The sequence below is a fragment of the Nevskia soli DSM 19509 genome (assembly GCF_000711955.1).
In the GTDB taxonomy this organism is placed as follows: domain Bacteria; phylum Pseudomonadota; class Gammaproteobacteria; order Nevskiales; family Nevskiaceae; genus Nevskia; species Nevskia soli.
Window position 1 is genome coordinate 1 of record NZ_JONR01000037.1, and the last position, 49,588, is coordinate 49,588.

The following is a 49,588-nucleotide window of genomic DNA, read 5'->3' on the forward strand; positions in this document are numbered from 1 at the left end:
ACCATGCCGCACTCTGTCCGACTTGCACTGCGCAAAAATGACCGCCGTCGCAGGCGCGATTCATTCTGTTACAGGCTCTTAAGAGCTTATCCACGGATAAGCTCTTATACCGGCCTTATGCCACAGGCAATGCCGCCACCACAGCCGGGCCTGGACCCCTGAAACCGACCCCTTGCGCGACCCCCTCCATATCCTGATCGTCAAGACCTCCTCGCTGGGTGATGTGGTTCACACCCTGCCGGCGGTCACCGATGCCGCCCGCGCCCGTCCCGGCCTGCGCTGCGACTGGCTGGTCGAACGCGCCTTCGCCGAGATTCCACCCTGGCATCCCGCCGTTGCGCGCGTCATCCGCTGCGACCTGCGCGGCTGGCGCAAGCACCTCGGCCGCACCGTGTTCGGCGGCGACTGGTCGCGCTTCCGCGCCGAACTGCGCCAGGTGCAATACGACCACGTGATCGACGCCCAGGGCTTGGTCAAGAGCGCCTGGCTGGCCCGCCAGGCCCGCGGCCCCCTGGCCGGTCCCGATCGCGCCAGCGCCCGCGAGCCCCTGGCCGCGCGCTTCTACACCCATGGCTACACCGTGCCGAAGCACGATGTCGCCCACGCCGTTGAACGCGCCCGGCGCCTGTTCGCCCAGGTGCTCGACTACCCCATGCCGGACACCCCGCCCGACGCCGGCCTGGATCGCTCACGCTTCCCCGCTCCCGCCCTGTCCGGTCCCTACGTGGTGTTCCTGCACGGCACCACCTGGACCAGCAAGCACTGGTCGCTGGAGCAGTGGCGTTCCCTGGGCGCCTGGATCGCCGCCCGCGGCCCGCGCGTGGTCCTGCCCTGGGGCAGCGAAGCCGAGCGTGCCGATGCCGAAGCCATCGCCGCCGCCTGCGGCGGCCTGGTCCTGCCCAAGCTGGGCCTGACCGAACTCGCCGGCTGGCTCGCCCACGCGAGCTACTGCGTCGGCGTCGACACCGGCCTGGCCCACCTCGCCGCCGCCCTGGCCACGCCGCAGCTGACCCTCTATGGGCCTACCCTGCCGCAACTCACCGGCGCCGTCGGCGCCAACCAGGTCTGGCTCACCTCAGGCGAGTACGACACCATCGACCGCGAGCGGCCGAACACGGTCAGCGTGGAGCGTGCGAAGGAAGCCTTGTCGCAAGCGCCGTTTCCTCAGTCCTGAATTCGCGCAGCTCGCGGCATGCGTGCCAACAAAAACCCTTGGCACGCATGGCACGCATGGCAAAAATCGCCGGATTTCAGGTCGAGGATTGCACTGGGCGCTCCCGCCCAATCCCCACCACCGCCCGCGTCCGCTCCGCCGCCAGCACATCGGCCAGCCGCTGCTCGTTGTTGCTCAGCCCCTGCCGCGGCGCCGCCGCATGCCACAGGTGCAGCACCGAGGCCGCGAAGCGGCCTTCCTTGCGCTGGATGCCGCTGCGGATCAGCCGCACCGCGAGGTCCGCGTCCTCGTGTCCCCAGCCGACATAGCTCTCGTCGAAGCCGTCCACGGCCAGGAAATCCTCGCGCCACACCGCGAGGTTGCAGGTCTTGGCGCCGCGCCATTCGCGCGGCTTGTTCTTGCGCTGCCAGCGCGCCGGCAGCCGCAGCATCGGCGCCAGGCGGTTGACGTCTCCCCGTAGCCGCGCGCCCAGCCAGCCGCCCAGGGAGCGCGCCGACCAGTCCGCCACCGCTTCGGCGGACGGCAGCAGCTCCCTGGTGAAGCGCTCCGACAGCAACGCCCGGTTGCCCGCCACGAACCAGCCCGGCTCCGCCAGTTCGCGATGCGCGGCGAGGAAGCCGGCACGGGCGAGGCAATCGCCGTCGAGAAAGATCAGGTAGTCGCCGCGGCTGGCCAGCACCGCCCGGTTGCGCGACTCGGCCGCGCGGAACCCCTCATGCGGCTGCCAGGAATGGCGGATGGCCATGCGTGAGCCCTGCTGGAATTGGCGGATCGCCTCCGCCGTGGCCGGCCCCGAGCCGTCGTCGGCGACGATCACCTCGAAGTTGTCGTCGCGCTGCCGCTCCAGGCATTCCAGCACGCGCAACAACGCCTGCGGCCATTCGTAGGTGGTGACGATCAGCGAGATCAGGCCAGGCCGCTTCATGCGCCCAGCTTGCCGCTGCGCACCGCCAGCTTCAGATACTTGTAATAGGCGCCTTCGGCGTTCGACACCGCCAGCACGAAGCCGAGCCGTCCATCGAGAAAGCCGGCGCGCAGCACATAGGTGCGGAAGAAGGCGAAGAAACCATGCAGCACCGCGCTGCCCAGCCCGGCGCTGCGTCCGCGCTCGGCCATCGACACGGCGGCGGCGGTGGAATAGCCGTCCATCTTGGCCACCACCTGCTCAACCGTGCGGAAGGAATAATGCACCAGGTGGTTGCGCAGCCGCCCGGTGCGGCCCTGCACGATCACCGTCTCGTGCACCTTGGCCTCGCTGAAGCGCGCCGCGCCGCGCCGGAACAGCCGCGTCACATGGTCCGGCCACCAGCCGCCATGGCGCATCGGCTGGCCCAGGTAGCTGGACAGGCGCGGCATTTCATAAGCGTCGCTGTCCGGCGCCGCGAGGACTTGTTCGATCTCCGCGCGCAGCTCCGGCGTGACGCGCTCGTCGGCATCGATCGACAGCAGCCAGTCGCCCGTCGCCAGATCCACCGCGCGGTTCTTCTGCGGCCCGAAGCCGGGCCAGTCGCCCGTGACCTGCACCCTGGCGCCATAGCGTTTGCAGATCGCAACCGTCTCGTCGCTGCTGCCCGAATCCACCACCACGATCTCGTCCGCCCAGGCCACGGACTCCAGGCAGGCGGCGATGTTCGCCGCCTCGTTGCGGGCGATCAGGATGACGGACAGCTTAGGCATGGGGCGGCGTAGCGGCCTCGTGGCGGAACAGCCGCCTGATGGGGGCGAACAGCTCGTAACGCAAGACGGTCTCCAGGCCGCGCCCGCCGAGGCGGCCGCTGCGCAGCAGCGCTGCGGCAAGCGCCCGTGCTTCCTGTGTATTGCCGTCGCGGTACAGGCCGGACATGGCGAACAGGCGGTAGTGTGCCAGCAGCGCCGGCTGCGTCGCCAGGAACGCCGCGTTCTTCCGCAGCAGCAGCAGGCGCAGGGCCGAGCGGTTGTCGCGGCTGCGGCTGATGCTGGTGCCTTCACCGATGTGGACGCGCAGCAGCACCTCGGGCAACGCGGCGTACGGTGTGCCGGCGGCGACCAGGCGCATGCCCAGGTCGATATCCTCGCTGCCGCTGAAACGCTCGTCGAACAGGCCGGCGTCGAGCAGCGCACCGCGCCGTGCCGCGACGCCGAAGGACAGGGCGAAGAACAGCAGGAATGCATGCTCGCGCCGCTCCACGCCGTCCCAGCGCTCGTGCCACAGCAGGGTCTCGCTGCGCGGCGGCGTGCTGTCGTGATAGAGGCGTTCGACGCCGGTCCACACCAGTCCGGCCGCCGCTGCGGTACGCAGATGGCTTCGCAGGTGCGCCACGTAGTCCGGCAGCAGTTCGTCGTCGTCGTCGAGAAATGCCACCCATTCGCCGCTGGCGCTGCGGATGGCGCGATTGCGCGCCGCCGATGCGCCGCCGGGCGTTTCATTGCGGAGCAGGCGGATGCGTGCATCGCCCGCGAACGAGGCGAGCACGTCCTGCGTGCCGTCGCCGGAGCCGTCGTCGATCACCACCAGCTCGAAGTCGGCATCGGTTTGCGCCAGCACGCTGCGCACCGCGCGCGGCAACAGCTGCGCGCGGTTGTGCGTGGGCAGCACGATGCTGATCGAGGGTGCGTTCATGCGGCGAGCATAACAAAGCCTTTCGTCGTTCCGGCAATGGCGGATGTGTTCGGGCTTCCCGCGCGAATGGATCGTAGCCGCCGCGTTTTACCCTTCCGCGGCGCCCGTGCCGCACGGCCGCGACCATGCGCCGAGCAACACATAGCGCAGATCGCGGATCAACTCGGATTTACCGCCGATACCGCCCAGGGCGAAGGGAGCGTAAGCCTTCCTGCCCATCAATTCCTTCACCACCGCGACTCTCTGGGGGAACGTCGATGCGGGGCCGCAGAGCCTGGAGCGGCAATCGTAGAGCACGCTCAAACGGCGGTAATACGCCGTTGCCGCCGCCAGCCGTGCGGACAGCCCCTGGTCCCGGTTCTCCGCCAGCCCGGCCAGGAAATCGGCGTGCGCCAGCGCCATGGTGCTCATATGGCGCAGTTCTTCCTGCCGCACCACCAGTTTTTCCGCCATGTGGCGTCGTGGGAAACGCCAGGGATTGATGCGTTTCCGGCGGTTTTGCACCGCGGTTACGCTGGCCTTGTGCCGGCGGTAATTCACCAGGGTCAGGGGCAGCATCGCCGTCGTGCCGAGCGCGTGCGCCAGAAAATAGATCCATTGATCGTGTGCGAGCATTTCCCGGGGGACGTTCGGGTCCGCGGGCCGTGACGACCATGGCAGGGTCTCGAACAGTTTCCGGGCGAAGGTCATGGAAAAACCCGGAACGTTCAGCCAGGGGTCCCCAGTGAGCGGTGCGGCGATCAGAAAGCGGTCGCAACGCGGATAGTGGCCGCCGGTGGGTTTGCACTCACTGTCGCAGACCGCGCCCTGATGGATCACCAGGCTGACTTCGGCGTGCTCGGCAAAGGTCAGGGCCACCTGTTCCAGCTTCCGCTGGTGCCAGACGTCGTCCTGGTCGCAAAGCGCAACATACTCTCCGCTGCACTGCGCCACGCAGTTCAGGAAGTTGTTGCGGTAGCCGAGCCGCTGCGGATTGCGGTGGATCCTGACCGGGAAGCGGGCCCGGCTGCTGAACTCGGCCGCGATCTCCAGGGTGCGGTCGGCGGAGCCGTCGTCGCACAACACCAGTTCTTCAGGCAACTGCGTCTGGCGTTGCAGGCTTTCGAGCTGCTCGACGAGAAAGCGCTCGCCGTTGAAAGTCGCCATGGCCACGGAAATCGAGCACTTCAGCGCCGGCGGCACGATGCATCCTCCGCGCACGCGCCGATGATTGCAGACGGCGGGGCAATCCCGGTCGGTGCCTTGCTCAAGGCTTGCGCGCGATCCACTAGGCCTGGCCGATCAGGTCTTGTGCGGCGGCCAACAGATCGCCGGTGGCCACGCCGCGGCAAGCGTCCTCGCTGGTGTCCTCGGTGAAGATCACACGGTGCGCGGTCTCGGTCGGACCGGGCGCCCAGTTCAGATAGTCCCAGCGGCGGCGATACCAGCTGACGCTGGGTGTGCCGACCATGCGGGCGACGTGCAGGCCGCCGGAGTCGCCGCTCAGGTGCAGGCGCGCGCCATCGATCAGACCGAGGTACTGGTTCACCGTGAGCGTGCCCGGAAAGACGCGCCAGGGCTCGAACGGCAGCAGCGGCACCAGCGCCTGCAACAGCGTGCGCTCGCGCTCCGCCGGTCCGCAGGACAGGATCAGCCGGCCGTACTTCTGCTGCAGGGCCGTCAGCAACTCGATGTACTGCTCCCGCGCCAGCTCCTTGCCGGCGAACGAGTAGTAGGGCGAGACGTGCACGTAGGTCTTGCGGTCCTGCGCTTCGAGTCCGCACTGCAGCAGCCAGTCCGGATTCACCTGCGCGCCGAACTCGGGCTTGTCGCCCCGCAGCCCGCAGCGCTTCAGCACCTGCCAGTGCTGCAGGAACATCGGTTCCTGGTGCCAGGGGTAATCCACCGTGCGGGTGTAGAGCAGCGGCTGCCACCACCAGGGCTTGTTGTGGTCGGTGCGGCGGCCGACGCGATAGCGGGCGCCGATCAGGTTGGCCAGTATGCCCGCGCGGTTGTGCCCGCTGAACACGAACACCGCGTCCATGCGGTCGCGCCGCAGCTCGCGGATCAGGTCGAGATTGTCCAGCGGGCGCCGGGCCAGCGCCCGTCGCGGCACGTCGATCCACGGCGCGACCGATTCGAAGAAGCTCGGCGCGCCGGCGATGACGTTGAGCTGCGCCTGGGGGTAGTTGTCGCGCAGCAGTTTCAGCGCCGGCAGCAGGTGGATGGAATCGCCCAGGGCGGGGTTCTCGATCGCCAGGATTTTCCGGGCGTCCCGGGTCAGTTCGTAGAAGTCTGCGGCGTCGGGCATGGATCGGTCCGGATTGTTCAGCGCTGCTGGATGCTTTGGTACAGCGCGGCGAAGCGCTTCGCCTGTCCGGCGCGGGTATAGTCGTTGTCGATCAGGTATTGCCGCGCGGCGGCGCCGGCGCGTTCGCGCAGCGCGCGATCGTTGGCGAACAGGCGCATCGCCTCGTACAGTTGGTCCACATTGCGCGGCTCGACCAGCCGGCCATGGTCGGGGTCGATGAAGGTTTCGGGAATCCCGCCGAGGCGCGAAGCGATCACCGGCTTGGCCGCCGCCATCGCTTCCCAGATCACCAGGCCCAGGGCTTCGGTGCCGACGGCCGGGTGCACCAGCACGTCGATCATCGCGGCGACGCGTTCGACGTCCTCGATGAAGCCGACGCAGAGGATGGACTGCTGCATGCCCAGCTCGGCGATGCGCTGCTCCAGCACCGGGATCAGGCCGCCCTCGCCCACGATCATCAGGCGCACGTCCGGCCGCTCGGCGATCAGCCGCGCCCCGGCCTCGACGAACTCGCGCTGGCCCTTGCCGTCCGGCAGGCCGGCGCCGCCGACCACGGCGAACACCACTTGCGAGTCGTTCCAGTCGTGCAGTCCGCGGCCCTTGCTGCGCAATGCGTCGTCCGGCCGGAAATGGCGCAGGTCGATGCCGGAATAGATCAGGTGCAGGCGGCGCTGGTCGCCCTTCAGCTCGCGCGCCAGGTTCTGCTGCACCGCTTTCGATACGGCGGTGACATGGCCCAGCCACAGCAGGAAGCGCGCGCTGGTCGAACTCAGGTGCGTCATCAGGTGGCGGGTCAGCACCACCCGCGGCCGGTTGGCGGCGAGCTTGCCAGCCAGCCCGGCGGTCCAGTAGTCGCGGCCGTGGTGGGCGTGGATCACCTGGGCCTGGAACTGCTCGGCCAGGCGCCGCAGGCGCAAGCCCCAGTGCACCTTGCCGCCTTCGATGAATTCCAGGCGCAGGCCGGGCACTGCCTTGGCGCGCGGCACCCAGCGCCCGTCCGGGTTGAGCGCCAGCATCACCTCGTGCCCCTGCTCGATCAGGCCGGCGCACAGCTCCAGCGTCTGCGTATCGACGCCGCCGCCGTGGAAATGCGAGTTGACCTGGATGATGCGCATCGGCAAATTTTTCTTGTGCGGCGGAGCGTTTGAATTCTACAGGGACAAAGTGCAGCTCACCTCACCGCGCGTACGGATCGCGTCGCCCGGGCGGACCGTCCTTGAAGCGCCGGTGCACCCAGAAGTACTGCTCCGGCACCTCGCGGATGGCGTCTTCCAGTTGCTTGTTGACCCGTGCCGCGTCGGCGCTGTCGTCGCCGCCGGGGAAATGGTCCAGCGCCGGATGGAACACCAGCTTGTAACGGCCGCCGCGCCGCTGCGGGAAATACGGCACCACCTTCGCCCGTCCCATCTCGGCCAGGCGCGAGGTGGCGGTGAGGGTCAGCACCGGCTCGCCGAAGAACGGCACGTAGACCGCACCGGGGGCTTCGATGGTCTGGTCCGGCCCGTACCAGATGCGGCCGCCGCTCCGCAGCAGGCGCACGATCTTCTTGAGGTCTTCCTTCGGCACCATCGGCAGGCCCAGGCGCGCTTCGCGCAGGCGGCAGATCCAGTAGTCGAAGAACTTGTTGTCGGCGCGGCGGTACATGCCGTGGAAGGGGAAGCCCGCCAGGTGCACCAGGCGGCAGCCCAGCTCCATGGTGGTGAAGTGGCCGGTGAGCAGCAGCACGCCGCTGCCGTCGGCCTGGGCCTGGCGCAGGTGTTCGGCGCCCTCGACCTCCAGCAGGCGCAGCAGGCGGCGGTCGGACGCGAACCAGGCCAGCGGCACCTCGAACAGGCCGATGCCGAGCGCGCGGAAATGCGCGCGCGCCATGCGCCGCCGCGCCTTCTCGTCCAGCTCCGGGAAGCACAGGCGCAGGTTGATGCGCACGATGCGGCGCCGGCTCGGCACCGCCAGATGGAACAGCTCGCCCAGCCCGGCGCCGAACAGGCGCAGCAACGGCATCGGCAGGAAGGCCAGCAGCCACAGCAGGCCCAGCACCAGCCAGCCGGCCCAGTAGCGCGGAGCGTACAGCTGGCGCGGTATCGGGGTGGGGGAGGCGGCGGAGGTCATCGCCCATTTTACCGGCTGCTTGCTCCGGGCAGGAAAAGCGTTCTCGCGCAGAGAGCCAAAGCCGGCCTCGGTGTATTGCCATGCGGGTCCGAAACAGTTGTTCGCGCTTTTGCGTCTTTGCACGAGGCAGTTTCTGATTTTGTTATAGGCTTTCCCGATGCGTCTGCTCTACACCTTCCTTCTCTATCTCATCACCCCCCTGGTGCTGCTGCGCCTGCTGTGGAAGAGCCGGCTGCAGCCCGAGTACCGTCGCCGCGTGGGCGAGCGCTTCGGCCTGGTCGATCCGGCCGAAGGCGGCGTGGCGGTGTGGGTGCATGCGGTGTCGGTGGGCGAAAGCCTGGCGGCGCTGCCGTTGATCGAGCAATTGATCCGCCGCCATGGCGAAGGCCGCGTCTGGGTCACCACCACCACGCCGACAGGGTCGGAGCGGGTCCAGGCCGCGCTCGGCCAACGCGTGCGGCACAGCTATGCACCCTATGACCTCCCCGGATCGGTGGCCCGTTTCCTGGAGCGGGTGCGGCCGTGCCAGGTGGTGATCATGGAGACCGAGCTGTGGCCCAATCTGTTCCGCGCCATCCGCAAGCGCGGGCTGCCGCTGCTGGTGGCCAACGCGCGGCTGTCGCCGCGCTCGTTCCGCGGCTACGGCCGGCTGCGCCGTTCCATCGCCGGCGTGCTGGCCGACTGCACTGAAGTGGCGGCGCAGAGCGAGGCCGACGCCGAACGCTTCCGTAGCCTCGGCGCGCCGCGGGTCAGCGTGATGGGCAACATCAAGTTCGACATGGCGGTGCCGGAGGAACAGCTGCGGCGCGGGCGGGAATTGCGCGCGGCGCTGGGCACTTCACGGCCGGTGTGGATCGCCGCCAGCACCCATGAAGGCGAGGAGCAGGCCGCGCTCGACACCCAGCGCGAACTATTGAAGCGGTATCCGGACAGCGCCCTGATTCTGGTGCCGCGCCACCCGCAGCGCTTCGACGAGGTGGCGAAGCTGATCGAGCGCAGCGGCCTGCGTGGGGTGCGTCGCAGCGCCGGCGCACCGGATGCGCAGACCCAGGTGCTGCTCGGCGACAGCATGGGCGAGATGTTCGCTTACTTCGCCGCGGCCGACGCGGCCTTCGTCGGCGGCAGCCTGGTGCCGGTGGGTGGGCACAACGTGCTGGAGCCGGCGGCGCTGGGTTTGCCGGTGCTGTTCGGGCCGCAGATGCACAACTTCGTTGCGGCGCGCGACCTGCTGCTGGGCTGCGGGGCTGCGCAGGTAATCGGCGATACGGCGCAGCTGGCGGCCGCCCTTGCCAAGCTGTTCGGCGACGCCGCGCAACGCGCGCGGATGGGGCAGGCCGGCAAGGCCGCGGTCGAAGCCAACCGCGGCGCCCTGGCCAGACTGCTGGCTTTGCTCGGAGTCGCCGGACCGGCCTAGTCGGGCTTGGCTGGGGCCATCGTGGTCATGGCCGGCAACGGCCCGCGCTTGCGCGAGCGCCACAAGCCGTCGGCCGCGTAGATTGCCAGCGCCGCCCAGATCAGGCCGAAGCCCTGCGCCTGCACCGCGGTGAACGGCTCGCCGAACAGGAACACGCCGGTGAGCAGCTGCAGGGTCGGGCCGACGTACTGGACGATGCCGACCAGGGAATAGGAAATCCGCCGCGCGCCGTAGGCGAACCAGACCAGGGGCACCGCCGTCATGGCGCCGCCGGCGACCAGCATGAAGTCCAGGTGCAGCGGCAGGTGGCCGAAGGCGCTCTGGCCCTGATACTGGGTCCACAGCAGATAGGCCAGCGCCGGCAGGAACAGGAACACGCTCTCCACGCCCAGTCCGGGAATCGCTTCCACCGCGGCGATCTTGCGGATCAGGCCGTAGCTGCCGAAGGACAGCGCCAGGCCCAGGGCGATCCAGGGCGGCGCGCCGAGCTGCCAGGTCAGCCAGGCCACGCCGGCGGCGGCGAAGCCCACCGACACGCGCTGCGCGGTGTTGAGCCGCTCGTGCAGCACCAGCACGCCGAGCAGGACATTGAACAGCGGGTTGATGAAGTAGCCCAGGCTGGATTCGACCACGTGGCCGCTGTTCACCGCCCAGATGTACAGGCCCCAGTTGATGCTGATCAGGACGCTGCTGGCGGCCAGCATCAGCGGCGCGCGCGGGCGCCCGAGGGCGGCGCGCAGCCAGCCGGAGCCGTGGCGCAGCAGCAGGTAGCCGACCACGAATACCGTGCACCACACCACCCGGTGCGCGACGATCTGCATCGCCGGCACCTGTTTCAGCTGGTGCCAGTAGATGGGGAACAGCCCCCAGATGACGAAGGCGCCGAAAACCGCCCAGAAACCCTTGAAGAAACTCCGATCCATTGCCGCATTCCGGGCCGGCGTGACCGGCGCGCAAGAGGGTGCGCATGATATCGCAGCCGCCCCCGGCCGCCGCGGTACAGCTGGGCCGCCGGGGGAGCATGACAGTTGGCGGCAAAGCGGTCCGGAGCGGACTGAAGTGGGGCTCGCGCCCCTTTGCGGGGCGGGTTTCATTGTCCGCGCAGCGGTTCGCGGGTATCCTTGCGCGGCAAAAACATGCGCCCGTAGCTCAGCTGGATAGAGTACTGCCCTCCGAAGGCAGGGGTCACTGGTTCGAATCCAGTCGGGCGCACCAATTCCGAACTCGGCAATACCGATTACCCGCAAATTCCGGAGACGACTGTGAGCGGCAATAACGACAAGACTTTCGCAATCACCTTTCTGGGCGTGATCGGCGCTCTCGTCGCGTTTACTTTCGCCATCATCATCATTGCCAAGATCATCACCAGCAGCGACAAGAGCGTCGACCAGGTGGCCGAGACCCAGGCGATCCAGGCGCGCATCGCGCCGATCGGCACCGTGGTCACCGACCCGGCCGCCCTGCTCAAGGTCAGCGCCGCCGCCCCGCACGCCGCGCTGAGCGGCGATCAGGTGGTGGCCCAGGTGTGCAGCGCCTGCCACGGCTCCGGCGTGCTCGGCGCGCCGAAGATCGGCGACCAGGCCGCCTGGGGCGGCCGTGTCAAGGCCGCCGGCGGCGTCGATGGCCTGCTCGCCAGCGCCAAGAAAGGCAAGGGCTCCATGCCGCCGCGCGGCGGCAACCCGGACCTGTCCGACGACGAGCTCAAGGGCGCCATCCAGCAGATGCTGAAGCAGACCGGCGTCTGAAGTCCGTAGCCAGGCTCCCGCGGTCCGGATGCCCCCGGCCCTGCCGGTGGCGTAGCGGCGCTGCGGATCCCGTATCAAGGAAGTGCACGGCCTCATCGCCAGGCGCTTTTCTTTGTGGTCGCGGGCGTTCCGCCGGAGCCCCCTGAGGGCACTTCGGTGGCACGTTCCGTGCGTATCTAAGGGTCGCTGCATCGTTCAGCGAATTAAAACGCAAGGAGTGTCATGAATAAGAAGTACGTGGGGCTGTTGGCCTCGGCGGGCGCTTTGTGCCTGCCGTCCGTGGTGAGCGCGGCGGGACCGTCGCTCAGCGATGTACTGGTGAATTCCGGCATCTCGGCATCGGGGTACATCGATTCTTCCTACACCGAAGGTTTCAACAAGGGCTCGACCCTGGGCGGGGGCGCTGCCGGTAATCGCGCTTTCGACGTCAAGTCGGATTCCTTCACCTTCAACCAGGCCGCCCTGAACATCGGCTACCTGCCGACCGAGGGCTTCGGCGGCTTCGTCAACCTCATTGCTGGTGACGACGCCAAGGCCATCAACGGCTCTTACGGCGACGGCGACAGCAGGTTCAGCGTGACCCAGGCCTACTTCCAGTACGCCACCGGCAACCTGACCGTCATTGGCGGCCGTTACGTCACCCTGTCCGGCTTCGAGGTCATCAACAGCACGCTCAACACCAATATTTCGCGTTCGCTGCTGTTCCAGAACGCCGAACCGCTGGTGCACACCGGCGTGCGCGCCTCGTACAAGTTCAGCGACCTGATCACCGGCTACCTGGGCGTGAACAATTCCGCGCTCTCCGGCGATGCCGCCGACGAGAACAAGCAGAAGACCCTGGAAGCGGGTGGCCTGCTGACCCCGTCCAAGGCCATCAGCGTGGGCCTGTACGAGTACTACGGCTTTGACGGCACCGCGCCGACGCAGAAGACCAGCCTGACCGATCTGACCGCGTCCTGGCAGGTGCTGGACGCCCTGCAGCTGGCCCTGAACGTCGACTACGACAAGAAGTTCGGCGTGGATGGCGGCGGCGCGCCCGGCGTCGAAATCTACGGCGCGGCGGGTTACATCAACTACACCTTCCTGCCGAAACTGAAGGGCTCGCTGCGCGGCGAGTACATCAAGGCCAAGGACAGCACCGGCTACTCGGAAAACAACAACGAGTTCACGCTGACGCTGGACTACAGCCCGGCCGCCAACTTCGACCTGCTCGGCGAAGTGCGCGCGGACGGTTCCAGCAACCACATCTACCCGAACGGCGCCGGCGCCGACCTCAAGGGCACCGAAAGCGATATCGCCATCAAGGCGATCTACAAGTTCGGCACCCCCACCGGGTCCTGAGTCTCAACGGTACGCAGTACGATGCAGCGAGAAGGGCCGCCTCTGGCGGCCCTTTTTTATTGGGGACTGCTAACCTGGGCGGACAACCTCAACCGGCCGATCCGGCACCCACCCGCATGAGCGCACTGAACCGCATGATGGCCGCCGGCCTGTTGCTGGGCAGCGGCGCCGCCCGCGCCGACTGGTTCAGCGGCAATGCCGGCGTGGTCAGCGACTACACGTTTCGCGGCCTCGACCAGACCAACGGGCCGGCCCTGCAGGGCGGTCTCGATTACGTCCACCGCAGCGGCCTCTACGGCGGCGCTTGGCTCAGCAACAACCGCAGCGCCGGCAGCGGCGAGGCCGACCTGTACGGCGGCTACACGCGGCAGCTGCCGCTGTTCGGCGTGCTCAGCGCCACGCTCGATACGGGCGTGGCGGCTTACGTCTATAGCGGCGAGCGGCAGGCCGCGCTGGGCGGCCCCAGGCAGGATTTCGCCGAGGTCTACGGCGGCCTCGGTGTCGGGCCGGCCTCGTTCAAGGCCAGCTTCGCCCCGGACTACGCTGGCCGCGGCGCGCCTGGCTGGTACCTCCAGGGCACGCTCAAATACCCCCTGCCGGCCGGTTTCAAGCTCAGGGCGGTGCTGGGCTATGGCGGCGGTGCCGGCGTGCAGCGGCAGACCGCGCCGTTGACCGTGGACGGCGTCGGCCATTCCTACCTGGACTACGGCCTGCGCCTGAGCCGGCCCCTGCCCTATGACCTGACCGCCTGGATCGAGGTGGCCGGCACCGATCTGCATCTGGCCGATCACGCCCAGGGCGGCGCGAACCAGCCGAAATTCCTGCTGGGACTGCGCAAGGACTTCGATTTCTAGGACGGCGGAAGAACGCCGATCCAGGTCGGTTCGGGCCTGTCCCGAGTAGCCCGCTTTGCGGGCATATCGAGGGAGGCGCTTGCGCCCGAAACCGACAGGCTCGATCTGAAAATGCGCGTCGGATCCGCTGCGCTTGATCCGACCTGCGGGAGTCGGCGTAATTTCTAGCCGGCGTCGCGGTCGAACTGGCGGTAGCGCAGGGCTTCCGCCACGTGCGCCGTGGCCACGGCCTTGGCGCCGGCCAGGTCGGCGATGGTGCGCGCCACCTTGAGCACCCGGTGGTAGGCGCGCGCCGACAGCGACAGGCGCGTCAGCGCCGCCACCAGCAGCTGCCGCGTGGCCTCGTCCAGCACGCAGTCCCGCTCCAGCTCCTTCGGCGTCAGGGCGGCGTTGGCCTTGCCGGCGCGCGCTTCCTGCAGCGCCCGCGCCTGCGTCACCCGCGCCCGCACCACGGCGCTGCTTTCCGCGGCGGGCGCGTCCCTGGCGGTCAGTTCGGCGGTGTCCAGCCGCGGCACGAACACCTGCAGGTCGATGCGGTCGAGCAACGGCCCGGACAGGCGGCTGCGGTAGCGCAGCACTTGGTCCGGCGTGCAGCGGCAGCGTCCGGCGCTGTCGCCGAGGTAGCCGCAGGGACAGGGATTCATCGCCGCCAGCAGCTGGAAGCGCGCCGGGAAGTCCACCTGGCGGGCGGCGCGCGAGACGGTGATCTGGCCGCTTTCCAGCGGTTCGCGCAGCACTTCCAGCACGTGGCGATCGAATTCGGGCAGCTCGTCGAGGAACAGCACGCCGTGATGGGCCAGGGTGATCTCGCCCGGCCGCGGCTGGGTGCCGCCGCCGACCAGGGCCACGCCGGAGGCGGTGTGATGCGGCGCGCGGTAAGGGCGCCGGCCCCAGTCCTGCGGGTCGAAGCCGGCGGCGCTGACCGAGGCCACCGCCGCCACCTCCAGGGCCTCGTCCTCGCGCAGCGGCGGCAGGATGCCGGGCAGGCGCACCGCCAGCATGCTCTTGCCGGCGCCGGGCGGCCCGCACATCAACAGCGAATGGGCGCCGGCGGCAGCGATTTCGAGCGCACGCTTGGCCTGGAACTGCCCGCGCACCTCGGACAGGTCGGGAACGGTCAAAACGGGTGCGCTGCGCGGTCGCGGCGGCACGCTGGCCAGGCCGTCGCCGTGCAAAATGGCGCATAACGCACCAAGTTGGCCCGCCGTCTTCAACTCACAATCGCCCGCCAACAGGGCTTCCGCGACGTTTGCTTCCGGAACGAGCAGTTTGCGCCCCATTTTGGCGCATTTGATTGCCGCCGACAGAACGCCGCGCACCGGACGGATCTCTCCGGTCAGCGACAGCTCGCCCAGCACTTCCAAATCCTGCAGCGCCTGCGCGGGGATCTGGCTGGAAGCGGCGAGGATGCCCAGGGCGATGGGCAGGTCGAAGCGGCCGCCTTCCTTGGGCAGATCGGCCGGCGCCAGGTTGATGGTGACGCGCCGGTTGGGGAACTGGTAGCCGCTGTTGAGGATGGCGGCGCGCACGCGGTCGCGCGATTCGCGCACCGCCGCTTCCGGCAGGCCGACGATCGACAGGCCCGGCAGTCCGGGCGACAGGTCCACCTCGACCGCCACCGGATCGGCCTGCAGGCCGTTCTGGGCACGGCTATGGATGGTGGCAAGACCCATGGGCAGGGGCGCTGGTGCGCTGGCGCCGCGCCTACTCGGTTCCGGCCAGCTTCTTTTCCAGCGACTTCAGTCGCTTTTCCAGGCTGCCCAGCTTGGCCTGGGTGCGGGCCAGCAGTTCCGCCTGGGTATCGAAGCGCTCGCGGCTGACCAGTTCCAGGCGGTCCAGGTTGGCGCGCAGCACGGCGCGGAAGTTGTCTTCCAGTTCCGCCCGCAGGCCCTTCAGGCCGGGGGGGAGCACGCGCGACAGGCGCGCGGCCAGGTCTTCCAGTTGCTTCGGGTCCAGCATGTCGGGGCCTGTTTGCCGTGGTCTGGGCGGGAGTCTAGCGGGCCGCGGCGCGCGGCGCACCGCGGGCCCTGGCGGCTCCGGCCGGGCTGCCGCTGGCACGCTCCATGCTTGAACCGGCTAGCTACGCCGTAGGGGGCTTCTAGACGGCGGGCTCACAGGGCAGTTCTACCGCTGCAGGAAAGAGGAGTTGCATCAATGAAATTAATCACAGCCATCATCAAGCCGTTCAAGCTTGACGAGGTGCGTGAGGCGCTTTCGGAGATCGGCGTCGCCGGCATCACCGTCACGGAGGTCAAGGGTTTCGGTCGCCAGAAGGGCCACACCGAGCTGTACCGCGGTGCGGAATACGTAGTCGATTTCCTGCCGAAGGTGAAGATTGAAGTGGCAGTCACCGACGACAAGCTCGACCCCGCGATCGAAGTCATCACCAAGGCGGCACACACGGGCAAGATCGGCGACGGCAAGGTGTTCGTGCTGACGCTGGATCAGGCCATCCGCATCCGTACCGGCGAAACCGGCAAAGACGCACTGTAAGGAGCTCATGAAAATGCTTTCCCGTACCAACCCTCTCACCAGCACGGCGCGCGTGCTGCTGTTCGCCGCGGTTGCGGCGTTCGGCAACATGGCCATGGCTGATGACGCACCTGCCGCGCCCGCAGCCTCGGCTCCCGCCGCCGCCGCACCTGCTGCACCCGCAGCCGCTCCGGCCGATGCGGCTGCCGCCACCGCTGCGCCTGCCGATGCCGCGGCCGCCGCCCCCACGCCGAAGTGCGGCGACAAGGGCTTCGACTGCAACAAGGGCGACGTGGCGTGGATGATGACCTCCACCGCCTTCGTGTTGTTCATGACCGTGCCAGGCCTGGCCCTGTTCTACATGGGCATGGTCCGCACCAAGAACGCCCTCTCCACCACGATGCAGAGCTTCGCGATTTTCTGCGTCATCTCGGTGCTGTGGGTGGTCTACGGCTACAGCCTGGCGTTCACCGCGGGGCACGACGGCCACTGGTATCAACCCTTCATCGGGTCGCTCGACAAGCTGTTCATGGCCGGGGATGACCCCACCACGGCAGTCGCCGCGACCTTCAGCAAGGGCCAGTACCTGCCGGACTACGTGTACTGCATGTTCCAGCTGACCTTCGCCGCCATCACCGTGGCCCTGATCTCCGGCGGCTACGCCGAGCGCTTCAAGTTCAGCGCGATGATCATCTTCAGCATCCTGTGGTTCACCTTCGCCTACCTGCCGGTCTGCCACATGGTCTGGTACTGGGACGGCCCGGATGCCTACACCGATGCCGCCGCAGCGGCCACCGCCAACAGTCACGCCGGCTTCATCTTCAACAAGGGCGCGCTGGACTTCGCCGGCGGTACCGTGGTGCACATCAACTCCGGCATCGCGGCGCTGGTCTGCGCCATCCTGCTGGGCAAGCGCGTCGGCCTGGGCAAGACCCACATGGCTCCGCACAGCGTGACGATGACCGCCATCGGCACCGGCATGCTGTGGATGGGCTGGTTCGGCTTCAACGCCGGTTCCGCCCTGGAAGCCACCGGCGCCGCCGGCCTGGCCTTCTTCAACACGCTGTTCGGTACCGCCGTGGCCGGTTGCGCCTGGGCGTTGACCGAATGGGTGCTGAAGGGCAAGCCCAGCCTGCTCGGCATCTGCTCCGGCATCGTCGCGGGCCTGGTGGCCATCACCCCGGCCGCCGGCTACGTCGGCCCGATGGGCGCGCTGGTTGTCTGCGCCGTCGCCGGTGTGGTCTGCCTGCTCGCCTCGACCAAGGTCAAGGCCATGCTCGGCTACGACGACGCCCTCGATACCTTCGGCGTGCATTGCGTCGGCGGCATCATCGGCTCCATCGGCACCGGCATCTTCGCCAACCCGAAGTTCGGTGGCCAGGGCGTGTATGACTACGTCGCCAACAAGACCGCCGATTTCGATGCCACTGCGCAGATCATCTCGCAGCTGTGGGACATCGGCATCACGCTGGTCTGGTCGGGCGGTGTTGCCCTGGTGGTGCTGCTGCTCCTGAAGTACACCATCGGCATCCGTTCCAGCGACGCGGACCAGGAAGAAGGTCTGGATCTGGCCGATCACGGCGAGAAGGCTTACAACTACTAAAGCTTCTCGCGACATACCCTTTCCTAACAGGGGTTGTAACCTGGGCGGGCCGGCAACGGCCCGCCCATTTTTTTGGGCTTTACGCAAAGATTGCAAAAGCCTCAGTCTCCGATTGCTGCGGTGGTCCCTCCCTCGATACGTGCCGCTTCGCGGCACTATTCGGGACGGTCGAAGAAGCAAGGTGGTTGCGCAAAACACCCGGGACGAACGGAGTGTGTGTTTGGGGCTGATTTTCACAGACCGGTCGGCCCGGTTCTTGAACAGTAAATCCCCGTAGCCAGCTTCAACTCCCTCAAGCGCCAGAACCCTGCCGCACCCCAAGCAGGACAAGGACGCTTATTTCAACAGTCCCGACATGGATGTCGGGCTATCTTGGACAGGATGTTCACAGTGCTAGACTTCAAGGAACAAGTTTCCGATGGAAATAAAATCATGAAAATGCTGATTGCGATCATCAAGCCGTTCCGTCTCGATGCGGTGCGCGAAGCCCTGGCCGACGCCGGGGTGCAGGGCATGACGGTTACCGAAGTGCGCGGGTTCGGCCGCCAGAAGGGCCATACCGAGCTGTACCGCGGCGCCGAATACACGGTCGACCTGTTGCCGAAGATCAAGCTCGAAGTGGCGCTGGCGCCGGACACGGTGGACAAGGCGATCGACGCCATCCAGAAGGCGGCCAAGACCGGCCAGATCGGCGACGGCAAGATTTTCGTTTACGATCTGAACCAGGCGGTGCGCATCCGCACCGGCGAGTCCGGCGTCGGCGCGGTCTGAACCGCGGGGTCGCGCCCGGAGCCAAGGGATAAATAGGAGAACGGGGAGTCTCATGCGAACCACACCAGGGATGGGATTGGCCGGTCTGGCGGCCGCGTCGCTGTTTTTCTGCGCCGTGGCCGGCGCCGACACCAAGCTGTACCGTTGGGTCGACAAGGACGGTCATGTGCACTATGGCGACCAGCCGGCGCCCAATGCCAAGACGGTGAATCCGAAGGTTCCCGGCAGCGAGGATGCGCAGGATGCCGCTGACGCGGCGGCCAAGGCCGCCGCCGACAAACAGGCGGCGGACTGCAAGAGCAAGAACGACGAGCTGGCCCGCTACAAGAGCGCCACCAGCATCACCGAGACCGACGCCCTGGGCAACAGCAAGGACTACACCGCCGAACAGCGCGATCAGCTGGTCGCCAGGACGCAGAAATACGTCAACGACCACTGCGGCGGCACGCCCCCCGGCGGCTGAGGCGGGCCCGGCGTCACCAGACTGAACCACCGGGTTCCCTCGCCCCTGGAGGGGTGAGGGGACGAAGTCTACAAATCCTTCCCGCGGTCTTTACAGCGCCAGCGCCTGCTTGACGAAGTTCGGCAGCGCGAACGCCGCGTGGTGCGTTTCCACGTTGTAGAACTTGGTGCCCAGCGCGGCGATGGCGGCCTCGTCCAGGCGCTGCGCCAGCGGGCCGGCGGTCTTCTGCGCCACCGAGGCGGACCACCAGCCGGACGGGTAGATCGGCTGCGGGAAGTGCAGCATGCGGGTCTGGGCGAAGCCGGCGTCGCGCATGAAATGGTGCATTTCGGCGATCAGCTCCAGGTGCAGCAGGGGCGATTCCGACTGCTGCACCAGCATGCCGCCCGGGCGCAGGGCCTTGAGGCAATCCACATAGAACTTGCGGCCGAACAGGCCTTCCGCCGGCCCCACCGGGTCGGTGGAGTCGATGATGATCAGATCCAGGCTTTCGGGCGCCACTTCCTTCATCCAGGCGATGCCGTCGCCGAAGAACAGGGTGGCGCGCGGGTCGCCGTTGGCCACGCACAGCTCGGGGAAATACTGCTCGGACAGGCGGGTGACGCGCTCGTCGATCTCCACCTGCACCGCACGCTGCACTTCCGGGTGCTTCAGCACCTCGCGCAGGGTGCCGCAGTCGCCACCGCCCACCACCACCACGTCGCGCGGGCTGGGGTGGGAGTTGAGCATCGGGTGCGACATCATCTCGTGGTAGAGGAAATTGTCGCGGGTCGAGACCATGGTGCAGCCGTCGATGGTCATCAGGTAGCCGAAGGTTTCGGTCCGGTAGATCTCGATTTTCTGGTAGGGGGTCTGCTCGGCATGTACGCGCTCGCCCAGCTTGAGCGAAAATGCCGTCCCGGTCTGGTCGACGGGCTCGGTGAACCAGCTGTTATCGAGGGACATGCGGAGCGCTCCTGGTCATACGGCCGTATTGAGCCGCGCAGTATAAAGGCGAATGGTTACGAAAATGAGTAGCGACGGCATGAAACAGGCTAATTGGACCCCTCAGGACGCCTCCGAGCTGTACAACATCCCGCAATGGGGCGAGGGCTATTTCGGCGTCGGGCCGGACGGCCACCTGCGCGTGCGGCCATACCGTGAGCGCTCCCCGGTGGAAATCGACCTGTACGAGCTGGCCCAGCGCCTGCCGCGCGAGGGCCTGGAACTGCCGGTGCTGGTGCGCTTCACCGACATCCTGCACGACCGCGTCGACGCCCTCACCGGGGCCTTCGCCGAGGTTATCGCCGAATACGACTACCGCGGCGCCTATACCGCCGTCTATCCGATCAAGGTCAACCAGCAGCGCGACGTGGTCGAGGCCATCGTGCGCCACGGCGGCAAGCGCGTCGGCCTGGAGGCCGGCAGCAAGCCCGAGCTGGCGGCGGTGCTGGGCGTGGCCCCGGCCGGCAGCGTCATCGTCTGCAACGGCTACAAGGATCGCGGCTATGTGCGCCGTGCCCTGATCGGCCAGAAACTCGGCCACCGCGTCTACATCGTGGTGGAGAAGCCGGGCGAGTTGGCCCTGGTGCTGGAAGAGGCGAAGATCCTCGACGTGACGCCGCTGATCGGCCTGCGCGTGCGCCTGGCCTCGATCGGCGCCGGCAAGTGGCAGAACACCGGCGGCGAGAAGTCCAAGTTCGGCCTGTCCTGCACCCAGGTGCTGGAATCGCTGGAGCTGCTGCGCCAGGCCGGCGCGCTCGACGCCCTGCGCATGATCCACTTCCACCTCGGCTCGCAGATCGCCAACGTGCAGGACATCCAGCGCGGCATGCGCGAGGCCGCGCGCTTCTACGCCGAGCTGCGCGCCCTCGGTGCGCCGATCGACACGGTGGACGTGGGCGGCGGCCTCGGCGTGGACTACGAGGGCACCCGCTCGCGCTCCTCCTGCTCGATGAACTACAGCCAGCGCGAATACGCCCGCAACATCATCCGCACCCTGCAGGAAGTCTGCACCGAAAGCGGCCAGCCGGAGCCCAACCTGATCAGCGAATCCGGCCGTGCGCTCACCGCGCATCATGCCGTGCTGGTCACCGGCGTCATCGACCATGAGGCGGCGCCGGTGACCACGCCGCCGGCACCCGGGAAGGACGAGCCGGGCATCCTGCACGAGCTGCATGAGCTGCTGGCCGAGGTCGCCACGCGCGGCCCGCTGGAATGCCTGCACGATGCGGTAACCTTCCTCGGCGAGGCGCAGTCGCAGTACACCCACGGCCTGCTCAGCCTGACCCAGCGCGCCTCCGCCGAGCAGACCTACTTCGCCGTGTGCCGCGCCGTGGTGCCGCGGCTCGACGCCGGCATCCGCGCCCACCGCGAGGCGCTGGACGAGCTGCGCGAGAAGCTGGCGGACAAGTACTTCTGCAACTTCTCCGTGTTCCAGTCCGTGCCGGACGCCTGGGCCATCGACCAGGTGTTTCCGATCCTGCCGATCCACCGCCTCGACGAGCGCCCTGATCTGCGCGCCACCCTGTGCGACCTGACCTGCGACTCCGATGGCCGCATCGACCACTACGTCGACCGCGGCGGCCTCGAGCCCACGCTGCCGGCGCACGCGCTGGAGGCGGGCAAGCCGTACCTGCTGGGCTTCTTCATGGTCGGGGCCTACCAGGAAATCCTCGGCGACATGCACAACCTGTTCGGCGACACCAACGCCGTCAACGTGGTCATCGACGGCGATGCCTGGAAGCTGGAAGGCGCCGAGCATGGCGACCGCACCGACGAGCTGCTGCGCTACGTCCACTTCGCCCCCGAAGAACTGGCCCAGGCCTACCGCAAGAAATTCGCGGGAAGCGACATGCCGGCGGCGCAGCGCGCGGCGCTGCTGGCGGAACTGGAAGCGGGACTGTCGGGGTACACCTACCTGTCGTAAGCCGTAGGGTTCTTCCAGGCGCATGCGGCACCGGACCGCCCTGCGGAACATTCGTGTTGCCCGGCCGGGCCGCCGTGGATGCCTTCGTGTCCGAACCTGCTGAAAACGGCCCTCGCAGATGGCCGCTTCGAAGAAGCGGATGTGATGCCCGCGATGCCGGATCAAAAAGCCCGCCCCGGGCATTGGCTTCGAGGCGGCGAATTCGGCCCGTCCGCTCGCTGCCTCCGCCGCCCGATAGAGGGTTTACCCTAAGAGCCTGTAACAGAATGAATCGCACCTGCGTTGCAGTCCAAAATCGCGTCAGGCAAGGCGGAGGGGTGAGCCATGGTGATTCCATGGCTCAGCCTGACAACGCGGCATGGCGCGATTTTGGGCGCAACCCTCCGGGACGGGGCCATTTTTGCGCAGTGCTGCGCCGGCCAGAGCGCACCATGGAATCACCATGCCGCACTCTGTCCGACTTGCACTGCGCAAAAATGACCGCCGTCGCAGGCGCGATTCATTCTGTTACAGGCTCTTAGTCCCTCGACAGGCCATGCCGGCATTGTTTGCTGCTACCATGAATCCAGCGGCATAAAACGATAGTCGCGGTCTGCGTCGTCAAGGCGGGGCCGGCGCGGCGGATTCCGGAGGAGGCCCATGAGGCGCGAGAATCCCTATTTTGGATTCAAGAAGGATCGGGCGAAAACCTACGCACTGTGGGAACGGTTCAATTCCGGCCTGGTTGCGGTGGAAGAGCTTCATGATCCCTATGAGCGTTTGCTGATCGAGGATTGGCACCGTTGTGCCCGGCTGGGCCTGGACGTGCACAAGAAGGTCGGCGAGCGCCTCGGCGACGAGGAACTGCTTGCGCACCTGGAAGGTGGGCGCCAGTTGCTCGATGTCGCCCGTCCGGTAATCGACCGCATCGGCGGCTGCCTCAGCGACGTGCCGGGCATTCTCATCCTGGCCGATAGCAGTGGTTTGATCCTGCACATCGCCGGGGACAAGGAAGTGCGGGTGCTGGCGGCGGAGCGTTCCGGCATCGTCGAGGGCTCCTGCTGGTCGGAGTCGGTGGCCGGTACCAACGGCGTGGGCACGGCATTGAGCAAGCGCCGGCCGGTGCATGTCTACTCGGCCGAGCACTATTGCGAAGGCTGGCATGCCTGGACCTGCGCCGCCACGCCGATCCTGGCGCCGGGAGGCAAGCTGTGCGGGGCCATCGACTTCACCACGACCGACAAGAACTATCGCGACCAGGCCATGGCCCTGACCTGCTCCCTGGCCAACGCCATCCAGGCCGATCTGCAACTGGTGTTCCAGCTGGAGCGGAATTTCCTGCTGCAGCACTACCAGAAATTCGAACGGCGCAACGCCACCGAGAGCCTGATATGCGTGGATGGACGCGGCCGCCTGGTTCGCAGCAGTTCGGCTAGCGCCGGCCGCAGGTTTGCCGAACTGGGCGCACAGGGAATGGCCGGCTCGCCGATGGTGCGCGACATGATTCCGGTCATCATGCCCGACAATGGCCGGCGCGCCGGCACCATCTACGTCGTCGGCGATCTGCGTGGTGCCGTGGAGCCCGGCAGCCGCGCGGCGCCGGAATCGGCGATGCCGCGGACAGCCGCCCGGGCTCGCAGGAGCCCGCCGAGGACCGCTCCCCTGGAGGCGCCGCCCTCGGCCGCCGCCGAGGGTCTGGCGCGGGCGGAAGCGAACGAAGCCCTGGCCGAACACCAGATCATCTTCGACAACGCCATCGTCGGCATCTGCCAGACGCGGCAGCGAATCATCGTCCGCTGCAACCAGCGCTTCGAGGAAATGTTCGGCTACTCGCCCGGTGAGCTGACCAACCAGTCCATACGCATCCTCTATCCTTCGTCGGAATCCTTCGACCAGATCGGGCAGAGCGGCTACGAGCACCTGCAGACCCATCACACCTACTCCGACGAGCGGGTGATGCGGCGCAGGGACGGAGCGCTGTTCTGGTGCAATGTCGCCGGCAAGACGCTGGACCCGGCCAATCCCGCGCGCAACGCCATCTGGATATTCCAGGACATCTCCAAGCGCAAGCGCGCCGAGGAGGCCTTGCAGCGCGCGCACGAGCGGTTGGAGCTGAGAGTGCAGGAGCGCACGGCCGAGCTGCGCCAGGCCTACGACACGCTGCGGGCGGAGATGGAGATGCGCCAGGTGGCGGAACAGGCATTGATCGCCAGCCGCGAGAAGTATCGCGTGCTGTTCGAGACCTTCCCCATCGGCCTGTCCATCACCGACGAGCAGGGCGACGTCATCGAGATCAACCGCTCGCTCAGCCGCATGACCTCGCAGGCAACCCAGGCGGCGCTGACGCGGGATCTGAAGATCGCCGGCGCCTGCGTCATCAACCCCGACGGGACTCCGCAGGCGCGCGAGCAGCTGCCGAGCTTCCGCGCACTGCGCGAGCAACGGGCGGTGCACGACGCCGAACTGGGCGTGCGCTACGCCAGCGGAAAAGTGCGTTGGTTCAACGTCACCGCGGCGCCGATCCCGGTCAAGGGATACGGGGTGGTCATTGCGCATACCGAAATCACCGGGCGCAAACGCAGCGAGGAACTGGAACGCCAGCAGCGCTCCGACCTGGCGCGCGTGTCGCGCCTCAATACCATGGGCGAGATGGCCGCGGCCCTGGCGCACGAGCTCGGCCAGCCGCTCAGCTCGACCCTGAATTATCTGCACGGCTGCCAGCTTCGCCTGGACGATGGGCAATACGACAAGGAGCTGTTCCGCTCGGCAATCTCCCAGGCCATCCACCATGCCGAGCAGGCCGGCGGCATCGTCAAGCACATCCGGCAGTTCGTACGGCGGCATGAGCCTGAAACGGTCCTCACCGACATCAATGCGCTGATCCGGGAGATGGCGGCATTCCTGGAATTCGAGCTGCACGAATACGGCACGGGCCTGCGCCTCTCGCTCGCCGAGGGACTGCCGGCCGTATTGCTCGATCCCCTTGAGATCAAGCAGGTGATCGTCAACCTGATCAAGAACGGCATCGACGCCATGTCCGAACTGCCGAAGGAGCAGCGCCTGCTCGAGGTGTCCACCCGACCCAAGGGGCGGCAGTGGGTCGAAGTCGAGGTTGCCGATCGCGGCCCGGGCATCACCACCAAGGACTCCACCCACATCTTCGACGCCTTCTTCACCACCAAGCACAATGGTCTCGGCCTTGGGCTGGCGATCTGCCGCACCATCGTCGAATCCCACGGCGGGCGCATTACCGCGGCTCGAAACGTCCACGGCGGAGCCACCTTCAGCTTCCGGCTGCCGATCAGGACGGGCGCTTCATGAGTCCGGACGCACAAACCGTTTTCGTGGTGGACGACGACAAGTCCCTGCGGGACTCGTTGCGCTGGCTGCTGGAGTCGATCCGCCTGCAAGTCGAGACATTCGACTCGGCCGAATCCTTCATCGGCGCCTTCGATCCGCTGCGCTCCGGCTGCCTGGTGCTGGACGTGAGGATGCCCGGCCTGAGCGGCCCGGAGTTGATGGACCGCCTCAATCGGCTCGGCTCCTCCCTGCCGATCATCTTCCTGTCCGCGCACGGCGACGTGCCGCTGGCGGTGCGGGCGATGAAAGGCGGCGCGGTGGATTTCCTGCAGAAGCCGTACAACAACCAGCTGTTCATCGAAAGGGTGCGCGAGGCTCTCGATCGCGACCTGCGCCAACGCCAGGAGCGTCGGCGCCATGACGGCGTCTCGGCCAGCCTCGCCGCGCTGAGCGAACGCGAGCGGCAGGTGCTGGAGCGTGTGGTCGCCGGCAAGAGCAACAAGGTCATCGCCAGGGAGCTGGACATCAGCCACAAGACGGTGGAAGCCCACCGCAGCCGGCTGATGCAGAAGATGGGTGCCTCGTCTTTCGCCGAGCTGCTGCAGATGGTGCTGACCGGCGGCGAGCAGGCTGCCTAGGGATTCATCAGAGATTCCCTAGCTCGCCCGATCACCACCGGTATCGCGGCGGGGTAGGGAACACCCTATGTCGTCTGGTGCACGTCCTAATTGTTGTGCCCCACAGCACCTCGAATAATGCATTCGAGGCTGGCGCGGGGGTCCGCGTAAGCAGCCGCGGCTCCACAGGGGTAAACCATGGCGATATTGGTAAGCATCGACAACGGCGGCACGCTCACCGATGCCTGCGTCATCTACGGTGAGCAGGTATTCCACGCCAAGACCTTGACGACGCCGCACGATCTGACCGCATGCTTCGTCGAGGTGTTGCGCGAAGCATCGCGCCGGATCTACGGCGAGCCGCGACTGGCGGCGCTGCTCGAGGAAGTCGACTACATCCGCTACTCCACCACCCAGGGAACCAACGCCGTGGTGCAGCGGCAGGGGCCGCGCCTGGGCCTGGTGCTGAGCCAGGGCACGGATGCAGGCTCGCTGCTGCGCAACGCCGAGGAGCGGGAGCTGTTTGGCGTGATGGTCGGAGACCGCGTCGGACACATCGACCTCGGACTTGACGGCGAAGCCTTCGAAGCCGCCCTTTGCGGTGTGATCAACGGGCTCATCTCGGCCGGCGCCAACCGCATCGTGGTCAGTCTGAGCGGTGCCTCGCTGCAGGCCGACGAGGCCAGGGTCAAGGCGGTGACCCTGCTGCGTTACCCGCGGCATCTGCTCGGGGCCGTGCCGATCCTGTATTCGCACCAGCTCTCCGACGACCGGGACGACGCCCGCCGCAGCTGGAGCGGCCTGCTCAACGCCTACCTGCACCCGGCGATGGAGCGCTTCCTCTACAACGCCGAGAGCGTGCTGCGCCAGCACCGTACCAAGAACCCGCTGCTGATCTTCGGCAACGACGGCACCTCGTCGCGAGTGGCCAAGTGCATCGCGCTGAAGACCTGGGGCTCCGGTCCGCGCGGCGGCATGGAGGGGGCCAAGGCGGTCGCCCGTCACTATGGCGGCAAGCGTCTGGTCACCATGGACATCGGCGGCACCACCACCGACATCGGCGTGGTCGACGGCGCCGGTGTGCGCGAGCGGCGCTGGGGTCAGCTCGAGGACATCACCATCTCGTTCCCCCTGTGCGACGTGGAGAGCCTGGGCGCGGGCGGCAGTTCGGTGTTTCGGGTGAAGGACGGCCGCATCGTCATCGGGCCCGAAAGCGTCGGCAGCACGCCGGGGCCTGCCTGCTTCGGTCGCGGCGGGCGGCAGGCGACCATCACCGACGCCTACCTGCTGAAGGGCATCCTGGATGCGGAGTCCTACTTCGGCGGCAACCTGCGGCTGGACCCGGAACGCGCGGCGGCGGCGATACAGAACGATGTTGCCGCACCTCTGGGGGTGACGCTGGAACAGGCGCTGGCGCTGATGGAGCGCGCCTACCAGGACAGGATCGCCTCGGCGATCGCCCCGCATGTACCGCAACCCGCCGGAACCTCCCTGCTGGCCTTCGGGGGCGCCGGCCCGATGTCGGCTTGCGGCGTGGCGGAAGCACTCGGCATCGGCGAGATCATCGTGCCGCGCCTGGCGGCGGTGTTCAGCGCCTTCGGCATCGGCTTCTCCGACATCGCCCATGGCTATGACGCCGCCTTGCCTCTGCCTTCCGACGAAGCACTCAAAGGCATTCTGACCGATCTGGTCGGGCGCGCCGAGCGCGACATGTACGCCGAGGGCTTCGATCTCTCCGAATGCATCGTGGAAAAAGCGGTGAATTTCACGCGCAAGGGCGAGGAGGCCACGCACCAGCTCAACGGTTCATCGAAGCTCCCGGCCGGCATCGGCGTCGATGACAGCCCCAGGGTGAAGGTGCTCGCCACCAAGCGCATTCCCCACTTCTCGTTCAAGCCGCTCGACGGCGTCGAAGGCGCGCCCGCGGTGTCCTCGCGGCTGCGCAAGGGGCTGCCGTTGTACCGGCTGGAAGAGCTGCAGCCGGGGCAGCACGGCGCGGGGCCGGCGCTGATCGAGGAGGAATACTTCACCTGCCAGGTGCAGGCGGGCTGGAGTTTCCACATCAACGAAAACCTGGACATCGTCCTGCGGCACACCAAGGGTACCGTGCAATGAAAGTTCCCGTGACCGAATACCTCGAGATCGATCTCGAGCGCGAATTGTGGCTGTGCCGCCGCTGCGGCCATGAGGTTGGCCCGGCGCGGCAGGCCTACAAGGAAGGCCTGCTGGTCTATGCCCGCGATCCGGCCGAGATCCACAAGCCGATCCTCGATCCGGCGCTGTACGAGTTCACCTTCGCCCCGGACGGCAAGTGGATCAGCATCCTCGAGTACTACTGCCCGGACTGCGGCGTGATGATGGAGACCGAGTATCTGCCGATCGGCCACCCGCCGCTCAACGACATGCAGTTCGATCTGGACGCGCTCAAGGCGCAATGGAGCGGCCGCGAACCGCTTACCGAGGCGGAGCTGGCGGGACCGGATCCGGTGGGGATGTCGCAGCATCATCATTCACACAAGCAAAAACACGAACACGGCGGGAGGTGAGACATGAAGCGAGTCGCGGTCGACATCGGCGGCACCTTCACCGACTGCTTCGTGGTGTGGGATCAGCATTACATCCAGTCCAAGGCACTGACCACCCACCACAACCTGTCCCTCGGCTTCCGCGAAGCCCTGGCCGGCGCCTGCGCCAGCCTGGAGCTGGACGTGCAGGAGGCCCTGGCGCAGGTCGACTCGGTACGCTACGCCACGACTCTCGGCACCAATGCCCTGATCGAGCGCAAGGGGCCCCGGGTTGCGCTGCTGGTTACGGCGGGCTTTGAGAGCGCTGTACCGCTGTCGCGCGGACGCGGCTATGGCGAAGGGCTGGACATGCGTTACCAGCAGGACCTGCCGTCCGCCTGCAGGCCGGACGCGCTGGTGCCGATCCCGATGATCGCCGGAGTGCGCGAACGTCTCGATGCCGCCGGCCAGGTGCTGCTGCCGCTGGACGAGGCCGACCTGCGGCAGAAGATCCGCAAGCTGGTCGATCGCGGTGCGCAGGCCTTCGTCGTCGGGCTGATCAACTCGGTCGTCAACCCGGCGCACGAACGCCGCGTCGAGCAGGTCCTGCTCGAGGAATATCCCGAACACATGCTCGGCGCGATGCCGGTGGTGCTGTCGCACAAGGTCGCCGGGCGCAAGGGCGAGTACGTGCGCCTGTCGTCCGCGATCATCGACGCCTTCCTGCACGATGTGATGTACCACGGACTGAGCAGCCTGGAACTGAACCTGCGCGAATCGAGCTATTCCAAGCCGATGCTGGTGATCCACAACTCCGGCGGCATGGCGCAGCTCAATTCCACCGATGCGCTGCAGACCATCCATTCCGGCCCCGTGGCGGGCGTCAGCGCCTCCGAGCATCTGGCCGAACAGTGCGGGCTCGGCAATGTCATCTGTACCGACATGGGCGGCACCAGCTTCGACATCGGCCTGGTCGTGGAGGGCGGCATCAAGCACTACGATTTCAACCCGGTGATCGAACGCTGGCTGGTCAGCGTGCCGATGATCCATCTGGTCACGCTGGGGGCAGGCGGCGGTTCCATCGTCAGCTACGATCGCCTGCACAACACGGTGCAGGTCGGGCCGTCCAGCGCCGGTTCGGATCCCGGCCCCGCCTGCTACGACCGCGGCGGCCTCCAGCCCACCGTGACCGACTCCGACCTGCTGCTCGGCTATCTGTCGCCCGACGAATACGCCGGCGGCCACATCAAGCTGAAAAGCTCCAGGGCCAGGATGGCGGTCGAGGACAAGCTGTGCGAGGAACTCGGCTGCTCGGTGGTCGAAGCGGCGAAGATGATCAAGCGCCGGGTCGACGCCAACATGGCCAACGGCATCTTCCAGGAGCTGCGTTCACGCGGCTACGATCCGCGCTCCTTCACCATGCTGGCCTACGGCGGCAACGGTCCGCTCCATGCCTGCGGCATCGCCAACGTGCTGGGCATCAGCCGCATCCTGGTGCCGCCGTTCTGCTCGGTGTTCTCCGCGGTGGGCGCCGGCAACATGCACCAGCTGCACATCCACGAGCGTTCGCTGTTCATGTACGTCTACGACAGCAACACGCGCAAGCTGTTCGCCGACTATTCCGGCTTCAACGCCATCGCCGGGGAGCTGGAGGCGTCCGGCGTGCAGGACCTGCTGCGGCAGGGCATGCGGCGCGAGGACATCCGGCATCGGCTGGAAGTGGACATGCGCTACGGCAACCAGCTGGTGCAGACCACCGTGGTGGTGCCCGGCTCGCGCCTGAACAGCATGGACGAGGTGATGGACCTGATTCGCCAGTTCTCGGTGGACTACGGCAAACGCTTCGGCAAAGGCAGTGAGGCGCCGGAGGCCGGCATACGCATCAACACCATCCGCTCGCTCAGTTATGTCGAGCTGGACACGGTGCAGTTCAAGGATCTGCGGCCCAGCGGCAATACCCGGCCGGCGCCGCCGCCGGCGTCCATCCGCAAATGCCACTTCGTCGGCTCGGCCGAGCCGCTCGATACCAGGGTCTACGACATCGCCCAGCTTGCGATCGGTCATCTCGTCGAAGCGCCGGCGGTGGTGATCTCGCCGACCACGACCTATCTGGTCGAGCCGGGCTGGCGCCTGGAGATCGGCGAGCACGGGGCGGCGTGGTTCACGCGACTCGGCGCCGAGCTTGCACCGGCGGCCAAGCGCAGCGTGCGTTCGGCGCAGAAAATCACCGCCTGAGCCAGGCGCAGCGGACAATACCAGGAGCACCCCATGGGTAAAGTGGAAAAGCCGGGCCAGGCCGTGCGCGAACAGGCGCTGATCGACCAATTTCTCGCCGACAACGTGCTGTTCCTGGGCCCGGACCCGGAGATCATGCACGAGCATGACATCGCCCCGATTGCCGAACTGGAGCGCGAGGCGATGCGCAGGGAATCGGACCCGGCAGTGCTGGCGCTGATTCGCGATCGCCTGCAGGCCGGCGCCAACGAAGCGTTCGAGATGCTCGAGCAGATGGGAGCCGCTCCGGGCGCCAAGTGGGGCGACCTGATCACGGGCGTCTATACCGCCAGCGGCGACCTGGCGGTGTCCAGCGCCGGCGGCGTGCTGATTTTCGCCTCGCTGGTGCACCACCCAGTGAAGTTCATCAACAAATACTGGACGACCGACACCAGCGTGGGGGTGCGCCCCGGCGACGCTTTCATCCACAACGATGCACGCTACGGCAATATCCACAACACCGATCAGAGCATGATGCTGCCGATCTTCCACGACGGCAGGCTGGTCGCCTGGGCCGGCGCCACGGTGCACGAGGGCGAGAACGGCGCCATCGAGCCGGGCGGCATGCCCTCCCTGGCGGAGCAGGTCTACGAGGAAGGGTTGAAGATGTCGCCCTTCAAGATCGTCGAGAACTACGAGCTGAAGAAGGATCTCGTTACCTTCCTGCAGAATTCCGTGCGCGAGCCGAAGCTGCAGTACGAAGATCTCAAGGTCAAGTTGTTCGTCTGCCGCCGCATCGAGGAGCGGGTCAAGTCGGCGATCGAGGAATTCGGGCTCGACGCCGTGGTATCGGCGCTGCGCGGGGGCCTGGAGGATACGAAAAAGGAAGTGAGCCGCCGTGTCTCCGCGTGGCCGGATGGGACGGTGCGCAGCATGATCATCGCCGACGGCACCTTGCGCGAGAACTGCCTGATCAAGATCAATCTCGCCCTGACCAAGAAGGGCGACGAGCTGATCTTCGATTTCCGCGGTTCCAGCCCGGAATTCGCCAACCGTGCCAACAACACCCTGCTGTCCTCGCTCAAGGGCATGCTGTGCCAGCTGTTCCTGGTGTTCGTCTGGCCGGACCTGCCGCGCAACCAGGCGGTATTCGCGCCGATCCGCGTCATCACCGACGACAAGTCGGCGCTGCACTCCTCCTACACCACGCCCAACGCGCAGAGCATGATGACCTTCTTCCCGGCCTTCACCGCCGGGCAGCAGGCGGTGGCCAAGTTCCTCTACGGCTGTCCGGAAAAGTTCACCAAGGTCATCGCGCCCTGGCACAACATGATTCACACCTTCATCTACGGCGGCATTACCCAGCACGGCGAGATGGTCGGCAACCTCTGCGCCGATCTCAACGGCATGGGCGGCGGCGCCCATGCCGATCGCGACGGCGAGCATGCCGTGGCGCCGATTTTCGCGCCGATGGCCGACCTCGGCGAGCAGGAGATGAACGAGGAGGAAGTGCCGTTCATCCAGATCGTCAGCAAGAAGCTGATGAAGGACAACCAGGCATTCGGCAAGTATCGCGGCGGCCAGGGTTACGAGATGATCGCTTCCAGCCTCGGCAGTCCGCTGTGGGGCTTCATGTGCAGCTGCATCGGCTCCAAGATCCCGTCCACGCCCGGCTTGTTCGGCGGCTACTCGTCGCCGACCTACCCGCTGTGCAAGATCAAGGGCGCCGATGTCTTCGAGGTGTGGAAGACCGAGCCGCAGAAGTTCGAGTTCTCCATCCCGCGCCTGATGAACGAGCGGCCGTTCAAGGGTGCCAGCTACACCTCGCACCATTCGGGGCTGCAGTTCGAGATTGCCAATCGCGGGGATCTGTACATGATCACCCAGGGCAGCGGCGGCGGTTACGGCGATGTGCTGGAGCGCGATCCGGAGCTGGTGATCCGCGACCTGGAGGAAGAGCTGATCTCCCACGAAACGGCCCGCGACATCTATCGCGTGGTCTACAACCCGGAAACCCTGCTGCTCGATCGCGCGGCCACGGAAGCGGCGCGCGCCGCCGAACGCAAGGCGCGCAAGGCGCGCGGCCTGCCTTACAAGGCATTTCTCAAGCAGTGGGCGACCGAGGAGCCTCCGCCGCACCTGCCGTATTACGGCTCCTGGGGCGAGGATCGTTCCACGATCTACGCCGGACCGTTTGCCGGCGTACCCCGCGCCAGGATGAACGCCGCGGCGATCCAGCCGGTGTATATGCCCAATCCCAAGGATGTGAAGATCGCAGAGCTGGAGCGCCGTATCCAGATGCTCGAGCGCGGCGCTTCGGTCTAGGAAAAGCGCATGCCGACGATCCAGCATCTGCAGCACGGAGTTCGGCCGCAGCGGCCGCTGCGGCGCGGCGGGACGGGAGCCGCACCCTGATGGACGCCTGTATCGTCGGCTGGGGGCATTCCCATTTCGGCCGCTTGCCGGACAGCTTCGAATCCCTGATCGTCCAGGTCACGCGCGCCGCACTGGACGATGCCGGCATCTGTGCCGGCGATGTCGATGCCGCGTGGCTGGGACACTACAACAGCGGCTTCGTGCCTGAATCGTTCTGCTCCTCCCTGGTGCTGCAGGCCGACGACGGCCTGCGCTGGAAGCCGGTGACGCGCGTCGAGAATGCCTGCGCCACCGGTTCGGCCGCCGTGTTCGCCGCCCTCGACGCGATCGAAGCCGGGCGGGCCCGCATCGCCCTGGTGGTCGGCGCCGAGAAGATGACCGCGGTGGCCGGCGCCGAGACCACTCGCATCCTGGCCAGCGCCAGCTACGTGAGCGAAGAGGCGGACCGTGGCCTGACCTTTCCCGGCCTGTTCGCCGGCATCGCCCGCGCCTATTTCCAGAAGTATGGCGACCATGCCGCAACCCTGGCCCGGATCGCGGCGAAAAATCACGCAAATGGCGTCAACAATCCCTACGCGCATATGCGCAAGGACCTGGGCTTCGAGTTCTGCAACACCGTGTCGGAGCAGAACCCGCTCATCGCCGCGCCGTTGCGCAAGACCGATTGCTCCCTGGTTTCCGATGGCGCGGCCGCCCTGATCCTGGCCGATGCCGCCACGGCACGAACCATGCGCAAGGCGGTGCGCATCCGCGGCCGCGCCCAGGTGAACGACTTCCTGCCGTTGTCGCGGCATGACATGACCTCGCTGCAGGGACCGCGCCGGGCCTGGGCGCAGGCTCTGGCCGCCGCGCGCTGCTCGGTGCGGGACCTGTCGCTGCTGGAGGTGCACGACTGCTTCACCATCGCCGAGCTGCTGCTGTACGAGGCGCTCGGCCTGGCGCCGGAAGGACGTGGCGCCGAGGTCCTGGACAGTGGACTGGTCTATCCGGGCGGCGGCCTGCCGGTGAATCCTTCGGGCGGCCTCAAGGCCAAGGGGCATCCGATCGGGGCAACCGGGGTGTCGATGCATGTGCTGGCGGCGATGCAGCTGTGCGGCACCGCTGGTGCCATCCAGGTGGAATCGCCGCGATTGGCCGGCGTGCTCAATATGGGAGGAAGCGCGGTGGCCAACTACGCCACCATCCTGGAGGCGACGGCATGAACCTGGCCCGGCTGCTGCTGCGAACCGCGTTGGCCTCCCCCGAGCGTCCGGCGCTTTATCTGGGCGAAGAGTTGATCTGCGACTACGGCACGCTTGCCGGGCGCGCGGCCCGCGTCGGCGGCTTCCTGCAAGGGCGGCTCGGCCTGCCGCCGGGCGCGCGTGTCGGCATCTGGATGGCCAATATCCCCGCATACCTGGAAGTGCTGTACGGCGCCTGGTTCGCCGGCCTGGTGGTGGTGCCGATCAATGCCAAGCTCCATCCGCGCGAGGCGGAATACATCCTGCGCGACGCGCAGGCTACCGTGCTGTTCGTATCGGAGGATCTGGCTGGCGGCATCGCGCCGCTGCTGGACGGCCACCCGGCGATCCGCCACGTGTTTGTCCCCGGCACCGCCGAATACCGATCCCTCCATACGGCCAGGCCCCTGGGTGACATCCACCAGCGGGACGCCGATGACATCGCCTGGCTGTTCTACACCTCCGGTACCACCGGCCGTCCCAAGGGCGTGATGGAGACTCACGGCAACCTGCTTGCCATGATTTCCTGTTACTTCATGGACGTCGACGCGCCCTCCGGGGACGACGCCCTGGTCTATGCGGCACCGGCCTCGCACGCGGCCGGCATGCTCAATTTTCCGCATGTCATCGCCGGGGCCCGGCACATCATGCCCAGGTCGGCGGGCTTCGACCCGGCGGAGTTGGTCGAGCTGGCATCCTGTCATGGACGCCTGTCCTTGTTCGCCGCTCCAACGATGATCAAGCGCCTGGTGGATCACGTCCGTGATGCGGGTGCCGATTCTTCGTTGTTCAAGACCATCGTCTATGGCGGAGGCCCGATGTACGTCGCCGATGTGCGCCAGGCATTGGACGTGATGGGCAATTGCTTCGTGCAGATCTACGGGCAGGGCGAGAGCCCCATGACCATTACCGCCCTCGGCCGCCATCACCTGCAGGACAGCGGCCACCCGCGTTACCTCGAGCGCATCGCCTCGGTCGGCGTTGCGCAGAGCCTGGTCGAGGTACGCGTGGCGGACAGCCATGGCGTGACGCTGCCCGCCGGTGAAGCCGGTGAAGTATTGGTGCGCGGACCCAGCGTCATGCGAGGCTACTGGAACAATCCGGAGGCGACAGCCAAGACTGTGCGCGATGGCTGGCTCTTCACCGGCGATGTCGGCTGCCTGGACGAGGACGGCTTCCTCACGCTCAAGGATCGCACCAAGGACGTCATCATCAGCGGCGGCTCCAACATCTACCCGCGCGAAGTGGAGGAAGTGCTGCTGCAGCACCCGCAGGTGCACGAGGTCTCGGTGGTGGGGCGCCCGCACGCGGAGTGGGGTGAGGAAGTGGTGGCCTTCGTGGTGGTGAAGAGCGGTTGCGCCATCGAAGCGGTCGAGCTCGATTCGCTGTGCCTGCAGAACATCGCGCGCTTCAAGCGGCCGAAGCATTATCAGTTTGTCCATTCCCTGCCGAAGAGCAACTACGGCAAGGTGTTGAAGACCGCGCTGCGCGAGAGCCTGGCGCAGGAGTAGCGCGCACGTGGCTGGCGGCAGGGGCAGTGGATCGTGGCGTAGTCCCGCTGTCCTGGATCCGCGCCGATGCCGCGGCGATGAATGGAGAGGAGAGAAAGAATGAGCGATGCGGACGATTTCCGCTTGGATGGCAAGGCGGCCCTGATCACCGGCGGTGCGCGCGGCATCGGCGCGGAATGCGCCAGGGTCCTGGCCGCCGCCGGCGCCGACGTGATGCTCACCGATCTGCCGGGCCCCACGGGGCCGGCTACGGCCGAGTCGATTGCCGGCGGCAGGGCCGCCTATCGGGATCTTGATGTCACGCGCGAGCAGGATTGGATCGCCGCAATCGATGCCACCATTTCCACCTTCGGCCGCCTCGACATCCTGGTCAACAACGCCGGCATCGAGATCATGGGCGAGATCGCCGACGTCTCGCAGGACGAGTTCCGCCGTATCATGGCCATCAACGTCGAAGGCGTTTACCTCGGCTGCAAGCAGGCGGTCCGGGCGATGCGGCCCCGCGGTCGAAGCGCGGGCGGCGGTTCCATCATCAACATCTCCTCGGTCGCCGGCATGGTCGGCGTGCCCTGGTTGTCCGCTTACAGCGCCAGCAAGGGCGCCGTGCGCACCTTGACCAAGGGCGTGGCGGTCGAATGCGGCCGGCTCGGCTACGGCATCCGCTGTAATTCCGTGCATCCGGGAGTGGTGGCGACCGAAATGGCGGAATCGTTTTTCCGCAAGAACCAGGCCCTGGCCGGAGCCGAGTCCTTGGAGCAGATCGCCACCGTTTTCACCCAGGCCCATCCCATTGGCCGCATGGGCGTTCCGCGGGACATCGCCAATGCCGTGCGCTTTCTCGCCTCGGATGCCGCGGCCTGGATCACCGGTGCCGAGCTGGCGGTCGATGGCGGCTGGACCGCGACCTAGGAAACCCGTGGGTGACGGAAGCCCAGCCCGGCGACACGGCCAGTATCAGACCTGAGGAAACATACTTGCTTCGGATTCGGCCAATTGACCTGACACTGACCGAACGCGAGGAGGAGATTCTGGCCTTTTTGATGCGCGGAAAGTCGAACCGGGAGATCGCAACTTGCATTTTCCGGTCGGAAGATACTGTCAAGTATCATCTGAAGAATATCTACCAGAAGCTCGGCGTCAGTGGGCGCCTTCAAGCGATTCTCGTTGCAATCGACATGCATCCGGTGAATCCTCCGCCGGAAGCGACGGCACGCCAACTCCCACGCTGACGTCCAGCGGACGCCGGCGACCTCTTCGGTAACAGCCAGCACCAGGCCGCCACTACATTTGAACGGCGCCTCCATCGACGAATACTTCTGTTCCAGTCATAAAGCCTGATTCGCTCGAAGCCGGGAACGGCGCCGCTGCCGCACCGGAATGCCTACATGACTGTAGTGCAGGTTGCGGATACCGGGCTGCGGACGGCTACACGCTGGCCTCTCGACACACCGCTGCGCGTGCACTCGGGGCGAACCGGGATTGGCGTTGTTCAGCTGGAGAACCGCCCTTGCCTGGGCCCCCACCGCACAGCGCGGAAGGGCCCAGGCTGAAGCCGCAGTGGCTCAGGCGACGACGACCGGAATCTTCCCGATCTTCGCCTGCCATTCCTTCGGCCCGGTCTGGTGCACCGAGGTGCCCTTGGAATCGACGGCGACGGTGACCGGCATGTCCTTCACTTCGAACTCGTAGATCGCTTCCATGCCGAGGTCGGCGAAGGCGACGGTGCGCGAAGCCTTGATCGCCTTGGAGACGAGGTAGGCCGCGCCGCCGACGGCCATGAGGTACACCGCCTTGTTGTCGCGGATGGCGTCGATGGCGATCTGGCCGCGTTCGGACTTGCCGACCATGCCGAGCAGGCCGGTCTGCTCCAGCATCTGGCGGGTGAACTTGTCCATGCGGGTGGCTGTGGTGGGACCGGCGGGGCCGACGACTTCGTCGCGCACCGGGTCGACCGGGCCGACGTAGTAGATGAAGCGGTTGGTGAAGTCGACCGGCAGCTTTTCGCCCTTGTTGAGCATGTCGATCATGCGCTTGTGCGCGGCGTCGCGGCCGGTGAGCAGCTTGCCGTTGAGCAGGATGGTCTCGCCCGGCTTCCAGCTCGCCACTTCCTCGTGGGTGACGGTGTCGAGGTTGACGCGGCGGCCCTTGGAGGTGTCGTAGGTGAGCTTGGGCCAGTCTTCGAGCGAGGGCGGGTCCAGCGCCACCGGGCCGGAGCCGTCGAGCACGAAGTGGGCATGGCGGGTGGCGGCGCAGTTGGGGATCATCGCCACCGGCAGGTTGGCGGCGTGCGTCGGGTAGTCGAGGATCTTCACGTCGAGCACGGTGGTGAGGCCGCCCAGGCCCTGCGCGCCGACGCCCAGGGCATTGACCTTGTCGTACAGCTCGATGCGCAGTTCTTCCAGCTTGTTCTGCGGGCCGCGCGCGATCAGCTGCGGCATGTCGATCGACTCCATCAGCGCTTCCTTGGCCAGCAGCATGGCCTTCTCGGCGGTGCCGCCGATGCCGATGCCGAGCATGCCCGGCGGGCACCAGCCGGCGCCCATGGTCGGCACGGTCTTCAGCACCCAGTCGACGATGGAGTCCGAGGGGTTGAGCATGACGAACTTGGACTTGGCCTCGGAGCCGCCGCCCTTGGCGGCGACGATGACTTCGACTTCGTGGCCCGGCACCACCGAGACGTTGACCACGGCCGGGGTGTTGTCCTTGGTGTTCTTGCGGGTGAAGGCCGGATCGGCGAGCACCGAGGCGCGCAGCTTGTTGTCCGGGTGGTTGTAGGCGCGGCGCACGCCTTCGTTGACCATGTCCTCGACGCCCATGGTGGCGTCGTCCCAGCGCACGTTCATGCCGATCTTGAGGAAGACGGTGACGATGCCGGTGTCCTGGCAGATCGGGCGGTGGCCCTCGGCGCAGAGGCGCGAGTTGATCAGGATCTGGGCGATGGCGTCCTTCGCGGCCGGCGACTGCTCGCGCTCGTAGGCGGCGGCGAGGTTCTTGATGTAGTCGACGGGGTGGTAATAGGAGATGTACTGGAGGGCGTCGGCGACGCTCTGGATCAGGTCGTCCTGCTTGATGGCGGTCATTGGGGCTTCGATGGCTGGTGGGGGCAAGGTCTGGCTGGGGCGCACTGTAAACGCATGCGCGATTCAGGCCAACCCATGGTTCCGGGGGGCGATCCCGGTTATGCCGGATATTTCTTCTGAAACAAGCACTAACCGGCGTTCCGAGGCGCTCCCTCTACCTGGCCCCGGAGCGCCGGCAATGCCGTCTCGTCCCGTCGGATGAGCGCAAAACCCCCGGCCGTGGCCTAGAATGGCGGCCTCGCAGGTGTCCCCGGCCGCAAACGCCGGGGATTAAACGGGAAGCCGGTAAGGATGGTGGCTCGCCACTTCCAATCCCGGCACTGCCCCCGCAACGGTAGATGGGAAGAGGCGGCAACAAGCCACTGGAGCGATCCGGGAAGGCGCCGCTGGAACGGGATGCTCCTATGCAGGGCGCCCATTCACCCATGAGTCCGGAGACCGGCCCGCGATGGGGTCAGCCGTGGCACGGAGATCGACTCCGGTCCGGCTGAATGTATTCACCGTCAGGCCTGCGGGGACGCAGGCTACCGGAGCCATCATGAAGACCTTCGCCGTTGTCGGGTTGGCGCTCGCGCCCGCCTTTGCTTTTGCCGCCGATCCCGCTGTTTCCCCTTCCGCAGATGCCCAGCTGCAGCCGGTGGTGGTCACCGGTACGCGCACGCCGGTTGCCGAGGCCGATACGCTGGCGCAGACCATCGTCATCGACCGCGCCGAGATCGAGCGCGCCCAGGCCGGCGATGTCGCCGACATCCTGCGCCAGTACGCCGGGCTTGAAGTCGCCCGCTCCGGCGGCCCGGGGCAGCAGGCCTCGCTGTTCACCCGCGGCAGCAACAGCAACTACACCCTGGTGCTGCTCGACGGTGTGCGCGTCAACAACGGCACCACCGGCGGCGCGGCCCTGCCGAACATCAATCCCGAGATGATCGAGCGCATCGAGGTGGTGGAAGGGCCGCGCTCGGCGCTGTACGGCAGCGACGCCATCGGCGGCGTGGTCAACATCATCACGCGCAAATCGGGACCGGCGCAGCTCGACGCCAACATCGGCGGCGGCTCCTTCGGCACCATCCAGGGCGGCGCGGCGATCCGCGATGCCGGCACGGTGGACGGCCATGCCTTCGGCTTCGCGCTGGGCGCGCAGCAGCAGCGCAGCAATGGCATCCCGCCGTTTGCCGGCCCCCTGCCGGGCTCGGACGATAACCGCGCCTTCCGCAACCGCACCCTCGACGGCAACGCCGAGATCCAGCTGGGCGGCGTGCGCCTGCAGGCACGCGCCTGGGACGCGGAAGGCAAGGACCGCTATCAGAACGAGACTTCCGATCCGGTCACTTTCGCCACCGCCGGCTTCTCACCCGCCGACCAGGATTTCCGCAACCAGATCTTCGCGCTGGAAGCCAGCACGCATCTCACCGGCAACTGGCTGAGCGAACTCACCCTCAGCCGCAGCCTCGATCGCCTGGCGCAGAATCAGGCGCCGGATTTCGTGCGCACCATCCGCCCGGAAGCCGACTGGCACAACGTGCTGGCGCTGGGCCTGTACAACCGCCTGTCCTTCGGCGCACGCGCCGCGCGCGAACGCGTCGATGCGGTGTCCTCGTTCGGCGCGCCCATCGCGGAAGCCAAGGACACCGATTACGGTTATGTGCAGGACGAGTTCAACTACGGTTCACAGCATGTCGTGGCCGCGGTCAACTACCTGCATGACGGCGCGTTCGGCGAGCGTTTCAACTGGAATGCGGAATACGGCTTCGACGTGCTCCAGGGCACCCGGCTGATCGCCACCGCCGGCAGCGGCTTTCATTCGCCGACCGCGGAAGACCGCTTCGGCTCCGGCGGCAATCCCGATCTGCAGCCCGAGAAAGCGCTCAACTACGAGGTCGGTGTCAGGCAGGCCATCACCACGCACCAGAGCATCGAACTGCGCCTGTTCCGCAATGATGTGCAGGACCTGATCGAGTACGTGCCGCCCAACTTCACCGCCGTCAACGTCGAGCACAGCCGCAATGACGGCCTGCAGCTCGACTGGAACTACACCGACGCGGACTGGACCGCGCACGTCAAGGGCATCTGGCAGGATCCGCGCGACCGCGATACCCATACCCAGCTGCTGCGCCGCGCCCGCTCCATCCTCAGCGCGGAGCTCAATCGCCGCCTGGGCCGCTTCGATGTGGGCGGCAACTTCTACACCAGCAGCCAGCGCCACGACGTCGATGCGGTCAACTTCGGCAACACCACCACCGGCGGCTACGGCATGCTCGCTCTCAGCGCCGGGGTACGCCTGACGCGGGATCTGCGCTTCGACCTGCGCGGCGAAAACGTGCTGAACCATCATTATCAGACCGTCTCCGGCTACAACCAGCCGGGCAGCGCCGTCTACGCCACGCTGCGCTACTCCCTGCCGCTTTGACGGGGACCCTGGCGCCTCTGCCCGATGGGGAGAGGCGCCAGGCGCTACCGTGGTATCAAGTAATGAACGATGCAGTCGAATCGACGGCTGCGTTTATCCCGGGCCGAGCCGGGAGAACCGGACGATCCAAGGCAATCAGGGCGAGCCCGGCGGCACGCGGTAGCCGTACTTGCGCGTCTCGCCCTCGTCGCGCAGCGAGAACGGGGTGAAGTTGGTGTGGCGGTCGAAGGTGTCGACGCCTTCGGCGCGCTTGAGGCGGGCGACGACCCAGTAGACCAGCGGCGTCGACAGCACCTCGACCCCGACCTTGAAGGTCCAGTTGAAGGCGATCACCGCGAACAGGGCCTGGTTGGTCCAGATGCCGGCGAAGGCGATGGGGTAGAACAGCAGCGAGTCCACCGCCTGGCCGCACACGGTGGAGCCGACGGTGCGGGTCCACAGCCAGCGGCCCTCGGTGTAGACCTTCATCTTGGCCAGCACGAAGGAATTGACGAAGTCGCCGCAGAGGTAGGCGAACATGCTGGCGGCGACGATGCGCCAGGTGCCGCCGAAGACCACTTCCAGCGCCGGCTGCAGGGTGGCGTTGTAGGGCTCCGTGGGACTGGCCGGCACATGGACGATGAACTGGGTCATCACCGTGGCGAAGACCAGCGCGCTGAACCCGGCCCAGGCGACGCGGCGGGCGCGGGCATAGCCGTAGACCTCGGTGATGACGTCGTCGAACAGGTAGCTGATGGGAAAGAACAGGTTGCCGGCGCCGAAGCTGGCGGCGCCGATCAGCGGCAGGGTCACGGTGCAGACCTTGGCCGGCCCGATCAGGTTGGAGCACAGCAGCACCACCACCATGCCGACCATCAGGAATTCGTAATAGCGGAAGCTGCGCATGAGCGGTCCAGGCTGTGTCGAGCGGGGTGGGGACAGTCTACAGTTGCTGCGCCTTGAGCGCGTCCTCGATGCTGCCGCGCAGACTGGCCAGGATCTGCTTGCGGCCGGCCCACCAGCCGACCTGGAGATAGGCGCGGGTCAGCCAGCGCACCGCGCCCTTGCCGCTGTCGGCGGCCATGCTCTCGCGGTAGTAGCGGAAGATCGCATCGACGCGCGTGCTGACCGCGCCCATCAGTTCGTCGACCTGGAACTGGCCGACCGGCCAGTCGCATAGCGGCTCTTCTTTCGCCACGTCTCCAATCAGAGGGATGATCGGCAGCTCGCCGTTCTGGTCGAGCCATGTGGCCGCCTGGTCCGGCGGCAGGCCGGCGTAGCCGTAGGCGACGATGGGGTTGTCCTTGGGCAGGCGGAAATACTGCTGCAGGAAATGCTGGCAGTTGCGGCGCCCGAGCTGGTAGTCGTGCTTGCGGAATTCCTTGTGCAGGAAGCCGAAGAAGCCCTGCATCGGCCCGCTGGCGATCCAGTACTGGGCGGCCTCGGGCGAGGTGGAGCCCGTCGGCGCCACCAGGAAGCGGTTGTAGACCGCCGGATCGTGGGCCAGGGCGATGTCAGCCGGCCGGAAACGGCATTGCGCGATGAACGAGAACAGCATCGGCAGGATCAGCTGGTGCGGCGGCCCCAGCGGCACCTGGCTGCCGTCGCCGGGGCGGTTGACGAAGGGGGCGATCATCATCACGGCGCTGCTGGCGCGCAGGCCGTCCGCGGGACCATCCGGGCCGTCGCCGGCCAATACTTCGCGCGCCAGGTCCAGTGGCTCGTTGTTGAAGATGCCGCCATCGACGGCGACGAATTCATAGGGATTGGGCGCCTCGCCCCTGGGCCAGGGCGGGGGCACGCTGACGCTGCGCTGGCTGGCATCCGCCGCGTCCGGATTGCCGAAGTTGCGCGCGTTGTAGTCGTTGCCGTCGCGCGTCAGCGTGCGCGGCTTGAGGAAGATGGGGAAGGCGCCGGAAGCCAGGGCAGCGCCGCCGAGATCGGCCCAGTCCGTGGCCCTGGAGCTGGCCAGCGTGCTCACCGGTCGATGCCCCTTGAGGCAGGCCGCGGGTGCGGGGCCGTCGCCGCCGCCGACCAGGAAGCCGAGATAGTCATCGTGGGCGTAGAGGGTGTCGCTAGCGGACTTGAGCCCACGGTAGCTGATGTCGTACGGCACGCCGCGCAGGTTGCCGATGCTGAAGCGGGTGACGAAGGGGCGTGCCACGTAGGGCCGTTCGCGGCGCGGCGCCTGGTAGTCGAGCGCCCGATTCAGGATGCTGTCGATCACCTCGCAATTGAGCAGGGCCGGCAGTTCGCCGCCGGCCATATCGGCGGTGCCGAGCATGGGGCGGATGTCGATGTCCTCGACCCAGGCGCGGTAGAAGGGATTCTTCAGCGCCTCCGCGTTCGGCTGACGCTGAGCGTCGAGGCGCGCGTGCGGGAAATCGTAAGGCAGCGCGATGGCCAGCAGGCTCGCGCACATGGCACCGGCGGAAGCGCCGCTGGCGACATCCAGCGAGATGTCGTGGCGCGGCACGTTCTCGCCGCGCGCCCTGGCGTCGTACCAGGCGTCGAGCGCCTCGAACAGGAAGTCCAGCACTCCGGCCGTATAGGCGCCGGCGGAGACCGCGCCCGCCATGGCCAGGCCGATTCTGAAAGTCGGCGTCTTTTCTTCCTTCATCGCCCGCATCGCACCCTGAGCAGTTGTGGAACGATAATAGGCGATGCAAGACCACGACGCCGTTCCGCCAGGCAATACGCTCGACGCCCGCCTGCAGCGCGTGTTGGCCCAGCTGGCGCGCTACCGCCTGCTGCTGGCCCTGGTCAGCTTCGGCATGGGCGCGGCAAGCTTCCTGTTGATCCAGCGCAGCACGCGGGTCGCGCAGTGGATCGCCTTGCTGCTGGTATTGAACTGGCTGCTGATCGTTTTTGAAAACACGCTGGGACAATGGCTGTCGCGCTTCCGCTGGGCACGCTTCTCGCCGGTGGTGCTGCGCTACGGCATGCAGGCGGTGCACCAGGAGACGTTCTTCTTCTGCCTGCCGTTCCTGCTCTCCACCACCACCTGGAGCAGCGGCCAGGCGTTGTTCACCGGGTTCGCCATCATCGCCGCGCTGGCTTCGGTCTGGGATCCGTTCTACTACGGCGGCATCGCGCCGCGCCCGGCGCTGCACCTGGCCTTCCACGGCTTCGCCATGTACCTGGCGATGCTCACCGTGCCGCCGCTGCTGTGGCAGCTCACCACCACGCAGAGCCTGGCCCTCGCCTCGGTCACGCTCGGCCTGCTGTCCCTGCCCAGCCTCTCCAGCCTGATCGCGCCGCGCAGTCCGCGGCGCTGGGCCTTGCTCGTCGCCGCCGCCGTCGCGCTGGGCCTGCTGTCCTGGCTGGCGCGCCCATGGGTGCCGCCGGCCACCCTGTGGCTGGGCCAGGGCGTGATCAGCGCAGACGTCGATCCCGACAGCCGCGAACCGGGACCGGCTCTGCAAACGGTGAGCGACGCGGTGTTGCGCCGCGATGGCCTCTGCGCCTTCACCGCCATCCACGCGCCGCGTGGCCTGCGTGAACAGGTTTTCCACCGCTGGCTGTTCCACGGCAAGGAGATGCTGCGCATCCCGCTGCAGATCACCGGAGGCGGCACACAAGGCTACCGGGCCTGGAGCTGCAAGCAGAGCTTTCCGGCCGACGCCGCCGGTCGCTGGACGGTGCAGGTGGTCACCGATGCCGGGCAGTTGATCGGTGTGGTGCGATTCCGGGTGGAAGCGACGGCCGGGCCATGAAATCCGCGGCATCGCTCAAAGCGGCAAGACCTGTCATCCTGATTTGTGACTTTCGAATTACCGCCGTCCGTGCAAGGAGTCAGCCATGACCGCCGCCAACCTCTGCCTGCTCGCCGCCGGCGTGTTCTTCCTCACCGGCATGCTGACCGGCGTGTGGAAATACCGTTGCATGGCTGCCGACCCGGAGGCACGCACCCCGGTCTATGTCGACATTGCCCACCGTACCGCGCTGATGTATTCCTTCGCCGCGGTGCTGCTGCACGAGTTCGTGCCGTTCTCGCCGCTGTCGCCGGCCGGGACGGTGTGGGCCGTGGGCCTGCCGCTGCTGTTCTTCGCCTCGGCCATCTTCATCTACATCGTGCATGGAGTGCTGCGCGATACCGACAACCAGCTGCGCAAGCCGTATAGGCTTGGCTCGGGCACCTTGCCCGGCGGTCTGATCCACGCCTACCTGTGGCTGCTGATCGCCGGCGAGATCGGCGGCTTTTCGATCCTGTTCGCGGGCTTCCTCAAGGCGGCGTTTGCGTAGGTATCCGCAGGCGCACTCAATCCTCCACTCAATCTCGTAGGTTGGGGTGAGCTTGCGAACCCCAACATCACTCCACCCGCTCCCCGTGGGACAAGATTGGTTCAGACGACGCAGCCCAATCGGAGAGCAAGTCGCCGGATCGAATATAACGGTGAATGGACGAATAAGGCCAATCCGAGGCGCGGCTTACGTGGGCATGCTTTACCGGATTGATGTGGACGTAGTCGATATGACGCGCCAGGTCTTCGTCGTCGCGGATTTGGTGTTCCCAGAATCGCTTTTGCCAGATACCTCGCTCGCCCTTTCGTAGACGGCTCGCCCGGATGAATTCTCCCGGTTCGACGCGGCGCGAGAATCCCGCCTTGATCAGCATCCATCGCGTCGAGAAATCGGCATCGGCCGGCGGCAGGGTCCATACGGCGTGCAGATGGTCCGGCAATACCACCCAGGCGACAATCTCGAAAGGATGTTGGTCTTTGACCTGACGCACAGTTTCGCGCAGTGCATCGACCCTTTCGACCAATAGGTGGCTTGAGCGGTCGGCGAGATTGACCGTGAAAAAGTAGGTTCCACCGGCAACATGGGCTCTTCGGTAGCGCATTCGAAGATCATGAGTCGCGGTGTTGGGGTTCGCAAGCTCACCCCAACCTACAAAAGAAAAAGGCCGCGCTAGGCGGCCTTCTATCTTCAACCCGTTTCGCTTAGTGCCCGCCCTCGAGCGACTTGATGGCCTGGATCATGGACACCATGACCTTCTGCGCATCGCCGTAGACGAGGTTGGTGTTGTCGGCGAAGAACAGCTCGTTCTCCACGCCCGAGTAGCCCTTGCCCTGGCCGCGCTTGACCACGTAGACCTGTTTGGCCTGGTCGACGTTGAGGATGGGCATGCCGTAGATCGGCGAGGACTTGTTGGTGCGGGCCGCCGGGTTGACGGTGTCGTTGGCGCCGATGACGATGGCGACATCGGCTTCCTTGAACTCGCCGTTGATGTCTTCCATGTCGAAGATCAGGTCGTAGGGCACGCCGGCTTCGGCCAGCAGTACGTTCATGTGGCCGGGCATGCGGCCGGCGACCGGGTGGATGGCGAACTTCACTTCAACGCCGGCGTCCTGCAGCAGCTTCACGAACTCGTAGAGCTTGTGCTGCGCCTGGGCCACGGCCAGGCCGTAGCCGGGGGCGATGATGACCTTGCTGGCGTAGCGCATGTTGATGGCGGCGTCGCCGGCATCGGCCGGCTTCTGGCTGCCCTTGATCTCGCCCTGCTGTTCGTCGCCGCTGACGCCGAAGTTGGAGAAGATCACGTTGCTGACCGAGCGGTTCATGGCCTTGGCCATGAGCAGGGTCAGCAGGGTGCCGGCGGAGCCGACCACCATGCCCGCGATCATCAGCGCCGGGTTCTGCAGCACGAAGCCTTCCATGCCCACGGCCAAGCCGGTGAAGGCGTTGTACAGCGAGATCACCACCGGCATGTCGGCGCCGCCGATCGGCATGGTCATCAGCACGCCGAAGACCAGCGCGCCGGCGAAGAAGGCGATCACCAGCGCCGTCGGCGCCTGGCCGTGCGCGCCGAAGATGATGTAGGCGCCGATGGCCAGGGTGATCAGCATCACCGTGCCGTTGATCAGCTGCTGGCCCTTGACGCGCCAGGTCTTGTTGATGCGGCCGTCGAGCTTGGCCCAGGCGATGACCGAGCCGGAGAAGGAGATCGAGCCGATCAGGGCGCCGAGGATGGTGACGACCAGTTCGATCGTGCCGGTGGCGTGGCCGCCGAGCAGTTCCACCGCGGCGATCAGCGCGGCGGCGCCGCCGCCGAGGCCGTTGTAGATGGCGACCATCTGCGGCATGGCGGTCATCGCCACCTTCTTGCCGGAAGACCAGGCCCAGCCCAGGCCGATCAGCAGGGCAATGGCGGCGAGGATCGCGTTGGTCACGACATGCGGCTTGGCTTCTTCGGAGACGTTGAAGAAGTAGAGGAAGCTGGCGATGATGGCGACGGCCATGCCGAGGCCGGCCACCTGGATGCCCGAGCGCGCCGTGACCGGCGAGGACATGCGCTTGAGGCCGTAGATGAAGAGAAACGCCGCGGCGAAGTAGCTCGCGTCGATGATCAGGTTCGGATTCATGGCTGTGGTTTCCCCTTAAGCCTTCTTCTTGTCGCTGGGCTTGAACATTTCCAGCATGCGCTCGGTCACGACATAGCCGCCGGCGGCGTTGGCGGCGCCGAACAGCACGCCGACGAAGCCGATGCCCTGCTCCAGCGGATTGGTGGCGTTCATCAGGGCGTAGATGGCGCCGACCACGACGATGCCGTGGACGAAATTGGAACCCGACATCAGCGGCGTATGCAGGATCGCCGGCACGCGGCCGATGATCTCGTAGCCGGTGAAGGCGGCGAGCATGAAGATGTAGAGGGCGACGAAGCCCGTGATGCTGGTGGTGACGTCCATTCGCTAGCTCCCGTATCGATTCGCGGCGAGGTACTAACCTGCGCCGAGGCTTAGCCTTCTACCGCTTTCTTGGCCGCTTCGTTCCTGATCTCGCCGGCATGCGTCAGGCAGGCCTTGGCGATGACCTCGTCTTCCCAGTCGAGCGCGAGGGCCTTGTCCTTGATCATCAGCTCGAGCAGGTTGAGCTGGTTCTTGGCATAGAGCTCGCTGGCGTGCTCGCCCAGCAGAGAGGGCACGTTGAGCGGGGCGACGATGGTGACCTGGCCGACCTGGATGGTCTCGCCGGGCTTGGTGTATTCGCAGTTGCCGCCGCCCTCGGCGGCGAGGTCGACGATCACCGAGCCGGCCTTCATGCCGTCCACCTGCGCCTTGGAGATCAGCTTGGGCGAGGGGCGGCCGGGAATGGCGGCGGTGGTGATGACGATGTCCGCCTGCTGGATGTGCTTGGTGACGACGGAGGACACCTTGTCCTTCTCCTCCTGCGTCAGCTCGCGGGCATAACCACCCTGGCCGCGGGCATCGACGCCGGTCTCGACGAACTTGGCGCCGAGGGACTCTGCCTGTTCCTTGGTTTCCGGACGCACGTCGTAGCCTTCGACCTGGCTGCCGAGGCGGCGCGCGGTGGCCAGGGCCTGCAGGCCGGCCACGCCCAGGCCCATGACCAGGGTCTTGGCCGGACGGATCGAGCCGACGGCGGTGGTCATCATCGGCAGGATGCGCGCGATGTTGGTGGCACCGAGCAGGGCGGCGTAATAGCCGGCCAGGGCGGCCTGCGAGGACAGGGCATCCATCGCCTGGGCGCGGGTGATGCGCGGCACCAGTTCCATGGCGAAGCAGGTGATCTTGCGGTCGCGCAGCTGTTTGGTCAGCTCCGCTTCCTTGTGGGCATAGACGAAGGACAGCAGGATGGCGCCTTCCTTCATCGCCCCGACGACTTCGGCCGTCGGCGGCTGCACCGCCAGCACGATGTCGGCGTCGCTCACCAGGCCCTGCGGGTTGGCGGCGAAAGTGACGTTCTTGAACGCGCTGTCCGGCAGCTTCACGGCATCGCCGGCGCCGGACTGCATGTGGATTTCAGCGCCGAGCTTGGCCAGCTTGTCGGCCACCGCGGGCACCATCGCCACGCGCCGCTCATTGGGCCGGGTTTCCTTCAGCACCGCGATTTTGACCGACATCTCAGGCTCCCCTATCGCTAGTATTGCCGCCGCCCGCGCGCCCGGCGCGGGGTTTGGCTAAAAAACGCCCGCCAGTCTAGCCTATGGTTTACGCCGGCACACAAGAAAGTTTGTGTGCCCAGCTATTACTTCCGGCTATGAATTGACCTGGGTCAAGAAGCCTCCCGGGCATCCGACCAGCCTGCGCCTTTTCGATGGCGGCAGCTACCCTGCATTCAGGGTGGCCGCCGCACCGGGCTTCAGCCCTTGTCGCCCTTTTGTTTGGCGAACAACGCGTCGAGCTTTTCCTCGTAGGCGTTGTAGCCCAGGTACTTATAGAGGTCGACGCGGCTCTGCATGATCGGCACCACGTTCTTCTGCGTGCCCTCGGCGCGGATGGTCTCGTAGACCTTCAGCGCGGCGGCATTCATGGCGCGGTAGGCGCCGCAGCAGTAGAGCACGATGTCCACGTCCACCGAGCCCAGTTCCTGGGTGGTGAACAGCGGGGTGAAGCCGAATTCGGTGATGTTGGCCAGGATCGGCACTTTGACCGCATCCTTGAACTTGCGGTACATCGGCAGCTCGGTCATGGCCTCGGGGAAGATCATGTCCGCGCCGGCCTCGACATAGGCCACGGCGCGCTCGATGGCGGCGTCGATGCCCTCGATGGCCAGGGCGTCGGTGCGGGCCATGATGACGAAGCCCGGATCGGTGCGGGCGTCGACGGCGGACTTGATGCGGTCCACCATCTCCTCCTTGCTCACCACTTCCTTGCCCGGACGGTGGCCGCAGCGCTTGGTGCCGACCTGGTCCTC

Annotated in this window: 42 protein-coding genes, 1 tRNA gene, 1 pseudogene and 1 riboswitch; of the genes and pseudogenes, 24 read left to right on the top strand and 20 right to left on the bottom strand. The window is 66.8% G+C overall.

Annotated elements, in window-relative coordinates:
* Positions 1–172 precede the first annotated feature (172 nt).
* Positions 173–1,174 (top strand): lipopolysaccharide heptosyltransferase I, encoded by a 1,002-nt coding sequence (gene waaC, locus BP26_RS0117630; RefSeq protein WP_029921883.1) that lies wholly within the window; start codon positions 173–175, stop codon positions 1,172–1,174.
* Between the two features lie 76 nt (positions 1,175–1,250).
* Here waaC and BP26_RS0117635 read toward each other — a convergent pair whose 3' ends face one another.
* The 7 genes from BP26_RS0117635 to BP26_RS0117665 form a co-directional block, all read right to left on the bottom strand.
* Positions 1,251–2,099: a glycosyltransferase family 2 protein gene (locus BP26_RS0117635; protein ID WP_029921884.1), complete on the bottom strand. Its 849-nt coding sequence runs from the start codon at positions 2,097–2,099 to the stop codon at positions 1,251–1,253.
* Complete coding sequence (locus tag BP26_RS0117640; RefSeq protein ID WP_029921885.1) at positions 2,096–2,851, bottom strand: glycosyltransferase family 2 protein; 756 nt, start codon at positions 2,849–2,851, stop codon at positions 2,096–2,098. Before BP26_RS0117640 ends, BP26_RS0117635 begins: the two co-directional genes overlap by 4 nt.
* On the bottom strand, positions 2,844–3,773 hold the full coding sequence (locus BP26_RS0117645) for a glycosyltransferase family 2 protein (RefSeq protein WP_029921886.1): 930 nt from the start codon (positions 3,771–3,773) through the stop codon (positions 2,844–2,846). Before BP26_RS0117645 ends, BP26_RS0117640 begins: the two co-directional genes overlap by 8 nt.
* A gap of 87 nt (positions 3,774–3,860) precedes the next feature.
* The gene (locus BP26_RS27795; protein ID WP_051749113.1) at positions 3,861–4,955 is read right to left on the bottom strand and encodes a glycosyltransferase; all 1,095 of its coding nucleotides are present in this window, start codon (positions 4,953–4,955) and stop codon (positions 3,861–3,863) included.
* An 85-nt stretch (positions 4,956–5,040) separates the two neighbouring features.
* Positions 5,041–6,063, bottom strand: coding sequence for a glycosyltransferase family 9 protein (locus BP26_RS0117655; protein ID WP_029921888.1), 1,023 nt, complete (start codon positions 6,061–6,063; stop codon positions 5,041–5,043).
* 17 nt (positions 6,064–6,080) lie between these two features.
* Positions 6,081–7,178 (bottom strand): glycosyltransferase family 4 protein, encoded by a 1,098-nt coding sequence (locus BP26_RS0117660; RefSeq protein WP_029921889.1) that lies wholly within the window; start codon positions 7,176–7,178, stop codon positions 6,081–6,083.
* 61 nt (positions 7,179–7,239) lie between these two features.
* Complete coding sequence (locus tag BP26_RS0117665) at positions 7,240–8,172, bottom strand: lysophospholipid acyltransferase family protein (protein WP_051749114.1); 933 nt, start codon at positions 8,170–8,172, stop codon at positions 7,240–7,242.
* A 157-nt stretch (positions 8,173–8,329) separates the two neighbouring features.
* On the opposite strand from BP26_RS0117665, the gene waaA reads away from it, so the two are divergent.
* Entirely contained in the window at positions 8,330–9,586 is a 1,257-nt protein-coding gene (gene waaA / locus BP26_RS0117670; protein WP_029921891.1) for a lipid IV(A) 3-deoxy-D-manno-octulosonic acid transferase, read from the top strand.
* Here waaA and rarD read toward each other — a convergent pair.
* Positions 9,583–10,509 carry an EamA family transporter RarD gene (rarD, locus tag BP26_RS0117675; protein WP_051749115.1) on the bottom strand — a complete coding sequence of 309 codons (927 nt, stop codon included), beginning with the start codon at positions 10,507–10,509 and terminating at the stop codon, positions 9,583–9,585. The two genes, waaA and rarD, sit on opposite strands and share 4 nt — an antisense overlap.
* Before the next feature lie 215 nt (positions 10,510–10,724).
* Here rarD and BP26_RS0117680 point away from each other — a divergent pair.
* The 4 genes from BP26_RS0117680 to BP26_RS27800 all read left to right on the top strand — a co-directional run bounded on the left by BP26_RS0117680 (position 10,725) and on the right by BP26_RS27800 (position 13,526).
* Positions 10,725–10,801, top strand: a tRNA-Arg gene (locus BP26_RS0117680).
* Between the two features lie 47 nt (positions 10,802–10,848).
* Entirely contained in the window at positions 10,849–11,331 is a 483-nt protein-coding gene (locus BP26_RS0117685) for a c-type cytochrome (RefSeq protein WP_051749116.1), read from the top strand.
* A gap of 222 nt (positions 11,332–11,553) precedes the next feature.
* Positions 11,554–12,672: an outer membrane beta-barrel protein gene (locus BP26_RS0117690; RefSeq protein ID WP_029921894.1), complete on the top strand. Its 1,119-nt coding sequence runs from the start codon at positions 11,554–11,556 to the stop codon at positions 12,670–12,672.
* 116 nt (positions 12,673–12,788) lie between these two features.
* A complete protein-coding gene (locus BP26_RS27800) occupies positions 12,789–13,526 on the top strand; it encodes a TorF family putative porin (protein WP_051749117.1) in 738 nt (245 codons plus the stop codon).
* Between the two features lie 164 nt (positions 13,527–13,690).
* On the opposite strand, the gene BP26_RS0117700 is transcribed toward BP26_RS27800, so the two are convergent.
* Together BP26_RS0117700 and BP26_RS0117705 are read right to left on the bottom strand one after the other, a co-directional pair.
* Positions 13,691–15,199 (bottom strand): YifB family Mg chelatase-like AAA ATPase, encoded by a 1,509-nt coding sequence (locus BP26_RS0117700; RefSeq protein ID WP_029921896.1) that lies wholly within the window; start codon positions 15,197–15,199, stop codon positions 13,691–13,693.
* A gap of 31 nt (positions 15,200–15,230) precedes the next feature.
* On the bottom strand, positions 15,231–15,485 hold the full coding sequence (locus BP26_RS0117705) for an accessory factor UbiK family protein (RefSeq protein WP_029921897.1): 255 nt from the start codon (positions 15,483–15,485) through the stop codon (positions 15,231–15,233).
* A gap of 195 nt (positions 15,486–15,680) precedes the next feature.
* On the opposite strand from BP26_RS0117705, the gene glnK reads away from it, so the two are divergent.
* From glnK to BP26_RS0117725, 4 genes are all read left to right on the top strand, one after another.
* Positions 15,681–16,019, top strand: a complete 339-nt coding sequence (gene glnK, locus BP26_RS0117710) for a P-II family nitrogen regulator (RefSeq protein ID WP_029921898.1) — start codon at positions 15,681–15,683, stop codon at positions 16,017–16,019.
* Between the two features lie 7 nt (positions 16,020–16,026).
* Positions 16,027–17,601, top strand: coding sequence for an ammonium transporter (locus tag BP26_RS0117715; protein ID WP_245611836.1), 1,575 nt, complete (start codon positions 16,027–16,029; stop codon positions 17,599–17,601).
* Between the two features lie 432 nt (positions 17,602–18,033).
* A complete protein-coding gene (locus BP26_RS0117720; RefSeq protein WP_029921900.1) occupies positions 18,034–18,372 on the top strand; it encodes a P-II family nitrogen regulator in 339 nt (112 codons plus the stop codon).
* Between the two features lie 52 nt (positions 18,373–18,424).
* Positions 18,425–18,835, top strand: a complete 411-nt coding sequence (locus BP26_RS0117725; RefSeq protein WP_084183194.1) for a DUF4124 domain-containing protein — start codon at positions 18,425–18,427, stop codon at positions 18,833–18,835.
* A 90-nt stretch (positions 18,836–18,925) separates the two neighbouring features.
* Here the strand turns inward: BP26_RS0117725 and speE are convergent, their stop codons facing one another.
* Positions 18,926–19,780: a polyamine aminopropyltransferase gene (gene speE, locus BP26_RS0117730; protein ID WP_029921902.1), complete on the bottom strand. Its 855-nt coding sequence runs from the start codon at positions 19,778–19,780 to the stop codon at positions 18,926–18,928.
* 79 nt (positions 19,781–19,859) lie between these two features.
* Between speE and speA the strand changes: the two genes are divergently transcribed.
* The 11 genes from speA (at position 19,860) to BP26_RS30685 (ending at position 36,693) form a co-directional block, all read left to right on the top strand.
* Complete coding sequence (speA, locus tag BP26_RS0117735; protein ID WP_029921903.1) at positions 19,860–21,743, top strand: biosynthetic arginine decarboxylase; 1,884 nt, start codon at positions 19,860–19,862, stop codon at positions 21,741–21,743.
* A gap of 639 nt (positions 21,744–22,382) precedes the next feature.
* The gene (locus tag BP26_RS27805) at positions 22,383–25,043 is read left to right on the top strand and encodes a PAS domain S-box protein (RefSeq protein ID WP_051749118.1); all 2,661 of its coding nucleotides are present in this window, start codon (positions 22,383–22,385) and stop codon (positions 25,041–25,043) included.
* On the top strand, positions 25,040–25,660 hold the full coding sequence (locus BP26_RS0117750) for a response regulator transcription factor (protein WP_029921904.1): 621 nt from the start codon (positions 25,040–25,042) through the stop codon (positions 25,658–25,660). Before BP26_RS27805 ends, BP26_RS0117750 begins: the two co-directional genes overlap by 4 nt.
* Positions 25,661–25,837: 177 nt before the next feature.
* Positions 25,838–27,754 carry a hydantoinase/oxoprolinase family protein gene (locus tag BP26_RS0117755; protein WP_029921905.1) on the top strand — a complete coding sequence of 639 codons (1,917 nt, stop codon included), beginning with the start codon at positions 25,838–25,840 and terminating at the stop codon, positions 27,752–27,754.
* An 8-nt stretch (positions 27,755–27,762) separates the two neighbouring features.
* Complete coding sequence (locus BP26_RS0117760) at positions 27,763–28,185, top strand: acetone carboxylase subunit gamma (protein WP_051749119.1); 423 nt, start codon at positions 27,763–27,765, stop codon at positions 28,183–28,185.
* Positions 28,186–28,188: 3 nt separating this feature from the next.
* Positions 28,189–30,378, top strand: coding sequence for a hydantoinase/oxoprolinase family protein (locus BP26_RS0117765; protein WP_051749120.1), 2,190 nt, complete (start codon positions 28,189–28,191; stop codon positions 30,376–30,378).
* A gap of 33 nt (positions 30,379–30,411) precedes the next feature.
* On the top strand, positions 30,412–32,682 hold the full coding sequence (locus tag BP26_RS0117770) for a hydantoinase B/oxoprolinase family protein (protein WP_029921908.1): 2,271 nt from the start codon (positions 30,412–30,414) through the stop codon (positions 32,680–32,682).
* Between the two features lie 89 nt (positions 32,683–32,771).
* A complete protein-coding gene (locus BP26_RS0117775) occupies positions 32,772–33,935 on the top strand; it encodes an acetyl-CoA acetyltransferase (protein WP_029921909.1) in 1,164 nt (387 codons plus the stop codon).
* Positions 33,932–35,464, top strand: a complete 1,533-nt coding sequence (locus tag BP26_RS0117780; protein ID WP_029921910.1) for an AMP-binding protein — start codon at positions 33,932–33,934, stop codon at positions 35,462–35,464. The genes BP26_RS0117775 and BP26_RS0117780 overlap by 4 nt, the downstream gene beginning before the upstream one ends.
* A gap of 99 nt (positions 35,465–35,563) precedes the next feature.
* Entirely contained in the window at positions 35,564–36,373 is an 810-nt protein-coding gene (locus BP26_RS0117785; RefSeq protein WP_029921911.1) for a glucose 1-dehydrogenase, read from the top strand.
* 11 nt (positions 36,374–36,384) lie between these two features.
* Positions 36,385–36,693 (top strand): helix-turn-helix domain-containing protein, encoded by a 309-nt coding sequence (locus tag BP26_RS30685; RefSeq protein ID WP_029921912.1) that lies wholly within the window; start codon positions 36,385–36,387, stop codon positions 36,691–36,693.
* Positions 36,694–36,745: 52 nt separating this feature from the next.
* Here BP26_RS30685 and BP26_RS31165 read toward each other — a convergent pair.
* Together BP26_RS31165 and BP26_RS0117795 are read right to left on the bottom strand one after the other, a co-directional pair.
* Positions 36,746–36,835, bottom strand: a pseudogene (locus tag BP26_RS31165) (short-chain dehydrogenase); the annotation flags it as partial.
* A gap of 191 nt (positions 36,836–37,026) precedes the next feature.
* Positions 37,027–38,544 (bottom strand): fumarate hydratase, encoded by a 1,518-nt coding sequence (locus tag BP26_RS0117795; RefSeq protein ID WP_029921913.1) that lies wholly within the window; start codon positions 38,542–38,544, stop codon positions 37,027–37,029.
* Positions 38,545–38,769: 225 nt separating this feature from the next.
* Positions 38,770–39,005, top strand: a riboswitch (cobalamin riboswitch).
* A 77-nt stretch (positions 39,006–39,082) separates the two neighbouring features.
* On the opposite strand from BP26_RS0117795, the gene BP26_RS30155 reads away from it, so the two are divergent.
* A complete protein-coding gene (locus BP26_RS30155) occupies positions 39,083–40,948 on the top strand; it encodes a TonB-dependent receptor domain-containing protein (protein WP_029921914.1) in 1,866 nt (621 codons plus the stop codon).
* Positions 40,949–41,083: 135 nt separating this feature from the next.
* Here the strand turns inward: BP26_RS30155 and BP26_RS0117805 are convergent, their stop codons facing one another.
* Both BP26_RS0117805 and BP26_RS0117810 read right to left on the bottom strand, forming a co-directional pair.
* Complete coding sequence (locus BP26_RS0117805) at positions 41,084–41,833, bottom strand: queuosine precursor transporter (protein WP_029921915.1); 750 nt, start codon at positions 41,831–41,833, stop codon at positions 41,084–41,086.
* Positions 41,834–41,870: 37 nt separating this feature from the next.
* On the bottom strand, positions 41,871–43,547 hold the full coding sequence (locus BP26_RS0117810; RefSeq protein ID WP_029921916.1) for a patatin-like phospholipase family protein: 1,677 nt from the start codon (positions 43,545–43,547) through the stop codon (positions 41,871–41,873).
* Positions 43,548–43,590: 43 nt separating this feature from the next.
* Between BP26_RS0117810 and BP26_RS0117815 the strand changes: the two genes are divergently transcribed.
* Entirely contained in the window at positions 43,591–44,643 is a 1,053-nt protein-coding gene (locus tag BP26_RS0117815; RefSeq protein WP_051749121.1) for a DUF5924 family protein, read from the top strand.
* 85 nt (positions 44,644–44,728) lie between these two features.
* Positions 44,729–45,172: a hypothetical protein gene (locus tag BP26_RS0117820; protein ID WP_029921918.1), complete on the top strand. Its 444-nt coding sequence runs from the start codon at positions 44,729–44,731 to the stop codon at positions 45,170–45,172.
* A 67-nt stretch (positions 45,173–45,239) separates the two neighbouring features.
* On the opposite strand, the gene BP26_RS0117825 is transcribed toward BP26_RS0117820, so the two are convergent.
* The 5 genes from BP26_RS0117825 to BP26_RS0117845 form a co-directional block, all read right to left on the bottom strand.
* The gene (locus tag BP26_RS0117825; RefSeq protein WP_029921919.1) at positions 45,240–45,773 is read right to left on the bottom strand and encodes an REP-associated tyrosine transposase; all 534 of its coding nucleotides are present in this window, start codon (positions 45,771–45,773) and stop codon (positions 45,240–45,242) included.
* 100 nt (positions 45,774–45,873) lie between these two features.
* Entirely contained in the window at positions 45,874–47,295 is a 1,422-nt protein-coding gene (locus tag BP26_RS0117830) for an NAD(P)(+) transhydrogenase (Re/Si-specific) subunit beta (RefSeq protein WP_029921920.1), read from the bottom strand.
* Positions 47,296–47,310: 15 nt separating this feature from the next.
* On the bottom strand, positions 47,311–47,619 hold the full coding sequence (locus BP26_RS0117835) for an NAD(P) transhydrogenase subunit alpha part 2 (RefSeq protein WP_029921921.1): 309 nt from the start codon (positions 47,617–47,619) through the stop codon (positions 47,311–47,313).
* Positions 47,620–47,669: 50 nt separating this feature from the next.
* Complete coding sequence (locus tag BP26_RS0117840; protein WP_029921922.1) at positions 47,670–48,794, bottom strand: NAD(P) transhydrogenase subunit alpha; 1,125 nt, start codon at positions 48,792–48,794, stop codon at positions 47,670–47,672.
* 239 nt (positions 48,795–49,033) lie between these two features.
* On the bottom strand, positions 49,034–49,588 hold a 555-nt coding region (locus tag BP26_RS0117845; protein ID WP_029921923.1), incomplete at its 5' end, for an isocitrate lyase/phosphoenolpyruvate mutase family protein.

What these genes read in the sequence shown, in the direction of transcription:
- BP26_RS0117830 (WP_029921920.1), bottom strand. Translation starts at nt 47,295, where the DNA reads ATGAATCCGAACCTGATCATCGACGCGAGCTACTTCGCCGCGGCGTTT.
- BP26_RS0117665 (WP_051749114.1), bottom strand. Translation starts at nt 8,172, where the DNA reads ATGACCTCCGCCGCCTCCCCCACCCCGATACCGCGCCAGCTGTACGCT.
- BP26_RS0117835 (WP_029921921.1), bottom strand. Translation starts at nt 47,619, where the DNA reads ATGGACGTCACCACCAGCATCACGGGCTTCGTCGCCCTCTACATCTTC.
- BP26_RS0117795 (WP_029921913.1), bottom strand. Translation starts at nt 38,544, where the DNA reads ATGACCGCCATCAAGCAGGACGACCTGATCCAGAGCGTCGCCGACGCC.
- BP26_RS0117805 (WP_029921915.1), bottom strand. Translation starts at nt 41,833, where the DNA reads ATGCGCAGCTTCCGCTATTACGAATTCCTGATGGTCGGCATGGTGGTG.
- BP26_RS0117635 (WP_029921884.1), bottom strand. Translation starts at nt 2,099, where the DNA reads ATGAAGCGGCCTGGCCTGATCTCGCTGATCGTCACCACCTACGAATGG.
- BP26_RS0117775 (WP_029921909.1), top strand. Translation starts at nt 32,772, where the DNA reads ATGGACGCCTGTATCGTCGGCTGGGGGCATTCCCATTTCGGCCGCTTG.
- BP26_RS0117660 (WP_029921889.1), bottom strand. Translation starts at nt 7,178, where the DNA reads ATGCGCATCATCCAGGTCAACTCGCATTTCCACGGCGGCGGCGTCGAT.
- BP26_RS27805 (WP_051749118.1), top strand. Translation starts at nt 22,383, where the DNA reads ATGAGGCGCGAGAATCCCTATTTTGGATTCAAGAAGGATCGGGCGAAA.
- BP26_RS0117720 (WP_029921900.1), top strand. Translation starts at nt 18,034, where the DNA reads ATGAAAATGCTGATTGCGATCATCAAGCCGTTCCGTCTCGATGCGGTG.
- BP26_RS0117750 (WP_029921904.1), top strand. Translation starts at nt 25,040, where the DNA reads ATGAGTCCGGACGCACAAACCGTTTTCGTGGTGGACGACGACAAGTCC.
- BP26_RS0117765 (WP_051749120.1), top strand. Translation starts at nt 28,189, where the DNA reads ATGAAGCGAGTCGCGGTCGACATCGGCGGCACCTTCACCGACTGCTTC.
- BP26_RS0117815 (WP_051749121.1), top strand. Translation starts at nt 43,591, where the DNA reads ATGCAAGACCACGACGCCGTTCCGCCAGGCAATACGCTCGACGCCCGC.
- speA (WP_029921903.1), top strand. Translation starts at nt 19,860, where the DNA reads ATGAAACAGGCTAATTGGACCCCTCAGGACGCCTCCGAGCTGTACAAC.
- BP26_RS0117840 (WP_029921922.1), bottom strand. Translation starts at nt 48,794, where the DNA reads ATGTCGGTCAAAATCGCGGTGCTGAAGGAAACCCGGCCCAATGAGCGG.
- BP26_RS0117755 (WP_029921905.1), top strand. Translation starts at nt 25,838, where the DNA reads ATGGCGATATTGGTAAGCATCGACAACGGCGGCACGCTCACCGATGCC.
- rarD (WP_051749115.1), bottom strand. Translation starts at nt 10,509, where the DNA reads ATGGATCGGAGTTTCTTCAAGGGTTTCTGGGCGGTTTTCGGCGCCTTC.
- BP26_RS0117705 (WP_029921897.1), bottom strand. Translation starts at nt 15,485, where the DNA reads ATGCTGGACCCGAAGCAACTGGAAGACCTGGCCGCGCGCCTGTCGCGC.
- BP26_RS27800 (WP_051749117.1), top strand. Translation starts at nt 12,789, where the DNA reads ATGAGCGCACTGAACCGCATGATGGCCGCCGGCCTGTTGCTGGGCAGC.
- BP26_RS0117715 (WP_245611836.1), top strand. Translation starts at nt 16,027, where the DNA reads ATGAAAATGCTTTCCCGTACCAACCCTCTCACCAGCACGGCGCGCGTG.
- glnK (WP_029921898.1), top strand. Translation starts at nt 15,681, where the DNA reads ATGAAATTAATCACAGCCATCATCAAGCCGTTCAAGCTTGACGAGGTG.
- BP26_RS0117640 (WP_029921885.1), bottom strand. Translation starts at nt 2,851, where the DNA reads ATGCCTAAGCTGTCCGTCATCCTGATCGCCCGCAACGAGGCGGCGAAC.
- BP26_RS0117655 (WP_029921888.1), bottom strand. Translation starts at nt 6,063, where the DNA reads ATGCCCGACGCCGCAGACTTCTACGAACTGACCCGGGACGCCCGGAAA.
- BP26_RS0117700 (WP_029921896.1), bottom strand. Translation starts at nt 15,199, where the DNA reads ATGGGTCTTGCCACCATCCATAGCCGTGCCCAGAACGGCCTGCAGGCC.
- BP26_RS0117780 (WP_029921910.1), top strand. Translation starts at nt 33,932, where the DNA reads ATGAACCTGGCCCGGCTGCTGCTGCGAACCGCGTTGGCCTCCCCCGAG.
- BP26_RS0117770 (WP_029921908.1), top strand. Translation starts at nt 30,412, where the DNA reads ATGGGTAAAGTGGAAAAGCCGGGCCAGGCCGTGCGCGAACAGGCGCTG.
- BP26_RS0117725 (WP_084183194.1), top strand. Translation starts at nt 18,425, where the DNA reads ATGCGAACCACACCAGGGATGGGATTGGCCGGTCTGGCGGCCGCGTCG.
- BP26_RS0117810 (WP_029921916.1), bottom strand. Translation starts at nt 43,547, where the DNA reads ATGAAGGAAGAAAAGACGCCGACTTTCAGAATCGGCCTGGCCATGGCG.
- BP26_RS0117820 (WP_029921918.1), top strand. Translation starts at nt 44,729, where the DNA reads ATGACCGCCGCCAACCTCTGCCTGCTCGCCGCCGGCGTGTTCTTCCTC.
- waaA (WP_029921891.1), top strand. Translation starts at nt 8,330, where the DNA reads ATGCGTCTGCTCTACACCTTCCTTCTCTATCTCATCACCCCCCTGGTG.
- BP26_RS0117825 (WP_029921919.1), bottom strand. Translation starts at nt 45,773, where the DNA reads ATGCGCTACCGAAGAGCCCATGTTGCCGGTGGAACCTACTTTTTCACG.
- BP26_RS30155 (WP_029921914.1), top strand. Translation starts at nt 39,083, where the DNA reads ATGAAGACCTTCGCCGTTGTCGGGTTGGCGCTCGCGCCCGCCTTTGCT.
- BP26_RS0117645 (WP_029921886.1), bottom strand. Translation starts at nt 3,773, where the DNA reads ATGAACGCACCCTCGATCAGCATCGTGCTGCCCACGCACAACCGCGCG.
- BP26_RS0117785 (WP_029921911.1), top strand. Translation starts at nt 35,564, where the DNA reads ATGAGCGATGCGGACGATTTCCGCTTGGATGGCAAGGCGGCCCTGATC.
- speE (WP_029921902.1), bottom strand. Translation starts at nt 19,780, where the DNA reads ATGTCCCTCGATAACAGCTGGTTCACCGAGCCCGTCGACCAGACCGGG.
- BP26_RS0117690 (WP_029921894.1), top strand. Translation starts at nt 11,554, where the DNA reads ATGAATAAGAAGTACGTGGGGCTGTTGGCCTCGGCGGGCGCTTTGTGC.